This window comes from Acinetobacter sp. BIGb0196, assembly GCF_011759595.1.
Classification (GTDB): Bacteria; Pseudomonadota; Gammaproteobacteria; order Pseudomonadales; family Moraxellaceae; genus Acinetobacter; species Acinetobacter guillouiae.
Map to the genome: position 1 here is coordinate 576,714 of NZ_JAAOZA010000002.1, position 57,671 is coordinate 634,384.

Here is a 57,671-nt window from a genome sequence, read left to right on the forward strand (position 1 = left end):
TGTTAAAGCAACCCGTATTGGTGAAATTGCAAAAATCCAAGATGGCGACAGTGTGGTCTTTATGAATTTCCGTGCAGACCGTGCCCGTGAAATTACCAAAGCATTTGTAGAGCAAGACTTTGCAGGTTTTGAGCGTAAAGTAGTACCACATCTATCTAAATTTGTAATGTTAACGCGTTATCAAGCGACGATAGATGCACCAGTGGCATATATGCCAGAAGGTTTAAAAAATTCAATTGGTGAATACTTATCTTCTTTAGGCAAAACGCAGTTACGTATTGCTGAAACAGAAAAATACGCTCATGTGACTTTCTTCTTTAGTGGTGGTCGTGAAGATGAATATCCAGGTGAAAAACGGATCCTAATCCCATCACCGAAAGTGGCGACCTATGATCTACAACCAGAAATGAGCGCGCCAGAAGTCACCGACAAGCTGGTTGATGCGATTAATTCAGGCGAGTTTGACCTTTTGGTGGTGAACTATGCCAATGGCGATATGGTGGGGCATACTGGCGTGTTTGATGCAGCAGTGAAAGCAGTTGAAGCGGTTGATACAAGCCTTGGTCGTTTATATGAAGCTGTAATGGCAAAGCATGGTCACATGCTGATTACCGCTGATCATGGTAATGTCGAGCAAATGCAGGATTATGTGAGTGGTCAAGTCCATACACAGCATACCACTGAACTTGTACCTTTCATTTATGTTGGACCAAGCTCAGCGACGATTGCTGAAGGTGGAGTTTTAGCAGATGTTGCACCGACTATTTTAAGTTTAATGCATCTCCCTGTACCGACAGAAATGCAAGGCCGTAATCTAATTACATTGAAAGCATAAAATTATCTCTATTAAAAACTAGGTGCGTGAATGGCTCAAGCTTGGAAATATATTGCTGTATTAACAGGATTGTTGACCTGTGGGAGCCATTCAGTTTGGGCGGCAGAAAATGCTGCCGCACTTGATTTTGATGGTGATGTCGAAGAAAGTATTGCGGAAGTGCCCATTGAATCGATTGAGCAGTTTGTACAAATCTACGGTATCGTCAAAGATAATTATGTTCAGGAAAAACCTGATGATGTTTTGTTTTTACAGGCAATCAAAGGTCTGGTAGGTGGTTTAGATCGTTATTCACGTTATCTAAGTCCTGAAGAATATAAACAGTTGATGCAATATACGGAAAGTGACCTTGCGACTGCTGACTTTGAATTGGCTTTTGATAGTCATATTCATCAATGGAAAGTGAAGAATTTACGCGATAATTCAGACTCATTTAAACTCGGTTTAAAAAATGGCTTCACTATTTTTAAAATTGAAAATCAAGAACTTAAAAATTTAAATGCCCAACAAGTCGAAGATTTATTACATGGCTCAATTGGTTCAACTTTTCAGTTGCAACTGAATGAAAAAAGCCCAGCAATCACTGTGGTCAGAAATCGAAAATTGGAAGTGGCGGATATAGAGCCGGTTATGTTGCATAATCAGGTTTTGGTTCTTAAAGTCAAAGTCTTTCAACAAGATACGGCCAATGAAATTAAACGTTTAATTGAAGAATATAGCACTCAAAAAGTAAAAGCCGTGTTGTTCGATTTGCGTAATAACCCCGGTGGTTTACTCTCAGCGGCTGTTGAAACGGCTGATCTGTTTTTAACTCAGGGAACGATTGTTTCTACCAAAAGCCGTTCAGAAGGCAATCAACAATTCCAAGCCTTACCGGGTGATGAGTCGTCCAATACCAAATTAGGTATTTTGATTAATGGTCGTTCAGCATCTGCCGCAGAAGTTTTTACGGCTGCAATGAAAGAGCATCAACGTGCTTGGGTCATAGGTGAAAAAAGCTATGGCAAAGGCGTTGTACAGAAGTTATTTCCATTGCCAAATGGTGCTGCATTACAAATGACGGTTTCGCATTATTATACGCCTAATGGCAATATGATTGACGGACAAGGTATTCGCCCTAATTTGGAATATCCATGGGCTTTAGATCAAAAAGAAGAAACCTATTTAAATAATGTTGCTGATCAATTATTAAAACATCGAGATAGATAAAGTTGAGTGCAGAAAAGTGAATTTATAACACTGTAGCAGTTTTATGCTGCTATATCTGACATTCGGCAGTTAAATCATGTTGTGTTGGGCAAGGAGGCGTTCTACCCTCCCTCCCCAACGACAACATCCATATCGCCACGCTGTAATCCTGTAAAAAGCAAAAGCGTTTGAATTGATATTATGATGAAGAATATAGGCTACTTTTATTCATCATCATCGGTATCTAAACCAAACTTTTTCAAACGGTAGCGTAAAGAACGAAACGTCATGCCCAATTTCTTAGCAGCTAAAGTACGATTCCAATGGGTTTGATTTAACGCAGATAACAGCACCTCTTTTTCGACTTTTTCCAAATATTGCTCCAAACCTTCTTCTGGAATGTTTTGTGCTTTATTCGGCATGACGATAGGCAAGGCTTTAATTTGCATCAAATCATGCTGTTCGACTTTATTGATACCACGATGTGGAGCTGGTTGTAGCTGTTGAATATCAATATAGTCTTCATCACTCATGGTAATGGCTTTTTCAATGATATTGCGTAATTCACGAACATTGCCTGAGTAATGTTGTTGCAAAAGAAAAGCTTTGGCTTGTTCAGTGAATGACTTGGTTGAAATACGCCACTCTGTACAAATTTGCTGAAGAAAATGATTGGCTAAAATCAAAATATCACAATCACGTTCGCGCAATGGCGGGAGCACAATATCCATCACATGAATTCTAAAGAACAGATCATGACGGAATTTGCCTTGTTCAACGAATGCTTCAATATCTTGATGTGTTGCACTGATAATACGAAAATCAACTTCGATTTCGGTATCACTGCCTAGAGGACGAATTTTCTTTTCTTGTAAAGCTCGTAACAGTTTGGCTTGCATGGCCAAAGAAAGTTCTGCAATTTCATCTAAAAACAGGGTGCCACCATTGGCAGCTTGAATAAGGCCTTGTTTGTCTTGAGTTGCACCTGAAAAACAGCCTTTCTTATGCCCAAATAGCTCACTCTCCATCAACTCTTCAGAAATTGCACCACAATTAATCGCAACAAAAGGGCTATCACTGCGGTTGCTGAGTAGATGGATGAGATTGGCAACTACTTCTTTACCTGTTCCAGATTCACCCGTGATAAATACTGGTGCTTGTGAACGAGCAATTTTTTTAATCGATTCTCTTAACTTACGAATGACCTGTGAATCACCGATGAGCATTGATTCCTCAAGTGGCGCATCGCTGATCGTTTCTCTTAACTGTGGTACATGCAAAGCTTTTTGTAAAAGCTGTTGCAGATGTAATTGGTTAATCGGTTTGCTGACAAAATCAAAAGCACCTGCTTTCAGCGAGGCAATCGCAATTTCCATATTTCCATATGCAGTTAAGACTGCAATAGGCGTTTTAGGATAATGCTGTGATACATGCTTAACCAAATCTAAACCACTGCCATCAGGGAGGTTTAAATCGGTAATACAGGCATCATATTTATATTCACTAAAAAAATATTTGGCTTGTTGTAAATGGTGTGCCATATGCGTTTTGATGCCCATTCGAGAAAGGCTCATTTGCATTAACATACATAAATCTTGTTCATCATCTACAAGTAAAACCAATGGTTGTCGTGTAGTCATATCCCCAAAAACCTAATCTAATCCATGAGTGGGCATTCGATACGGAAGCACGCCCCTTGTTGTTTTTGCTCTACGTAAATTAGTTTCGCTTGATTCGCTTCGCATATCGTCTGCGATAGGTACAATCCTAAACCAGTTCCATTGATTTCGGTACTAAAAAATGGCTGAAATAATTGCGAAAGATCTTGTTTTGTGACGCCTTTCCCATAATCAATCACATCGATATATACATGTGATTCATTTTTAAACGTTTGCACTAAAATGTGTTCAGCATTTTGATCATTATGACGTAATGCATTACGGACTAAATTGATTAAAACTTGTCGCAGGTGGGAGTCATCAAAATAGATCCAAACATCAGCTTGAATTTCTAATTTGATTTTTTCCTGAGCATCCCCTAAATCATGGCGTAATAAGTCATCAACAAATTCTTGAAAATTAATTTTTGAGGTATGGATCTTTTTATTTTTTGCCATATCTAAGGTATCTTTAATAATATTATTGATACGGATGGTCTGTTTGGTAATCATTTGATTTAAAATGATTTGTTGTTCTGGATCACTGCTGATAAAGAGATCATTGGCCTGCGCAATGGCGGCAAGCGGATTGCGAATTTCATGGGCAATACTGGCCGATAATTGACCAAGTGCGGCAAGTTTGAGTTGTTGTACCTTTTGATTAATTTTTTGTGCATCTTCGAGGACTAAAAGCGTGAGTGCTTGATGCGGAACAATCAATTTTTGTACGCGAATATCGACTGTATACGAGGACTGTTGGGATTCAAATTGGAAGCGTTCGCCATCACGTAACATGGCATCTTTTAAGATTTCATATAAGTCCGGTTGAAAGCTGGATAAATGATATTGCTCATGTGCGTAAAGCGGTGAAATGCCCAAAAGTAAACAGGCAGCTGGGTTACTGACGATAATTTTGCATTTTTCATCGAGCACCAAATAACCGACTTCAATCTGTTCTAAAATATAGCGGTTAATGTTCTGTAACTTAAATAATTCAAGAGATTGATAGGTATTTAACGACTCTAAAACTTGGAAGCGATTAATTGCAATCTGTCCAATGCCATAGACCATAAAAAATAAAAAAGCCAATAAGGCACTGTTACTAATATTATTTAAATTTGAAAAATCGAAGAAGCTGCCTAAAAACTGTTGGTAAATAATTGCAATCACAGAAACCAGTGTTACGAATAGCGCTTTATTTTTACTCAGCAGAAAATTTGCGGTAAAAACAGCAATCACGAACAAAATACTGATGGCTAAATTTGGCCCATTGAGGGCAAATACCAAGGTACTTAGAAAGGGAATATCAACAATAAAAAAACCGATAAATTGCCGTCCAACCCCATGCGGGTAGAATTTGAGCAGCATCATTTGTAATGCTGCGACCAGCGTAAATGCGGTTAGAGAATAAAAATATAAGCTGGGATATTCGTAATGTACGGGTTGGTGTTCAAGGGTAATCAGAAAAATAATGACTAAGCAAAAGGCAATAACCAATCTATAGCCTGAATACAGTGTGCCTAGACGGTAAATTGTTTGATAAATAGGAACCGTTACCGTAGGCGACATAAATCGTACTCAAGATAAATTATTGTTTTAATCAATTTATGGCTTAATTAGACCATAACGTATCGCAAGGTGGGTGAGTTTTACATCACTATCAAGTCCTAATTTTTCAAAGATACGATAACGATAAGTATTGACTGTTTTTACACTGACAAAGAGTTTGTCAGAAATTTCTTGTGCACTGACACAATTTACCACCATCATGGCGACTTGCATTTCACGCTCTGACAGTGCGTCAAAAGGTGAGGTTTGTGTATCAGACAGATAAGAACTTGCAAGTTGTTCAGCAATATCGGCACTAAAATATTTACCGCCTTGCATGACTTTTTTGATTGCACGAACCATTTCAGTGATCGGTGCACCCTTGGTAATGTAACCACGAGCTCCAGCTTTCAATAACAGCGATGGATAGGGTTCTTCAGCCAAACCACTCACAGCGAGTACTTTGGTATCAGGTGCGGTTTGTAACAAACGACGGGTAGTTTCTACACCACCAATTCCAGGCATGTTGACATCCAATAAAACCACATTGGGATGTTGTTGCCTTACAATCGTAATTGCTTCTTCACCAGATTCTGCTTGTCCAATGACTTGAATATCGGTCTGATCTTCTAACATTCTGCAGATGCCGGTTCTTACTAATTCATGGTCATCTACCACTAAAACAGTAATCACTTACACCTCCTTAAATTTCTCAATATCGACATTTTTGTTACATAAAGCAAAAAAGACTTGCAAAGACATAACAAAATTGGCAATCCTATTCCTAATATCCATTCAATATTTACGCATAATACGGCGTGATTGAAATATTTGTTTTAATATAGTCACGTTTGAGTGTAAATGTAAGTCATATTTGAGGTAATTAGCAAGTTTGTGAATACCTCCTTGAGGTGAGTAAGTTATCGTGAAAAAACCAAAAAAAACGTTAATGCATGTGCTGAGTTTGTCAGTACTACTCAGTTTGAGTTCTACCGGTTTTGCTGAAATCATTATGAACTCATCGGGGGGGAGCGGACAAGCAACTGTAAATTGGTCTTCTTCAGATGCCAGCCAGTTACTCAATGGTGACTCTCTGGATGATGATGGCGAGGATATTTCTCCAAAAGGCTCAACCACCTTAACCACAACAATTCGTGCGTCAAATGCTGCACCGACAACATTGACCAATAAGTCTGTACAGATTTATGACACCAATACCTATAACAGCCAACCATCGGTAAATGCGCGCGCAGCGTTGGTGATGGACGCAAAAACAGGTGAAGTCCTGTTTAGTAAAAATACCAATATGGCATTGCCTATCGCATCAATTACCAAGTTGATGACAGCAGTGATTACCGCAGATGCCCGTTTAAATATGTCTGAAGACATTACTTTGCAACAAATCGATTTTGCGGGTGCTGGTGGTAAGAATTCAAGTTCAACTTTAAAAGTTGGCGATACCATGAATCGTGCTGAAATGTTACTTGTGGCATTGATGAAATCTGAAAATCCAGCTGCAGCGGCTTTAGCACGTACTTACCCAGGTGGTCGCCAAGCGTTTTTTGCTGCAATGAATTCAAAAGCACGTCAATTGGGCATGAACTCAACCCATTATGTTGAATCTACTGGTTTAGATCCACGTAATGTTTCTTCTGCTCGAGATTTGGGGATTTTAGTCAGTGCTGCATCGCAATATGGCTTGATCCGTCAATTCTCAACAACAGCACATTATGACTTTAATTTAGGTTATCGCGTGTTGAAATCAAATAATACCAATGCCTTAGTACGTAATGGCGGCTGGAATATTAATATTTCTAAAACGGGTTATATCAATGAAGCAGGGCGTTGCGTGGTTATGCATACCACTGTAAATAGTCGTCCAGCTGTAGTGGTGTTATTAGGTGCAAGTTCGTCTCAGGCACGTACCAATGATGCAACCAATTTATTAAACTGGGTCAGTAATTTACCGAAACGTATCTAAGCGTTACCGCCTGTATTTAAATCGCCATATGACAAAAAGCTCTTCAATATGAAGGGCTTTTTTATGCTTAAATTAAGCATAAAAAATAGATTATGAGATGTGTAAATCTGGAATACTGGTGTTTGGGTAGCACTTTTTCAAATCCTGCTGACAAAGCAATTGATATATAGTGCAAGAGTGAATCAGATCTAAATTATGACTAATATGAAGAAGAACAATGTTTAGCTTGAGCAAATAAAAAACCAGTTGCGCACAACTGGTTTTTTTAGATGTGAATGCGTTATTACATATTTGAAAGAATAGAGTCTTTCACTTGATTCATTGTTGCATCAATAGACAACATCACTGCATCTTCACATTGTTTAATTGCGGTATCAGGATCTTTTAGACCATTACCTGTCACAGTACATACAATCACAGAACCTTCAGCAATTTTACCTGCTTTGATATCACGAATTGCACCACCGATAGATGCCGCAGAAGCAGGTTCAACAAATACACCTTCATACATAGAAAGCAGACGTTGCGCTTCTAAAATTTCTGCATCAGTTAATTCATCAAACCAGCCATTTGAGTCACGAACGACCGCTTTAGCATGATTAAAGCTTTGAGGATTACCAATACGAATTGCTGTTGCAACTGTTTCTGGGTTTTCAACAGGACCACCACGTAAGAATGGCGCAGCACCAGAAGCTTGATAACCGACCATGATCGGACGACCTTCAGGGTTTGGACCAGTAAACTTATCTGTTTCAGGGTCATAAACCACTTGTTCAAATGCTTCAACAGGTTGATTCGCAACTGCTTCGGTATAACCCATCCAATGCGCAGTGATATTGCCCGCATTACCAACAGGTAAGCAGTGGTAGTCAGGCGCACGACCTAACGCTTCTACGATTTCATAAGCAATGGTCTTTTGACCTTGTAAGCGGTATGGGTTGATTGAGTTAACAATCGTTACCGGCGCTTGGTCTGCAACTTCTTTAACCAAACGCATGCCGTCATCGAAGTTCCCGCGAATTTGCATGGTGATCGCGCCGTACATCATCGCTTGTGCCATTTTACCCATGGCAATTTTGCCTTCTGGGATTAACACAAATGCTTTGATACCCGCACGAGCAGCATATGCAGCAGCAGCAGCAGAGGTATTGCCTGTAGATGCACAGATAATCGCCTTAGAGCCTTCTTCTACTGCTTTGGTCACTGCCATGGTCATACCACGGTCTTTAAACGAACCTGTCGGGTTTAAACCTTCATACTTCACATAAATTTCAACATTCTTACCAATAATACCGGGAATATTGTCTAATTTAATGAGAGGCGTATTACCTTCATTTAAAGAAATAGCACGTGTAGTTTTCGATACTGGTAAGCGGTCACGATAGCGATCAACAAGTCCTGTATAGCGATTGGCATTAGACATGATGGTGTTCCAATTGTGTGTAGAGCAAATAAGATATTCTTTTAACCTCTAAGCCTCTACTCGGAGAGGCTGCGCCATTCATTGAATGGCGCTTTGCAGGGTATTGCTGCAAATTTAGAGGAGTTTAAAACCCGATTAGTTATCGAGCAATTCTAAACGAATTCGTACGATTTCGCCATGTATAGCAGGTAAGGCTTGAATTTGTGCAATCGCTTCATTCATTTTCGATTCGACGATCGGATCAGTCAAAATCACGATAGGAATCAGATCTTTTAAGCGAGGTTGCTGCATGATGGCATCAATACTGATCCCAGTGCGACTTAAAATTGTTGTTACATCTGCAAGTACGCCAGTTTGGTCTTCAGCATTTAAACGCAAATAATAACCTGTGGTCATCTCATCACTCGACAAGATATGCAAGTCGGAAAGAGCTTCAAAGGCAAGCTGAGGAATAGTACCTGAACCATCTTCTGTGTAAATGATATCACGGACAATATCAACCACATCTGCCACAACCGCAGAAGCAGTAGGGCCTGCGCCTGCACCTGCACCATAATACAATGTAGGGCCAACTGCATTGGCTTGAACCAAAACTGCATTCTTCACGCCATTTACATTGGCAAGAAGCTCTTCTTCAGGAATCAGGGTTGGGTGTACGCGAAGTTCGATGCCTTTGCTAGAACGACGTGCAATACCCAAGTGTTTGATCTTATAGCCAAGCTCTTCAGCGTATTTCACATCTTGTGCGGTAATCTTGGTAATACCTTCGGTATAAACCTTATCGAACTGTAAAGGAATACCAAAGGCACATGACGCAAGAATAGTCAGCTTATGTGCAGCATCAATGCCTTCAACATCAAACGTTGGGTCTGCTTCGGCATAACCAAGTTCTTGCGCTTCTTTGAGTACGTCCGCAAAGGCACGACCTTTTTCACTCATTTCAGTCAGAATGAAATTGCCTGTACCATTGATGATACCGGCCAGCCATTCAATTTTATTGGCTGCTAGGCCTTCACGAATGACCTTGATAATTGGAATACCACCCGCAACCGCTGCTTCAAAGGCAACTTGTACGTGGTGATCATCAGCCGCTTTAAATAGCTCATTGCCATGTTCTGCCAGTAAGGCTTTGTTTGCCGTTACCACTTGCTTGCCATGTTTTATAGCTTCCATCATGACTTCATAAGCAGGGTGAATACCGCCCATGACTTCAACGACAACATCAACATCAGGCTGGCGGACGATATCTAGCAGATCAGCGCTCTGTTTAATGCTTGCTGGTAAATTTAGATCTGGACGTGGACGACGCGTGCCTACGTGGGTAATTTCAATTTCTCGACCGGTGCGACGTCTAATTTCAGCAGCGTTTTCTTGTAGTAGTTTAAGGGCACCACCGCCTACGGTTCCAAGACCGAGTATTGCCAGACGAACTGGTTTCACGTCACACTCCAATTATGTATATAAATTATATTAAGCTTAGATCATAGCTAAAAAATGCGCCAGACTCTAGAGCCTGACGCATCTTTATATTGAGCTATAAATAATAGTAAATTTACTGATAAAAATTATTTATTTAAACGGCTTTCAATTTCGTCAGCAGTCATATAACCGCCCAGATATTCACCCTCTGCATTGTAGATCGCAGGGGTACCATTTACACCCATTTTTAGACCTAAAGCATACAGGTCGCGAACTGGATTTTTACAGCTTGCTGGTGGAAGCGCGGTACCGGCAATGGCTTGATTAAATGCAGCACTACGGTCTGCACTACACCAGATACTTTCCATCGTCGGTATAAATTGTTCACCACGTGGCCATGCGATATAACGTATTTCAATACCTTTAGCCGTGATTTCACTGATATGTTCATGAAGTTTATGGCAATAAGGGCAACTTGCATCAGTAAATACATAGATCACATGTTTAACCTTACCTTGCGCAGGGTAAACCAAGAGGTCCTTAATATTTAAGTCAGCAAGATATTTCTTGTTTTCTGCAGCTTGTATTTTGTCACCAATGCTACTGAGTTTATCACCACCTAAACGGATCACATCGCCTTGGATCAGGAATTTACCATCAGATGTTGCATAGACTGAGCTCATGCCTTCCATACTGATCCAATAAAGATTGGGCATTTCAGTCGGTTTAGCATCTAAAATTTTGGCTTGAACGCCAGCCTTTTTGAAATTGGCTTGTAATGTTTGAATTAGACGTTGTTTTGCATCACGCTCAGTTAAATTCGATGCTTCACCTGTTGCAGGTGCTGTCGCAGTTAAAGTGTCATCTTTTTTTGAGTCTGGATTCTTTGAACAAGCACTCACTGCCATCGTGCTTGCAATAAGACAAGCCAACATCAATTTTGAACGATTCAATTGCATAAATAACTCTTTATGTTTCTTCAGCATGATTTGAGGGAATTAGCATAACAAAATTTTTAATAGTGTACTTTAAAACTTGATTAAGGGATGTAAATTGCCGATATACACGTCATGCTCAGCCATCAAGCACGTGGATGATATTTTTCATGCAGCTGTTGCATACGGATTTGTGCGACATGGGTATAAATTTGTGTGGTCGATAAATCACTATGCCCCAAAAGCATTTGCACCACCCGTAAGTCAGCACCATGATTTAAAAGATGCGTTGCAAAAGCATGGCGTAAGGTATGTGGTGATAGCTCTGCTTGAATCCCAGCTTGTAAGGCATAACGTTTGATGGCATACCAAAAGTTTTGACGACTCATGATGCCGCCATGTTGGGTTAGAAATAGATAATCGGTAGCGGATTTATACAGTTGTGGGCGAGATTCAGTTAAATATTTTTCCACCCATTCACATGCCATGCCCCCCAAAGGCACCAAACGTTCTTTATTACCTTTACCTGTGATTCTTAAATAGCCTTGTTTTAAATTGATCAAATCTAATCTTAAATTGAGAAGCTCAGAAACACGTAAACCACAAGCATAAAGCACTTCAAACATGGCGCGATCACGCAAACCTAACGCTGTTGTGACCTCTGGTGCTTGGATCAGTGCTTCAACGTCCTGCTCCGATAAATCTTTAGGCAATGCTCGTCCGAGTTTTGGGGTTTTATGGGTCGCGACAGGATTATCTAAACGAATCTTTTGTTCACGTAAAAACTTAAAAAACGAACGTAAAGCAGAAAGTGAACGGGCAATTGACCGAGGGCTTTTGCCTTGTTTAGTGAGTTGAATAAGTACATTGGAGATGTCTTCATGTGTCCAATTCGGAAGGTAAGAATTTACACATTCACTACATTGAATTAAGTCAGATAAATAGGCGTTTCTTGTATGCGGACTGACCGTTTGCGCAATTAAATAGTCACGGAATCCCTGTAAAAAGCCTAGATTTTCAGGAATGGCAACAGCAGCAGGAATACGTGGTTTCTTATTTAGCATGGTCTTCGGTGGTGTTTAAAACTTATTTGTTGATGGAATGTAGACTAAAAGAAAACATAAGTCGAATATCGTATTTGAATGAGAATTGTAATCAAACCTTACTTGGTAATTATTCTCATTTGTATGTATAATAGTCTGTCTATCGTGTAAATTTTAGGGTTAATTGCTGTGCGTTTGTCAGACTTGAAAGTAAAGCAAACTGCCATTATCGCAAAGGTCAATCGTACCTCACAAGATAATGTCAATCAGCCAGATTTAGTGGCGAGTCGTTTAGAAACTCTAGGTTTTGTGCCTGGCACACGTGTACAAGTGATCACAAAAGGTGTTTTTGGTGGTGATCCTATTCTCATTCAAATTGGTTTTACTCGATTTGCGTTGCGCAAGATCGAAGCCGAGAAAATTGAAATACATCAGGCATTAGAAGGAGCTTCCGCATGAGCGAAACTTTACGTATTGCTTTAGTGGGAAATCCTAACTGCGGTAAAACTTCACTTTTCAACCATTTAACCGGTACACGTCAAAAAGTTGCCAACTATGCTGGGGTGACTGTTGAACGTAAAGTGGGTACATTTAATTTACCTTCTGGTCGTGCGGTGCGTGTTCTTGATTTGCCTGGAACATATAGCCTCGATGCAGCCAGTCCTGATGAAGCCATTACCCGTGATGTCGTTTTAGGGAAAATTGCCGGTGAACAAGATCAACAGGCATTTTTATGTGTGGTGGATGCAACCAACTTAAAATTACATTTGGGACTTGTCCTTGAAGTCATTGAACAAGGCAAACCGATTCTGCTTGTATTAAACATGATGGATGAAGCGCGTCGTCGTGGGATGCAGATCAATACCCAAAAATTATCACAGCGTTTAGGTATTCCTGTGGTGGAAACGGTTGCTGTGCGTAATGCAGGGATTGAAAACTTGATGGGTGCTTTGGAAAATGAAAAATTCCACACACCAAGTGCAGAACTGAGCGATGTTAAGCTTTCAGGTTCCAATCATGAAAAAATTGACCAAATCTTAAAAGATGTGGTGGTTTTTTTAGATCATGAAGATAAACGTACTGATTTTCTCGATAAGATTTTTTTACACCCCGTTTTAGGACTTCTTAGCCTTGCGCTGATGATGTTTATTGTTTTCCAAGCTGTATTCGCTTGGGCAGCGCCATTTATGGATGGTATTGAAGAATTTTTTGGCTGGTTTGGTGGCTGGATTGGGCAGTTTATTACCCAGCCACTACTTCACAGCTTGGTGGTCGATGGGATTATTGCAGGTGCAGGTAGTGTAGTGGTGTTCTTGCCACAGATTCTGATTCTGTTCTTCTTTATTTTGGTTTTAGAAGAGTCAGGCTATCTACCGCGTGCGGCATTTCTACTCGATAAATTGATGTTTAAAGCAGGCTTAAGTGGTCGGGCGTTTATCCCACTGTTATCCAGTTTTGCCTGTGCTGTACCTGGGATCATGGCGACTCGAAGTATCAGTGATCCGCGAGATCGTTTGGTGACAATATTGGTTGCGCCATTGATGACATGTTCAGCGCGTTTGCCAGTTTATGCTTTACTGATTGCTGCATTTATTCCAGCGAAAATGGTTTGGGGTTTCCTTAATCTACAAGGTTTAGTGCTCTTCGGTTTATACATGGCGGGAATTGTGAGCGCGCTCATTGTTGCGACCGTGCTGAAATTTTTCCAGAAAGATAAATCACAACATGCTTTATTGATGGAATTACCAAGCTACCGTATCCCAGATATAAAAAGTGTATGGATTGGTTTGTTAGACCGTGCCAAGATCTTCTTAAAGCGTGTCGGTGGCATTATCTTCGCTTTATCGATTTTATTATGGTTCTTATGTACATTCCCTCAACCGCCAGAGGGTGCAACTTTACCCGATATTGACTACTCTTTTGCCGGGATGCTGGGGCATGTGATGCACCCAATCTTTGAACCGCTTGGATTTAATTGGCAAATCTGTATTGCTTTAATTCCAGCGATGGCAGCACGTGAAGTTGTGGTTGCAGCATTGGGTACGGTTTATGCGTTATCCGCAGCGGATGATGATGCAGTTGCTCAAGGTTTATCACATCTGATCAGTCAGGGTGATTTAAGCTGGTCAGTTGCAACAGGTTTATCGTTGTTGGTGTGGTTTATCTATGCACCGCATTGTTTAGCGACATTGGCTACGGTAAAACGTGAAACAGGTTCTTGGAAAACTGTTGCTGGTATGACAGTTTATCTATTTGGTTTGGCTTATTTAATGGCTTTCCTCACTTATCAAATTGCGTCAGGTTATTTTGGTCTATAAGCCAGAATCTTGAAGCAAAGGAGCTAGAGATGATTGAATTATTGATTATTGCGGTATTGGTGATTTGGAGTGCAATTTTTGTATTTAAGAAAGTCTTTCCAAAGTCAGCGTATTCGGTGTTTTCTAAACTGGCTCAATTTTGTCAGTCGCAAGGTTGGAATCGTTTAGCCAAATGGATTCAGCCTGCGATGGTGAGTGGATGCGGTGGCGGTTGTGGTTGCAGTAGTGCTGAAACGGACAATCCTAAAAAGGTTGAAGTCCAAGCCGTAAAATGGAAATGATAGGCCTCTAAATTCATTAGCCTAAAAAGAAAAAAGCCATTCTAGAACATAGAGTGGCTTTTTATTTGTATGTGGGAATAGTTCATAAAAGATAATTTATCTCGTTAGCAGATAGGCATATCTTGAATGATCCAATGCTGCAGAAATCAATTTAATCAGTATGAGCTTCTGTAGGTTTATACAAAGCACTAACTAGACTTTAGCTATGGGTTTCCTCCTCGCCATCATCTTCAAAAGTTCGTGCAATTTTTTCGATATTTAAGCTTTTAGCCATCGCATCAAAAATTTCCTTATAAGCACCATCTTGATGATAAAGATCATGATGTTCACCATGCTCAACGATTTGTCCTTCTTTCATCACATAGGTGTAATCGGCATCAATAATTTGCGAAAGGCTGTGCGAGATCATAATTACAGTTCGGCCTTGTTTAATCTCATCTAAACTTTGTTTGATTTGCTCTGAAGCGATGGCATCTAAACTCGCTGTGGGCTCATCTAAAAAGATAATCGGCGGGTTTTTAAGGAACATTCGAGCAAGTGCGATTCGCTGTTGTTGTCCGCCAGACAATAGCAAGGCATCTGCTTCATAGGCATGCGGTAATTTTAAAATCTGCTCATGAATCGAGGCTTTTTTTGCAGCTGCGATGACTTCTTCATTGCTTGCATGGGGCTTACCATAACGAATATTTTCTAAAATTGAGCCTTGGAAAATATGGTTTTTTTGCAATACTAAGCCAATATGTTCTCTTAAATAGTGTGTATCGAGTTGCTCTAAATCAATCCCATCGAGTTTGATACAGCCTGAATTCGGGGCATAAAATTTATCCAATAGGCTGATTAAGGTTGATTTTCCCGCACCTGATAAGCCCACTAAGGCTGTGATTTTATTGGGTTGAATAGTCATGTTAATCCGATGTAAGGCTTGATGACCATTCGGATAGATAAAATCAACATTTTCCAATTCAAATTTGCCATGAATTTGAGGTTTCATTAAACCACTGGCTTCGATTTCATGATCTGCTTCTAAGATACTAAAGAAGCTTTCTGAATAGATCATTGCCGAGTTAATTTCATCATAAATACGGTGCAAAGAGCGGATCGGTGCAGACACGTTATTGAACAACAATACATGGTACATGATCATCCCTATACTCATTTGTCCATCTAAAACAAAATAGGCAGTTAAGATAATGATCAGGACTACACCAACTTGTTCGATAAAGGTTTTTAGACCATCAAAAATATAGCTGGTTTGTCGAGTTTGCATCTGATTTTCAGTCAGTGACTTTTGTAAGTTCAGTTGCTTGGTGGATTCAACAGCCTCTTTATTAAAAGATTTAATCACTGTAATTGAGTTAATAATACTCAAAATACCTTGATTCTTCTTTTCCATGTTATCGCGCAAGGCTCGACGTTTGCCAGAAAGCTTTTGTGATTGTTTAAAGGTCAGCCAAAAGTAAATTGGTACAATGATTGTTGCGACCACACCCACCCAAAAATTGGCATAATACATTAGGGCTAAAGCGATAATTGCACTGGTAAATAACGGTAAAATATCAATAAAAAATATTTGAACCAGCCGAGTGAGCGAGCTAACTCCACGGTCGATACGGGTTTGTAATTTTCCTGCTTGGTTATTTTTCTGATCGAAAAAGGCCAATCGATAGGTAATAAATTTTTCGATAATACCTTGAGATAGGTCCTGTGAAATTAAAATTCTGAGTTTTTCACCAAATGATTTTTGCCCAAACTGAACAATTGCATTGATGACTTCTTTGGCTAATAAAACCACAGTAATGGTAATGATAATGTGCCATCCATCCGTCAGGCCTTGTCCTGCTTGGATCAGTTGGTTAATGCTGTCTACAGCATATTTAAGTGTAAGAGCATTGACCTGAGCGGTGAGTGAGCCAATCAACGTTAACACTAAGGTGACGATGACAAGCCAGCGGTAGGGGCGTACAAAGGGGCGTAATTTTTGAAATAATTGCCATAAATTCATAGGTTTTTTGCTTTTTATCAGCTTGGTTTTAGTCTAAAGCTGAATAAACGTTGCTACAAGTGATTGCTATGTTTTGAATTGTGAAAGATTTTAATAATGTCTTACACTAGTCCAAATCTTCACGATCAAAATCCTATTTAAATTCTTCAACTTGCTGAGTTAATTTGAATATTTACCCATGATATGACCTACTATTCTTCATATTAAAGTTGTTTAATTTTGATCAAAAATGACTTGTTTCATGTTAAATATTGATTCATTGTTGGATGACCCCGTAGCTCATTTTAGACAATGAATTTAGATTTATTTGAACCTGAAGCACAAGATAATTTACTGCCTTATGATGGGGTAGTAAAAGACTTTGGTTTAATTTTGGATCATGAACAAAGTCAAAAATATTTAAATTATTTTCTACAGCATTTGGCTTGGCAACATGATGAAGTTTATTTGCATGGTCAATATTATAAAACTGAGCGCAAAGTGGTGTGGTATGGCGATGATGATTACCAATATCATTATTCAGGTATGGCAAAACAAGCCCATATCTGGAATCCCGCTTTATATCGACTCAAACAGCATATCGAGCAACTCACAGGGCAAACTTATAATTCCTGTTTGGCAAATTTATATGAAAATGGCTCACAAGGCGTGGGTTGGCATAGTGATGATGAGCCATCATTGGAAGCGCCCAACCATAATGTGGTGATTGCTTCATTGAGTCTAGGTGCTACTCGAAAATTCAGTTTTAAGCACAAGTGGAAAGCTAAAAAAGTAGATTTACTTTTACACAGTGGTCAGTTGATTGTGATGCAAGGACAGACCCAACGTTATTGGAAACATACCCTCGCCAAATCTACACGAATTTTAGCGCCTCGTGTAAATTTGACCTTTCGTTACTTTTATCCAAGTGGATAAAGCTTGTCATCAAATTGTTCAAGTTTAGGAAAGTCTAATGCAGGTAAATTTTCTAAGTTATGTAAATATTGCTGATAATCAAGCAGGATTTGTTGGCGTGCTTCATTAGAAATATAAGGGACATGGTAAGCGGTAAATGGTGGCAGCACGTCAAAGCCTGCATAAGCTAAAGTTCCACGTTGAATCGGCAGTAATAAATCTTCAATTGAACCATGAATCGCATGATCACCAAACATATGTTCACGGCCACCCAAGGTAAAGCTTAACAAAGCTTTTTTCCCCACCATGCCACCGTGGTTATAAAAACGTTTACCACCATAGAAAATACCTGAAACGAATACGCGATCAATCCAGCCTTTTAAGATGGCAGGTACAGATGTCCAATACATGGGGAAACTTAAAATCACTAAATCTGCTTTTTGTACTTTTTCAATTTCAATCTGAATGTCTGCTGCAATCTGCTTATTTTTACAAGCATGGCGCTGTTCCAAAGCATAATTCATATATTCAGGATGACTCAGTTCTGAAAAATCCTCTCGTGATGCGATTGGATTAAAATTCATGGCATACAAGTCTGAAACCTCAACTTGATGTCCTAATTTTTCCAAGACCTCAACAGCATGATCTTTCATCGCAGTTGTAAATGAAAGGGGTTCGGGGTGTGCATGGACGATGAGAATATTCATAACATTCCTTAATTAAAATTATGCATCATTGTTATTGGCTGCTTTAGATTATTCCTCAATGAAAATGATTCGCCAATTACTCTAATTATTTTTTTAATGGCTTAAAAGTAAACTCAATGGATAAAAAAATTACACATAAAAAAGCCTATGTTTAAACACATAGGCTTCCTTACTCTGAGGAGGAATTGTCTTCGCAAAAACAATGTCCAAAAAATCATGGATTACTGAAGAACATAATCATATTATGAGAATATAAAACATTATCAAGAGATAAAAACATTACAAAATGTTAAATTATCAAGATGATTGCGTTTATGGGTGAAATTCAGATAATTGGTCATTGGCAGAGAGTGCTTGATAGCGTTTTTCAATCTGTGCAGCAGACTCTTGCAAGGTCTCAATCAATTTTGGGGTGTTGACGTATTCAAAACGATTTTTTGAAGCAAGTACGGTCAATGCTAAAGGCGCTTCTTTACTTGAAAACTTCACTGGGATCGATAAGCCAGAAACATTTGGATCAAGTTCGCCTTGTGAAAAATAATAACCTTGTTTTTTAATTTTTTTCATTTTATTAACAAAGGTTTCTTCATTTTCAGCAAAACCAACTTCAGTTAATTGTGTTGCAAAGCGAAGGTAATATTCATGAATTTTCTGTTTAGATAAATGCGCCATGATCACTTTAGGTGACGAGCCCATAAATACGGGGCGAGGGCAACCACGACCATAAGAAAGTAAAGTTTCATCACGATACACCTCATGATGAACATCAATACAATAGTCATCATTTAAATGTGTCAGTAAACAGCAAAGCTCTGTACGTTCTGAAATTTCTTGCATAAATGGTTTGCTGATTTGAACCAATGGATCGGTGGTTCTAGAAATATAGTCCATCACAGCAATTTTAGGACCAAGGGTGTAATCGCCTGAAGTTCCATTTAAGCGTTGCAAAATATCAGCCGAAACTAATTCTTTTAAATAACGATAGCTGGTCGGTTTAGATAAACCAAGCTCTTCACAAATCACATCGACATTAATTACTGGGCGAGACACCGAAAATAAATCCAATACGGTGAGAATTTTGCCAAAACTGGAAAGTGCCATTGATGACCTACTCAATTAGTGAGAATCAAAAAAAATAATAATGAATGTTACTTTATAACAAATTGTTCAAGAAAAAACAGTGGAATTTGCATTGTAAATGCAAATGATTCTACATTTTTAACTTTAGTAGTTATTTTGAGAAAAAGCACTACATTTGCACATCAAAGTAAATTATATTTAGTTGTATTATCAAAATGAGATATTTTTATTGATTATTTATGTTTTTTTTGAGATTATTGCTGATATGAATATCCAATGGTGAATTTATACTTTTCTAGAAGTATAAATTTTTATCATAAATTGAGTCCTTCTCTACTCAATCGTTGTATTTGAGCAAATGCCTAAATTTGTTCTTCTATTTACATCTTTTTTTAAAACCACACTGTTTATTTGACTAAGCGGTGCGGTTTTTTGGTCTATAAGAAAAGAAAATGTGATGTGTACAACAAGCCCTTATAAAAGTGGTGAATATCAGCTTCCTAGATCTTAGAGCGCTAGAGATGACAGAGAAAATCAATGAAATTGAATTTATAGTGAGTTGCTTGCATGTTACTGATCAAACCCTTATTGGCTTTTAGACCCAATAAACTCGATTGGATTTTTGCGAGCAAAACTTTCATTGCAGGAATGCTGGCACTTTATATTGCATTTGAACTCAACCTGAGCTACCCGATTTGGGCGATCGGTACAGTCTTTGTGATTGCCAATCCTTATTCGGGCATGATGGCATCAAAAAGTATCTATCGAATTTTAGGAACCTTGATCGGAGCAATTTTTGCTATTGCAGTGATGCCTCATTTGGTTAATACCCCTTGGTTATTTACCTTTGTACTGGCAACTTGGGTGGGGATCTGTCTATATCTGTCTTTAATCGACCGATCACCACGCAGTTATGTGGTGATGTTAGCGGGTTATACCGCGGTGATTATTTGTTTTAACTCAATTTATTATATCGAGACAGTTTCGATTTTCGACATGGCTGTGGGTCGATTCTTAGAAATCTCGTTGGGTGTTGTGTGTAGTGCTGTGGTCTCTGCCACTATATTTCCTATGCATATTGGGCCTGTGGTCGAACTCCGTGTCACTAAAACCATGCAAGACACCAAACAGGCTTTTGACTCAATTTTGTCTGATCCGGCACATACAGATAATTATACTCAGCTATTGACCAATATCACGCGTGATACAACAGATATTCATAGTATGGCTGTGCATTTAAGTTATGAAACTTCAAAATTTAAGGGCATGACCAAACCACTCCAAGAGTTGCTACATCAAGTGACGATGTTAGTGGCTAACTTGGTCGCAATGTCAGAACGGATCAAGCAACTGGATCAAATTGATTTAACTTATCGTCCGTATCTGCTTGAGTTTCATCAAAAGATTGATGATTTTTTAGAAGGTGAAAATGCCATTCTTGAAGATGAGCTTAAGCACTTACCTGAACATTTTGACCAAGAATTTCAAACCATCACTGAACATGCAACTGCTAAACAGCAGGTGATTTTGGGCAGTCTAAAAATGGATATTCGCCATTTTATTCAAAATGTTCGTGCAGTGAAGTTTATTTGGCAATGCATGCAGCAAGGTAATCATAGCTTACCTGAATCCATTGTACCTTTAACCACAACCTATCCCAGTTTACATCGTGATTATGGCGTTGCGGTACGTGGCGGGATATCGGCATTTTTAACCACCAACATTGCCTGTGCATTTTGGATTTTAAGTGGCTGGAAAATGGGCTTTATGGTGGCAGAAATGGCCGCAATTACAGCATGTATTTTGACCTTTTTAGATGACCCTGTACCTGCGCTAAAAATATTTATCCGCTCCAGTATTTATGCCGCTATTTTGGTTTTTATTTATGCATATGGGATTTTTCCGCATATCACCGCATTTTGGGAGTTAGCCGTTGTATTAGCCCCCTTTATTATGTTCTGTGTGATGTTGTATTTACATCCGCCTTTGCATGCACTGGGCTTACCGCTGATTATGAGTACGATTATGGGGTTAAATCTGCAAAACCGTTATTTGATGGATCAGATCACCTTTTTTGATGCTTCGATTGCAACCGTGATTGGGCCGATTATCACGGTTTGTATTATGCAAATGGTACGTTCAATGTCCCCTGAAATGACAGTAAAACGGATGTTGGCTTTACACTATAAAGCCATGCGGGAAAGTATTGCGATGTCTTATGGAACGGGCTTTAGAATTCATTTACGCAGTATGCTTGATCGTATTGGCGTGTTAAATACCAAATTGATTCAGTCAGAACAGCTCAAAATCGAAATTAACAATGCTTTGATTGAGTCGAGTGCCGCAATTGATTTAACTCGTTTGCAGGAGTTGGCCCAAAAATTGTCGCCTGAATCTACGACGACCAGTGCAATTGTTAAATTACAAGGCCTACTTAACCAGTGGTTAAGCGAAAAAGCAATAACTCAGCCTGATGATAATTTACGACAGGCATTGATTCAGCAATTTGATCAAGTCTTGCAAGATGCGCAAGCGGTAGGTGATCAAGATATCCGACAGCGTATAGAAATTTCTGTGAATAATATTCGCAATAGTATTTGTCATATTCATCTGGTTGATGCGCAACCTTCAACTGTTCTAGTGGGAGCATAAATATGGGTGAGCTCAACATTTATGGTGTTTATGTCCCAATATTTTTAATTCAAGCAATTCTGGCATTCATCATCTGGAAAGTGGTGTGTATTGGTACAGATCGCTTGGTTGAAAAAGAATGGATTGCATTGCCTGGGATTTTTAACATCTGTATCTATTTGATTTTATTGTGGTCGATTCATTGGGTATTTATTCAGGTGACGACTTAGCCGCTGCAATAGAGCTGATTTACTTTTAAGTTTAATGATTGGAAAATTGAAATGAATACGTTTGATATACGTAAGGCAATCCGGCCGATATCATTGGGTATCGTGGTGATTATTGCGATATTTTGTGCGCTGCATATCTGGAATTACTATAATGCAGAACCTTGGACACGTGATGGGCGTGTCCGTGGCGATGTTATTCAAGTGTCTTCTGATATTGCTGGCTTAGTCACAGAGGTGATGGTTCAAGATAACCAAACAGTGAAAAAAGGGCAGGTGCTTTTTAAAATTGATTTAGCACGCCAAACTTTAGACGTGGAACAAGCAAAATCAGATCTTGCAAAAGCCCAGTCAGGACTGGCTGAAGCAGAAGCGGGGCTTGCTGAGGCAAAAGCCAATATTGTCAAGTCAAAAGCCAATATCAATCTTGCAGATAAAAATGCACGTCGATATGCAGACCTGATGAATGGTGCGATCTCTAAACAAGAACAAGATCAGATGTTTGCTACACGAGATCAGTCTCATGCAGAGCATCAGCAATTGCAAGCTACGGTACAACAAGCAGAAGCCAATATCAAACAACAAAAAGCCTTGATTGAGGCAGCAACCAGTAGTGTGCATTTGGCGCAATTGAATATGCAACGTTCAGAAGTGATTGCACCTGCAGATGGAACATTATCAAATTTTGATTTGCGCGCAGGGAATTATGTCAAAGTTGGGCAAGCTGTTGCCGCTTTACTTGATCGTAAACAGCTCTATGTTGTGGGATATTTTGAAGAAACCAAACTCAATAAAATACATCTAGGTGATCCAGCAACAGTACAGCTCATGGGGGATTCTTTGAAATATAAAGGCCATGTTCAAGGGATTGCGTCTGGGATTGAAGACCGCGAACGAACAACTTCATCGGGTTTATTGGCCAATGTGAATCCAACATTCAGCTGGGTGCGCTTGGCCCAACGGGTACCTGTGAAAATTATTTTAGATGAAGTTCCCCATGATTCATTGGCCTTTGTTGCAGGGCGTACCGTGACAGTACATATTTTGGAAAAAGCAAAAAAATAACCAGTATCCATCATTAAACTTTGATCTTAAAGCCCATTGAAAAATGGGTTTTTTTTATAGATTTAAGTCTGCCATAGCGGGCATATTAATTTCTTTAACACAGCTGGCTTGACTGGTGGATAAGATAAACTTGATGGCAAGAATAACATCCTGTAAGGGAATTAACTCATGGCCACTCTGTTGTAAAACATCTTCTATAGATGTATTTAGATCAAACTCAGTGGCCAAGTAGCCTAAATTTAATATACTCACCCCAATCTGGTCTTTGCGTAAACTTTCTCGGAGCGAATGGACAATGCCTCTGAGGGCGAATTTGCTGGCTGAAAACACCACTTCTTTGCCGTTATGATTATCTAGTCCCCAGGTTGAACCAATCAAGATAATTTTTGCATTTGGAGACAGTCTAAGATTCTCAATCAAGGATTGAATTGCCAAAATACAGGACTGAATATTGGTATGAATTAAATTTGATATTTCAATGTCAGTGCATTGTTCAAAGTCATAATCTGCTTGGAAGGCTTTTGTTTCCCAGATCCCGACATTGTAAATCAGATAATCTATAGGCTGGTTTTGAATTTGATTTTTAACTAAATCCCGAGCATGTTCAGGTTTTGATAAATCAGCAGAGATCCATTTGAAATGAGGATGGTCACACTGTGGTTGAGAACGTGAAATACCAAAAACCAGATCTTGTGTTTGAGGTACTGCGTGTAAAATAGCTTGCCCCAAGCCTTTGCTTACACCATAGATGACATAGGTTTTTGACATTTTTAATGCTCAGTTTAAGGGTTAATTCCTTCTGGGTTTCGATACCAACTTTCAATAAATAAAGCAGCTGCAATACTATCCGCTGCTAATTTCTTTGCTCGCCCTTGCGCGTGATAATGATCGAGTTCATCTCGTGCTTCACGTGTGGTTAAGCGCTCATCGACCATTAGGGTTTCAATATTGGTTTGATGACGTAAACGTCGTGCAAATTTGCGTGCGCGTGTGGATAATTCTGACTCGGAATCATCCATATTTAACGGTAAGCCAACCAGAAATAAATTCGGTTGATGCTGTTTGATGATCTTAAGCAGTTCATCCCAATTGGGGATACCATCTTTCATTGGGAAAAGTGCAAGCGGTGTTGCACTTTCAATCATGGAGGAGCCTACAGCCATTCCCGTTTTTTGTGTACCAAAATCAAATGCAATAATCAGTTGTGGGGAATTAAAATCAGGCATGTCCAATCTCAGAAGATAACCAAGTACGATCAATCCCTATTTTACGATAAGCAGCATCCCAACGGTCGGTATAAGGCAAATTAAACACCAAATCCATATCCGAATCACAAATCAACCAATCGCCACGGGTAATTTCATCTTCAAGTTGATTTTTAGTCCAGCTGGCATAGCCCAATGCAATTTGATAACGACCAACACCTTCATTGTGTGCAATCGCATCTAAAATATCTTTGCTGGTGGTAATACACAGATTTTCACCCACGGCAATCGAAGAGTGCCAGGTTGGTTGTCCTGTATGAATCACAAAACCCGCTTCAGGGCGCAATGGACCACCTTGTAAGACTTCATGCGGATGCACATTATCTGCTTCAATTTCTAAGTCATTCAGAAGTTCTTTGACTTGAATACCTGAAGGTCGATTGATAATAATACCTTGCGCACCATCTTCATCATGACGGGCAAGATAGATTACCGTATTGGCAAAGAAATCATCAGCAAGATCAGGTGGTGCAATCAAGCAGCGATGAGAAAGATATTGTTTTGGCACCGATATGCAACTCCTTTTCAATCCGCTTAAATATTTTTAATTGTTTAAATAAAATCTATATCTATATAAATAGCACAATTAATATCAATAGGTTGTGAATATTTTAAAAGCCTGCAAAAACAGCCTAAGTTTTTCATCAATATGTTTAAAATATAAACAAAATGGTGTCCAAATAAAAATGTGCATCTTTATAAAAGCGAAGACAATAGGGCGAGTGAATATATGAAAGTGCTTCTATTCCAAAATAGGAATAAAAAACCAGTCGCGTGCTGACTGGTTTTTTATATGGGTATTATTTTTTATACACTAGATTGAGGTATTAAGACGGCTGAAATTTCAATTGTCTTAATTGTTTTGCATGTTGCAAGGTGGTTTCACCAATTTCAATACCACCTGTCATACGAGCCAATTCTAAAATAAGTTGCTCTTCTTCTAGTGCAACGATGGTACTACTTGCAGGATCTGTTTGCAGCTTTTTCACCAATAGGTGTTGATCGGACTGGGCCGCAACCTGAGCTTGGTGAGTAATACATAAAATTTGAACGTGTTGCCCCAAGCCTGCCAATAAACGTCCGACAATTTCAGCGGTACCACCACTGATTCCGACATCAATCTCATCAAACACTAAAACTTCTGCTTCGGTTTTTTCGGCATTCATCACTTGCATGACCAATGCAATACGTGACAGTTCACCACCAGAAGCAACACGTGCCAGCGGTTGAGGTGGAATCCCTTTATTGGCAGTAAAGAGTAATTGAATAAAGCTTAAACCTTCCGCAGAAGCCTGTTCCAATGGTTCAAATTTAAATTCAAAATGCGCTTCTGGTAGCGCCAGTTGTTTGACTTGCTCAGTCAGTTGCTTGGCTAAAGGTTCAGCGGCATTACGACGAATCTGATCTAAATGTTGTGCTTTCTCGACAAACACTTGATGAGATTGTTCAACTTGCTCAGCGAGGGTTTCAGGATCTTCAAGTTGATGTAGTTGCTCTAATTCATTTTGCCATGTTTCATATTGTTGTTTGAGTTCATCGGGTTGAATACGGTATTTACGTGCCAAGCGATGAAAGACTTCGAGTTGTGTATTTAACTCATCCATACGTTCAGGATCAAAACTTTGACGGTCTATAAACTGACGTAAATTTGCCGTTGCGTCATCAATTTCACTTTGTGCGTTGATCAATGAATTGTAAATTTCAGACAGCAGTTCACTTCGTCCAGCATGCGATTCTAAACGTCGAATAATTGAAGAAATTTCTTGAGTAATATTTTGTTCAGATTCATCAAGAACATTTAAGCTATAGCCACAGTCTTGCATGATGTGTTCATGGTGACTTAAACGATCAAATTCTTGTTCGATTTCTTTATAATCAATACGAATGACATCTTCGAGTTCTTCAAGTTGTAATTTTAAAGTGTCAATACGTTGCAGGCGATTAGCTTGTGCATCAATCGCTGCTTGGTGTGTACGAATATTTTTTTGCCAAGTGCTGTACGCATCACGCACATCTTGGGCTGGCTGATAAAAATTACTATACCGATCTAACCAATGCTTCGGGTAGGGCGGTTCAAGCAGTTGTTGTTGGCTATGTTGGCTGTATAGTTGCACCAAAAGGCGGCCAAGTTCTTTTAATTCAGCGAGGCTGCTGGGACGACCATTGATCCATGCTTTGCTGCGTCCTGTTGCAAAGATCACCCGTCTTAAATGAATTTCACCAGATTCATCATCTAATTCATGAGTGTTGAGCCAATTGGCTTCCGGGCTCTGTGCTTGATAGCTAAAAACGGCGGTAATATCTGCTTTTTCAGCGCCATAACGCACATAATTGGTATCGGTACGCTCTCCTAAACAGGCTGACAACGCATCTAATAATAATGATTTACCCGCACCTGTTTCACCTGTAAGCACGTTGAACCCTTGTTCGATATCAATAGCAAGGTTATCGGCTAAAGCAAAATTGATCAGATTTAAGTGTGTCAGCATAAACGCATCCAAGCTGCGAACGGTGAAGTTCTAAGATAGTGAAGTTTTGTTGTGGTCACAAGTCAGAACGTATTCTAATACGAAGTAATTTTAAGCATTCTAAATAATTTTAATGTGAAAATGTAATTTCCTTTGCTTAAGTTGCCAGTAAAAACATCAAAATAGATAAATCTTATTGAATTAAATAAAAAATGAAGCAGGTATCTAGATTTTTTATGACTGATTTTATGCAATAGACATTTGAATCTATTGATCTGCATCTTTTATCGGCCAATATTGAAACAAGACATTTCTTCAGTCTAAGTAGGGAATGATTTGATCGTGCATTGGGTGGGCATGCTTGGTGACAAGTATTGTGGTTTTGGGTCTTTATTGTTAGAGAAGCTTAAGCTTTGATCTAAGCGAACTGATAAAACAGACTAAAAATAGAAATAGCTTAAGCTTAAAAACATAGATTGATTAGTTTGCGGAGCAACATTAAACTACATCGAACATAATTTTTATAAATGCGCATTATCTGGAGAATACGCATGTCAGCTCAGTATGATCATGTATCAGTAGTTAAAAAATCTAATGTATATTTTGGCGGTTTATGTATTAGCCACACTGTGCAGTTTGAAGACGGAACCAAAAAGACTTTAGGGGTCATTCTTCCAACAGAAGAAGCTTTAACATTTGAAACACATGTGCCTGAACGCATGGAAATTATTTCTGGTGAATGTCGCGTTAAAATCGCAGACAGTGAAGAAAGTGAGTTGTTCCGCGCAGGTCAGTCATTCTATGTGCCTGGTAATAGTCGTTTTAAAATTGAAACGGATGATGTTTTAGACTACGTTTGCCATTTAGAAGGCTAATGAAAAAAGCTTTGCTTAAAGCATATCTATCCTATCGTTTTTAAATTAGGCAAAGAATTTTTAAGCGAAATCGGTTAAACTAAAGCATCAAATAGAATCCTGTAAAGTTGGCTTTGCAGGATTTTTCATTTCTATCATCATGTTGTTAATGAGGTTGTTCATGGCGAAGTCCGAATATTATTATGGCGTTCATTCAGTGGAGTCATTATTGGAGTTAGAACCTGAACGTGTTTTAACCTTATTTACCTTAAAAGGTCGTGATGATCAGCGTTTACAGCGCATTCTCCAGCTTGCAGAGCCTTTTGGAATCAGTGTCCAAAAAGCAAGTCGTGACAGCTTGGAAAAGTTGGCAGGTCAACCTTTTCACCAAGGCGTGGTCGCAGCTGTTCGCCCACATCCTGTATTAAATGAAAAAGATTTAGATCAGCTTCTAGAGTCAAGCCAGCAACCTTTATTGTTGGCTTTAGACCATATCACTGATCCGCATAATCTGGGCGCATGTATCCGTACAGCGGCAGCTATGGGTGTAGAGGCGGTGATTGTTCCGCGAGACCGTGCAGCAACACTAACCCCGACTGCCCGTAAAGTTGCAGCAGGCGGTGCTGAAAAGGTGAAGTTTATTCAAGTCACCAATTTGGCGCGTACGCTTGGACAAATCAAAGAAAATTATAATGTTCGTGTGGTCGGCACTATGCTTGATGAAAAGGCGTTGCCTATTCAGAAGTTTGATTTTACAGGAACACCGGTATGTGTGGTGATGGGTGCGGAGGATACTGGATTGCGTCCAATCACCCAATCACAATGCGATCAAACCGTATTTATCCCAATGGCTGGAAACTTACAAAGTTTAAATGTGAGTGTGGCGACAGGTATGGCGTTATATGAAGCATGCCGTCAACGTCAACAAAGTGAATGATTTAATTTAAGTTATATCGGTAAGATTAGAGAAGCAACATGATGACCTCCCGTACCCAAGGCTACATGTATGTCGCCATTACAATGTGTATTTGGGGAGGTTTTACGATTACCTCAAGACTGAATGCAATTTGGCATATCAGTCCATGGGATATCACCGCATTACGCTTTTCTTTGGCATTTTGTATTCTGATGCCGATTTTAATCTATAAAAAAGACACGGCTTTTCTATTTAACAAACAACCCTTTATTTTGGCGATGATTGGCGGTGTTGCCTATTGTTTGACATCATATACTGCATTTCACTTTGTCCCTGCGGCACATGCTGCCATTTTTTTAAATGGTTGTATTCCATTGTGTACAGCTTTAGCTGGTCTCTTACTTTATCGCCAACCATTTGATAAACATATATGGATCAGTTTAATCATCATGCTCTCTGCGATTTCAGTGATGAGTTTTTTGATGTATAGCGAAACAGGCGTTGCTTTTGGCATTGGTGATTTACTCTTTGTTATCAGTGCAATTTGGTGGGGGACTTTTACTGTATTACTGCGTCAATGGCAACTATCCGCATGGCACGCCATGGCAGGTGTTGCGATTTGGTCGGCGATCGTTTATGTCCCAATTTATTTGTTGTTTTTACCTAAACACTTAGATCAAGTGTCCACACCACATTTGGTCATGCAAACGCTTTTTCACGGTATTTTTGTGGTGATCATTGCGACTTTGGCTTATGTCGAAGCAATTAAACGATTAGGTGCTTTTAAAACAGGCAGTATCGTCACACTTGCGCCCTTTATTGCCGCAATTATCGCCGTACCCTTGTTAAATGAACCGATAAGCCTTGCAATGATGTGCGGTTTGATTGGTATGGGCATTGGTGCTTTACAGCCTTGGCGTTGGTTTACACATAAAGACAGTTTGCAAAAGCAGTTGGACGAGAAGAAATAGATCAAACAGGTTAAATGGATACAAAACTGATTGATAGAAACCTATTTTAATGTGATGAGGCACACAATTTACTGCTGTGCCTGTTTTAGATACTGTTGATGTAAAGACTCTAATTTTGCATATAGATGATCAATATGCCCATCATTGAGCACAATATCATCTGCTAATTTTTGCTTTTTGTTACGTGGCATTTGGGCTGCAATAATTTTTTGAATTTGTTCGATGGATTGGCCATCTCGTTGTGAAGCACGTAAGATTTGCATGTCTTCACTGGCATCAATCAATAGCGTGCGCTGGGTGAGTTCATGTTGGTTGGTTTCAAACAGTAGCGGTGAAACCAAAATCACATAAGGACTGGTTGCTGCTTGTAATTGTTGAATAATCTCAGCGCGAATTGCAGGATGGGTAATTGATTCAAGTTGTTGTCGTGCCTGTGGGTCTTTAAAAATATGTTCTCTCAATGCACGACGATCAAGCTCCCCAGTGTTTAATAATACCCAATCCCCAAAAACCGCTTTAATTTGTTGAAGTGCTGGTTGTCCTTTTTCAACAATTTCTCTTGCAACAATATCTGCATCAACAACTGTAATCCCTTGGGTTTCAAACCACTGACTTGCTGCGGATTTACCGCTACCAATTCCACCTGTTAAACCCAAGATAAACGTCATTGCGTATTCCTAATACTGTGTTGAAATTATTGACCCAAATATACTTTCATAATTTGCTCACCCCATAAAAATGCAATCCATCCTGCAATTGCAATATAAGGACCAAAGGCAAAAGGGACATTTTCTTTACGAATCTTAAGTAAAATAATACCAATGATCGCACCCACTACAGAAGACAGTAGGATAATTAACGGTAACATCAATGGCCCCATCCAAGCACCAAGTGCAGCAAGCAGCTTAAAGTCACCATAGCCCATGCCTTCTTTGCCTGTCACTATTTTAAATAGATAGTAGACAATCCAAAGACACAGGAAGCCAATAATATAACCCCAAATTGCAGCACTTGCTGTTGTATAAAGATGATAGGAGTTAATGCCTAAACCTATTGCAGCCAAGGTTAAGGTAAAACGGTCTGGCAGTAACTGAGTGTCAAAATCAATAAAAGTAAGCGTGATCAGCACCCATGTCAGTAATACACCAAATACCATTTGTAATGTAGGGCCATAAACAGCAACAACTATTAATGAACACACCGCAGTTAAAAGCTCAACCAATGGATAACGAATACTAATCGGGTTTTGACACGAAGCGCATTTACCTCTTAAAGCCAACCAACTGATAATGGGGATATTTTGATACCAACGAATTGGAATTTTGCATTTGGGACAGGTAGAGGCTGGTTGACTGAGACTGAGCTTTTCTTCATCAATCACAATCTGTTGTGAGCCTGCCAGTAGTTGGCATTCTGCATGCCATTCCTGTCGCCATTCTTTTTCCATCATCTTGGGGGTGCGATAAATCACCACGTTTAAAAAGCTACCAACACATAGCCCTAAAACACCAACAGTCAGATAGAGTGCGATTGGTGATTGAATCAGAAAATTTAAAAAATCATGGAGCATATTCATCATTATCCGCCAACCACAGAACCCATTTGGAAAATAGGCAGATACATCGCAATCACTAGACCACCCACAAGTATACCTAATACAGCCATAATTAATGGTTCCATCATTGAGGTTAAGCCATCTACAGCATTGTCGACTTCATTTTCAAAATGCGTTGCAACTTTATCTAACATCGCATCCAATGCACCAGATTCCTCTCCAATCGCCACCATTTGAATGGCCATAGAAGGAAATTTATTGGTGACACGCATAGCAAAATTAAGTTGTTGTCCAGTGGCAACATCTTCTCGGATTTTCATTACAGCTTGTTCATAAACCACATTATTGGTCGCACCTGCTGTTGACTCTAAAGCTTCAATTAAAGGGACCCCTGCGGCAAAAGTTGTGGCAAGTGTACGGCTATACCGTGCAATGATGGCTTTATAGACCAGATCGCCAAAAATAGGCAGCCTAAGTGCGGTGCGATCTAAAAAATTTTGGAATTTTTTACTGCGCTTTTTTGCTTCTAAAAAAACAGTAATTACAACACCAATAAATAAGATTAGAATAAACCAATATTTTTGCATCCAATTGGACATATTCACGACCAGCTGAGTAAAGGCGGGTAAGTCTGCACCAAAGGAACTAAATAAATCCTGAAATACAGGCACTACTTTCACCATTAAAATAATGGTAACAATAATAGCAACCACAACCACTGAAATTGGATATTTCATGGCTTTTTTAATTTTTTGCTTGAGTAATTCACTTTTTTCTTTATAGATTGCCACACGGTCAAGCATGGTTTCTAAGGCACCAGATTGTTCGCCAGATTCGACCAAGGAGCAAAACAAGTTGTCAAAATAACGTGGATATTTTCTTAATGCCCCAGCAAAGGTATTTCCCCCTTCGACCTCGCCTTTAATCCCCAGTACAATTTCGCGCATAGAGGGATTTTCTAAGCCTTCTGCAACGATTTCAAAGCTTTGTACCAATGGCACACCCGCTTTCATCATTGTGGCGAGTTGACGTGTGAAAATGGTGATATCTAAAGTGGAAATGCCTTTTTTCATTAAACCTTCAAAAATATTTTTCTTTTTTTCTCGAATGGTTTTAATGGTGATGCCTTGTTTTCGTAAGGTAACTTTGGCAAGCGCCATATTGCGAGCAGGTAGTTCGCCTTTGATTTTGATCCCTTTACGATCAACCCCGTCATAAGCAAATGTAGGCATCATTTGAGCTTTTTTAGCTGCCATCATAATTTCCTTGAATATTGATTATATTTATTCGCTGGTCACACGGTTAATTTCTTGTAGAGAAGTTAAGCCATTGATGACCTTAATTAAACCTGAACGTCTTAGATTATCAAACCCCAATTTTTCAGACGCCGCTGCAATTTGAAGTGCATTGCCATCTTCCATGATAATTTTTGAAATTTCAGGTGTTACTTTCATCACTTCATAGATCCCGACTCGACCTTTATAGCCTTCACGGCATTCACTACAGCCCACAGGTTGAAAAATTTGTAAATCGGGGTTGCTTAAATCTTGTTCAGTAAAGCCCATTTCTAACAGACTCTGTCTAGGGATTTCAACAGGTGCTTTACAATGATTACATAAACGTCTTGCCAATCGTTGTGCAATCACAAGATTGACTGAGGTGGCAATGTTAAATGAAGGCACACCCATATTACGTAAACGGGTTAATGTTTCAGGTGCGCTGTTGGTATGTAGGGTAGACATCACCATATGACCCGTTTGAGCAGCTTTAATTGCAATTTCAGCCGTTTCAAGGTCTCGAATCTCACCGACCATGATAATGTCAGGATCTTGACGCAGGAATGATTTCAGTGCGACTGAAAAGCTAAGGCCTGCTTTAAGATTAACATTGACTTGATTAATCCCTTCCAAGTTAATTTCAACTGGATCTTCAGCGGTGGAGATATTTGAACTTTCTGTATTGAGGATATTTAAGCCCGTATAGAGAGAAACGGTTTTACCTGAACCTGTGGGTCCTGTAATCAGTAACATGCCTTGAGGTTTTTCTAAGGCTTCCATAAATAGTGCTTTTTGCTTTTCTTCATAACCCAATGCATCAATACCCAACATGGCACTGGAAGGATCAAGAATACGCAGTACCAATTTTTCGCCAAATAATGTCGGTAATGAGTTCACACGAAAATCAATGGCTTTGGTTTTTGAGAGTTTTAACTTAATACGACCATCTTGTGGAACACGCTTTTCAGAAATATCCATTCTAGACATCACTTTTAAGCGGGATGCCAAACGACTTGCCAATTGTAAGGGGGGATTGGTAATGGTTCTTAGTACCCCATCTACACGATAACGCACACGATAACTTTTTTCATAAGGTTCAAAGTGTAAATCTGATGCACCCATACGAATTGCATCAACCAAGAGTTTATTAATATATTTAACAATAGGTGCTTCTTCTTCAGATGCTTCGTCGTCATCTTCTGATGGAGGGTTGTCATCAGTGGCAATGATATCAACATCAAAATCTTCATCACCAAAATTAAAGCTTTCCTCTACAGTAAAGTGCTTTTCTAAATATTTTTCTAATTTATGATGTTCAACAATGATCGGTTCAATATTCAAACCGCAGTTAAAACGAATGGCATCCAGCGCTTCTATATTGGTCGGATCACTGGTGGCGACATATAAAATATTGCCGCGTTGCACCAATGGAATCACTTTATGTTTGCTAACTAAATTTGGATCAATAAGCTCCTTGGGCAGCATTTCAGGATTAAAGCTGTCCAAATCAAAAATGGGCTCTCCAAATTCTTGGGAGATCATTTCAGCAATGATCAGTGGCGTTATATTTAGCTTTTCACTGAGATAAGCAACAATACTCACTTTATTTTTTTGAGCGTTACTGAGCGCATCTTTCATTTGCTGGGCAGATAAAAAACCTTCGTCGACTAAGCGACGGATATACCCCGAAAACTTAGGTGAACCATTTTGCATAGACATCCCCAAAACACATTAAATTTCATTTTATAATTGGAATACGAAAATTATACGATGATCCTTAGAAATATCTAGAATTAAACGTATTTTTTATAGAAACATATTTGAAAATAACTTGAGCCAATCAGGCTTTTTGGCATTATCTTTGAAATGATTTATGTTTCTTGCGTTGTTATTAAAACATGACTTTAAATGAGATGACTGAATTGATAAAGAAAAAATACTTTAAAAATATAAATTCCGTGTAGAATGTGCACATTTTCGATAAAAGGTTAGATGTATGTCGGGTTCGACTATTACTCCTTGGGTTGTCGGCAATTGGAAAATGAACCCAATGCAAGCGAATTCGCAACAGCTCATTCAAGATTTAAATCAGTATTTACAACAATCACCGATTACAGAACAACAATGTCATATTGGTGTTGCGCCTATTTCTATTGCATTACTGTCTGTGCAAAAATTACTTAAAGATGCACATTCTCCAGTCAAAGTTGTCGCACAAGATCTTTCTCAAATGGCAGGCACAGGCGCTTATACCGGCGAAGTGAGTGCTGAACTACTCAAAGACAGCCAGATTGATTATGTGTTGATTGGGCACTCAGAACGTCGAGAAATTTTTGGCGATGATGTTGCAAAAATTAAAGCGAAATTATCAAATGCTTTAAATGCTGGGCTTCAAGTGATTTATTGTGTAGGTGAAAGCTTAGAACAACGTGAAGCAGGGCAGGCAGAGCAGGTGGTCTTACAACAAATTTGCGATCTCGCAGCGGTTGTAAAAGCAGAGCAATGGCACAATATTGTGATTGCCTATGAACCGATTTGGGCGATAGGAACAGGCAAGACAGCTTCTCCACAAGATGCTCAGGCAATGCATGCAAAAATTCGCGAAGGTTTAACTCAAATTACGGCCCAAGCTCAACATACAGCGATTTTGTATGGCGGTAGTGTCAAACCTGAAAATGCAGTAGAGTTAGCTGCTTGTCCAGATATCAACGGTGCGCTGGTTGGTGGTGCATCACTTAATGCTGAGTCATTTTATAAAATTGCTCAAGCATTTGCTAAAACAGAAGAATAGGAGTTCAGCATGCATACATTTGTGCTGGTTGTACATATCATCTTGGCCGTTTTGATGATCGGGCTTATCCTCGTTCAACATGGTAAGGGTGCAGATGCAGGTGCATCATTTGGTGGCGGTGGTGCTGCAACAGTATTTGGTGCTTCAGGTTCTGCAAGTTTTTTAACTCGTTTAACTGCGATTCTCACGGCTTTGTTTTTTATCACCAGTTTAAGTTTGGCGGTGTTTGCTAAAAAACAAACTTCGGATGCGTATGGTTTAAAATCTGTACAGACCAGCTCTCAAACGGCACCAGCTGCACCAGCCAATACGAGTGAAACTTCACCAACTGCACCAAAAACTGGCGAATAATGCCATTTAGTTCTTTCTTTTTCTGAATGATGCGACTAGAATGCGTCACAGCTGCGGTGGTGGTGGAATTGGTAGACACGCTACCTTGAGGTGGTAGTGCTTTCGGGCGTGGGGGTTCAAGTCCCCCCTTCCGCACCAACAATGAACCAGATTGTTGGTGTTAGCAGCTGAAAAAACATTGATGCGGGATGGAGCAGTCTGGTAGCTCGTCGGGCTCATAACCCGAAGGTCGTTGGTTCAAATCCAGCTCCCGCTACCAATTTAATTAAGATGCAACTTAATTAAAGATCATCTAAGTTGAAAAATTTAGCTGATGTGTGAATTTGCAGTGTTGTTGCGGGATGGAGCAGTCTGGTAGCTCGTCGGGCTCATAACCCGAAGGTCGTTGGTTCAAATCCAGCTCCCGCTACCATTTTGATTAAGGTGCAACTTAATCAAGCAAGAAATACAATGTATCGGTTAATGATAGATTGAAAAAAATAAATTTCTTGTGTATAATTTTGCAACGCTGATGCGGGATGGAGCAGTCTGGTAGCTCGTCGGGCTCATAACCCGAAGGTCGTTGGTTCAAATCCAGCTCCCGCTACCAAGTTTCTAAAAGGGCTCACAGATAGGTGGGTCTTTTTTGCATAGTGAACTTCGGTTTACTGTGCGATAATAGGGGCGATTACGCCCTTTTTTATTGGCTATCGTGTAGTGTGGACATCAATTGGTCAAAAAGACATGCTTCACTATAGTAAGTTTGAATTAGTCCGATGAGCGATTGAATCGCACAAATATGACGAGAGTAAATGAAGCTATCAAATAAAACTCAAGCACTTCAAGACCTAATCACTCCTGCAGTGCAAGCTTGTGATGTAGAACTTTGGGGAATCGAATTTATTCCTCAAGGTAAGCGTTCTTTATTGCGTATTTATATCGACAAAGACGTTGTGGAAAATGCTGAACCAACAATTAATGAAGATGGTGAAGCAGAATTGGGTCGTGGTATTGGCGTACAAGATTGTGTACGTGTGACTCAGCAAGTCGGTGCAATATTAGATGTACATGATCCAATTTCAGGTGAATATGCTTTAGAAGTATCATCTCCAGGTTGGGATCGACCATTCTTCCAGTTGGCACAGTTAGAAAAATACATCGGACAACAAGTTGCATTGCGTTTGATTGCTGCAGTTGAAAATCGCCGTAAATTCCAAGCAAAATTAATTGCTGTAGATTTAGAAAATGAATTCATTCAAGTCGAAGTTGAAAACCAGCAAGTACTTGAGATCGATAGCAACAATATAGACAAAGCGAATTTGATCTTTCAGGATTAATCCAGAAATAGAAATCTGAATAAATAGGTGACTTATGGCTCGTGAAATTCTCACCGTCGTTGAAACGGTTAGTAATGAGAAAGGTGTAAGTCGTGAAGCAATTTTTGAAGCGCTTGAACAGGCTTTAGTTGCAGCGACGAAAAAGAAATTCTACGAAGGAACGAATTCGGAAGAAGCTCAGTTACGCGTAGAAATTGACCGTAAAACAGGTGATTACAGCACTTTCCGTCAATGGGAAGTTGTTGCTGATGAAGATCATGAAATGCCAGCATGTCAAGATGCGATTTCTGATGTTGATCCTGCTCAATGGTCAATTGGTGATATCCGTGAGTTAGAAGTACCATCAATTGATTTTGGTCGTATTGCTGCGCAGATTGCCAAACAAGTCATTGTGCAAAAAATTCGCGAAGCTGAACGTGCTTTAGTGGCGGATGCTTATGAAGCTAAAGTTGGTGAGTTGATCTATGGTGAAGTGAAAAAACAAACCAAAGATGGCTTCATCATTGACTTGGGTGATAATGCAGAAGCGTATTTAGCGCGTGAAGAAATGATTCCTAAAGAAATTCTTCGCCCTAAACAGCGTATGAATGCAATTCTTTATAATGTGAACCGTGAAGGTCGTGGTGCGCAACTCTTGTTGTCACGTGCTAAACCTGAAATGCTGATTGCATTAATGAAAAAAGAAATTCCTGAAATTTCTGAAGAAATCATTGAAATTAAAGCAGCAGCGCGTCAACCGGGTGTACGTGCAAAAATTGCAGTTAAAACCAACGATCATCGTATTGACCCAGTCGGTGCATGTATTGGTATGCGTGGTACACGTATCCAAGCGGTACAGTCTGAGTTAAATGGTGAACGTATCGATGTTGTGGTGTGGTCTGATGATCCTGCTCAATATATCGCTAGTGCTTTAGAGCCTGCGGATGTATCTGGGATTGTGATTGATGAAGATGCGCGTACAGCAGACATTATTTTTGCAACCAGTGATCAACTTGCGCGAGCAATTGGTTCACAAGGTCAAAACGTCCGTTTAGCATCAGAGCTTACGGGCTATAAATTAGATATGATGCTTGAAGATGAGTACCGTGCTCGTCAACAAAATGAAGCTCAACAGTATTTAGACATGTTTGTAACACGTCTTGATATTGAAGAAGATCTTGCAATGGCTTTAGTAGAAATGGGCTTTACCTCACTTGAGGAAATCGCTTATGTACCTGCGGAAACTTTCGATGAAATCGAATTAGATGCAGATACAGTTGAATTGCTACAAAGTCGTGCAAAAGAAGCAGCTTTAGCTGATGCGTTAAAGCAACAAGAAGATATTCAGGACCCAAGTCCAGAACTTGTTGCGATGGAAGGAATGACTTCTGAAATTGCGCATGCTTTAGCAGCACGTGGTGTGGTAACAATCGATGACTTAGCTGACCAAGCAACGGATGATATCTCTGATATCGACGGTTTAGGCGCTGAGAAAGCAGGTCAATTGATTATGAAAGCACGTGAATCATGGTTTAACTAGGAGGTAATACATGACGGATAAGTCAATTCAAGAGTTAGCGGTCAGCGTAGGACTTCCTGTTGCAAAGCTCCTTGATCAGGTGCGTGAAGCTGGATTGCCACAAAAACAGGCTGAAGATAAAATTTCTACTGAACAGCAAGATGTTCTCGTGAACCATTTGAAAAAAGCGCATGGTCAAGATACGGGACAAGCAGGACAAATCACGTTGAAACGTAAAACGACAAGTACAGCTAAAGTTGCGAGTACTTCAGGTAAAGCGAAGACAATTAACGTAGAAGTTCGTAAGAAACATACGTTTACTAAGCCAGACCCTGAACAAATCAAAGCGGAAGCTTTGGCGAAAGCTCAAGCAAATGCTCAAGTGACGTCAACTCAAAAAGTACAGCAAAATACTGTAGTGAGTGGAGTTGAAAAAACTGAAAGTTCAGCGAAAGCGAATTTAGAAAAAATGCGTGCTGCTGCAAAACAGCAAACTGCTGCAAAAGAAACACCAAAAGCAGCTGTTGTTGTAAAACGTAAATCGACCAATAAGCCGATTACCAAAGCAACCGTAAAAACCATTGAAACCCCTGAGCAGAAGCGTGCCCGTGAAGCTCAAGCAGCACAACTGAAAGCGACTGAAGAAGCAGCTCGTCGTAAGTCAGCAGAAGAAGCTCAACAACGTACCCTTGAGCAAATGCGTCAAATGGCGTCTAAGTATTCTTCTGATGAAACAACGACAACGATTCGTGTCGTTGATGATTCACCGTTGGCTGCTGGTTTGGTTGGTCAAGCATATGAAGATTCATTTGCAAAAGAAGACCGTGAAATCAAACGTGGTACCAATACTGCAAATACACGTTCTCCTAAAAAAGGTGGTCGTCGTGGTCAGGAAGAGCAATCTTTCAGCCATAACCCGCATAAACGTGGTTTAAAAACCAGCCAAGCCAATAAACATGGTTTTGAAAAACCAGTTAAAAAGCAAGTTTATGACGTTGAAATTGGTGAAACCATTGTTGTTGCAGATCTTGCAGCAAAAATGGCAGTTAAAGTTCGTGAAGTGATTAAATCACTCATGAAAATGGGTGAGCTTGTTACTCAGAACCAAGCCATTGAGCAAGAAATTGCAGCATTGATTGTTGAAGAAATGGGTCACAACCCAGTACGTGTATCTGATACACAAGCTGAAGATAACCTACTTGAAGCAGCTGAAGAAGCGCGTGGTGCACAAACAACACGTGCGCCAGTTGTGACGATCATGGGTCACGTTGACCATGGTAAGACATCGTTACTTGATCGTATTCGTCGTGCTAAAGTTGCGCAAGGCGAAGCGGGCGGGATTACACAGCATATTGGTGCTTATCACGTTAAAACGGATAAAGGAATTATTACTTTCCTTGATACGCCTGGACATGCTGCATTTACTGCAATGCGTTCACGTGGTGCTAAAGCGACTGATATCGTGGTACTTGTTGTTGCAGCGGATGATGGTGTAATGCCACAAACTGCGGAAGCAATTGACCATGCGCGTGCTGCGGGTACTCCAATTATTGTTGCAATCAATAAAATGGATAAAGAATCAGCTGATCCAGATCGCGTATTGAATGAATTGACAACCAAAGAAATCGTGCCTGAACAATGGGGTGGTGATGTACCGGTTGCAATGGTTTCAGCGCATTCTGGTCAAGGTATCGACGAACTTCTAGATTTGATTTCAATTCAAGCTGAAATGTTAGAATTGAAAGCATCTGAAGAAGGTGCTGCTCAAGGTGTTGTTATTGAAGCACGTGTAGACAATAGCCGTGGTGCGGTAACGTCTATTCTGGTTCAAAACGGTACACTGAAAGTAGGTGACTTGGTTCTTGCTGGTGCATCTTACGGTCGTGTTCGTGCGATGACCGATGAGAATGGTCAACGTATTCAATCTGCTGGTCCTTCAATTCCAGTTGAAATTTTAGGTCTTCCAGAAGCGCCAATGGCGGGTGATGAAGTTCTTGTTGTTAATGACGAGAAAAAAGCACGTGAAGTTGCCGATGCGCGTATGGATCGTGAGCGTCAAAAACGTCTTGAACGTCAAAGTGCAATGCGTCTTGAGAACATTATGGCATCAATGGGCAAAAAAGATGTGCCAATTGTAAATGTTGTTCTTAAAACTGATGTACGTGGTACCTTGGAAGCGTTACATGTTGCACTTGCTGATCTTGCAACTGACGAAGTTAAAGTACGTGTCATTGGTTCAGGCGTGGGTGCAATCACTGAGTCAGATGTGACGCTTGCTGAATCTTCAGAAGCGGTACTTCTTGGCTTTAACGTGCGTGCAGACAATACCGCGCGTCAAAAAGCAGATGCAGATGGTATCGACATTCGTTACTACTCAATCATCTATCAACTTATTGATGATGTGAAAGCAGCAATGAGCGGAAAACTTGCACCTGAACACCGTGAAACAATTCTGGGTGTTGCAGAAGTTCGTGAAGTATTCCATTCAAGTAAGTTTGGTGCTGCTGCGGGTTGTATGGTACTCGAAGGTGTATTACATCGTAATAAACCAATCCGTGTACTACGTGATGATGTTGTGGTATTCCAAGGCGAGCTTGAATCTCTTCGTCGCTATAAAGAAGTGGTTGAAGAAGTTCGTGCCGGTATGGAATGTGGTCTTGCAGTGAAAGGTTATAAAGACATCAAAGCACTTGATAAAATCGAAGTGTATGATGTTCAGTTGATTAAACGGAGTCTTTAATGGCGGGTAGTCAACGTCTTAAGCGTATGGCAGATACAGTGCAACGTGAGTTGTCAGAACTGATTCGCCAAGAGCTGAAAGATCCACGCTTAGGTGGTCTGGTGACCATCTCTGCAGTGAAAGTCAGTCCAGATCTAGGTTATGCGGAAGTTTACGTTACCGTGATGGGGCGTGAACTTGGCGATGAGCAAAGTGAAGCGGCGAATAAAGAAACGTTAGATGTTTTAAATAAAGCATCTGGTTTTTTACGCCACGAATTAGGTCGTCGTATTAAAACTCGTGTAACTCCGCGTTTGCGCTTTCATTATGATAAAACCAATGCCTATGGTAACTATATGTTTGGTTTAATCGCAGAAGCAGTGAAAGATTTACCTGAGCAAAAAGACGAAGAATAAAAGTAATTGAAATAAGAAGCCACCTTAGGGTGGCTTTTTTATGCATTTAAAAATATGCTTAAATCCTTAGTTAAAATTTTTAAATAATCAAAATGAGAATAACAAGATGAAGCTAAAACTTTATATCCCTGTGATTGGGCTGTCCGTGATCTCTGTTACAGCCCATGCCTGTATCAATACTTATGCTTTTGAGTTGGGTTATGGCGGATTAGATCAAAAAACTGCTCAAAAGCAACTGGCGCAAGGTCATTTACCTAAAACCAGATCTGTTGAGGATTTAAATGATTATGGTGTTTTGCTGATTTATGCACATCAATACGATCAAGCGATTCAAATATTTAAACAAATTGAAAAATCCCATCCAAATCTAGCTAAAACCGCTGCGAACTTAGGGACAGCATATGAACTGGCTGGGCAGTCTGAAAAAGCAAAATATTGGATTGAACAGGGTATGCAACGTGATCCAAATCTTCATCAGGGCAGTGAATGGATTCATGTTAAAATTTTAGATGCGAAAATCCAACAACAAAAAGATTCTACATGGATTCAACATCACGATGTTTTAGGGTTGGATTTTGGTCAAGCAGCCGAACCAAAGGCAAAGGTTAAAACTGTACAATTTCAAAAACAACATTATGATTTAAATAGAATCTTATTTGATAGCCAAATTCAAATGGATCAACGGTTAAGGTTTGTAGATCGTGATCCAATCAATGCGCAAATTATATTTAATATGGCCAATATTGAAATGCTGAATTATAACTTGGCGGATAAAACAGTAGATTTGCTTTATCGGCGCGCTCAAGATATCGGCTATCTCAACCCGAAATTAATTGAGACACGTTTAGATTATTTTCAACATTCTAAATGGTTTCGCTTTAAGGCATTTTTTGTCAATATCTATCAAACATTCAAAAATTTAATTGTATGATCATTGGCTAGGTAGCAGAAATTAAACAAAACTTTGCCTTAAACTGTATAGAATGCAGAGATATCAACAAATACAAATAAATATCTCTGAGGAATTGGCAATGAATTCAATGAAAAAAGGTTTAGTTGCACTTACATTGGCAAGTACTTTGGCTTTTTCAGGTTGTGGCTATAACACTTTGCAAGCCAAAGATGAGTCAGTAAATGCGGCATGGTCAGAAGTTGAAAACCAATATCAACGTCGAGCAGATTTAGTGCCTAACCTGGTCAATGTCGTCAAAGGTTATGCAACGCATGAAGAAAAAGTTTTAACTGAAGTGACTGAGGCGCGTGCCAATGTTGCAGGTTTAAAAGTAGATAAAGAAGTATTGAATGATCCTGAACTGTTTAAAAAATACCAAGAAGCACAATCACAAATGACGGGTGCGTTATCGCGACTTTTAGCGGTGACAGAAAATTATCCAGATTTAAAAGCCAATGAACAATTCCGTGATTTACAGGTTCAATTAGAAGGTACGGAAAACCGTATCAGTACTGCGCGTACACGTTATGTAGAATCTGTCCAAGATTACAATACTTATGTACGTCAATTCCCTCAAGCAATGACCGCTAAAGTGATTGGTATGAAAGCTAAGCCAAACTTTAGTGCAGAAGCGGGTGCATCTAAAGCGCCAACAGTTAATTTTAATTAATGATGTGATTTCATTTCACTGTCTTTAAAGCATGCTGAAAAGATAGGCTAAGAATATTCATTATTAAATAAAAGGTGACCTATGATTGAATGGCGAGAAAAATCAGTAATGAAAAACATGAGTACAATATTATTTGTATTTCTAGGACTGATGCTTTCTGTTCAATCAAGTGTCTGGGCTGAAACTGCGACAGCCACAGATGAGCAAGAGGCACAAGATGCGATTGTTTTGGGCAAAGTGGCACCCAATGCCAATTTACCCAATGTGATTGGTTCAAAACCACCAGATACTCAAAATCAAGTAAATCAAACGTCAACTACACAACAAGCCCCTCAAAGTCCCGTACAAAACGTACCCCCAGTCGCCAATGATATGGCAGAGGGCGAAACTACTCGAAATATTCCCACACTGAATCAGCCTGTCGTTGATCAAGCTAAGGTTTTATCTGCAGCTGAAAAGCAAAATTTAGAACAACAAATTCGTGATATATATCGCCAAGGCAAAGCGCAAATCGGCATTATTATTGTCCCAACTACGGGGCAAGAAGGTATTTTTGATTTTGCAATGCGGGTTGCTGAGCAATGGAAGTTAGGTTCAGCAAAACAAGACAATGGTTTATTGATTGCAGTCGCAGTCAATGATCAAAAAATTCATATTGCAACAGGTTATGGTTTAGAAGGTGTACTTCCTGACATTATGGTCAGTCGAATTATACGCAATCAAATCACCCCTGATTTTAAACAGGGGCAATATGCTCAGGGTTTACAGGCGAGTGTCAATGAGATTGAGCGTATCTTAAATCTTGATCCTGAAATTGCCAAACAAGCCGCAGACGAGTTAAAACAACGTCAAACCCAAGCACTGCAAGAACAAGAAGCCAAGGATCGAACTTTGACCACTGCTATGGTGATTTTGGTGATTGGTATCTTTGCATCCTTTATTGTGGGTAATCGTTTAAGTGCAGCAGTTGCGGGTGTGACAGCGACCGCTGCAGGGCTTATTTATGGTTCAGGGATTGTGATGAGTCTGGTTTTGGGTTTTGGCATATTCTTCTTGTTGATTACATCACTGGCACAACTGATTTTCCAAATGTTTCTATCAGGCGGTGGGCGTGGTGGAAGTGGTGGAGGGGGCGGTTTCGGCGGTGGTGGGGGTTATAGTGGCGGCGGTGGCGGTTTTGGCGGTGGAGGAGCATCAGGCTCATGGTAACAAAAACAGATACAACAGCAATTGTGACTGAACCGAAGTTACAGGAACACGTACAACCCAGCTTAAAACGTTGGTTAAAACACGTTTTATATATGCCTGCATCGAAACGTTATTTTTCAAAGCAAGATCAACAAGTCATTGCACAAACTGTGACGCAAGCCGAAGAAGGTCATGTCGGTGAAATACAAGTGGTGATTGAGGGACATATTCCAAGTCATCAGGCATATCATCAAAATACACGTCTCAGAGCGCAGCAATTGTTTGCTGAATTGGGTGTTTGGGATACCGAATATAATAGCGGTGTTCTACTTTATTTGAATTTGTGTGAAAAGGCAGTAGAGATTGTTGTGGATCGTGGTATCCATAAAGCGACTACACCACAAACTTGGCAACAGATTTGTGATGAAATGATTATCACGTTACAAAATAAACATTACCGTTTGGCGGTCGAAAGTGGTGTAAATGAAATAGGCAAAGTATTGAATTTGTTTTACAAACAACAAAAACCTGATAATATGAATGAATTGGCAAATCAGCCGATTATTCTGAATTAATGTCAAAGAAAAATGAAATGTTTTTAAACAAGAGTGACAGGAAATGTCACTTTTTTACGTTTAATTACTTAAAAAAATCAGATGTTAAAAAAAACTTGTAAACTGTTACATACTCTCTAAAATCGAAGTGTGTAAGTTGGTTGTTGATTTTTTCCACAAAAACAGCCAGATAAATTGCTCGAAAAAAGGCTAATAAATTTTTAAAAACATTGGAGAAATGTTATGAATGCTCAAAAAGGTTTTACCTTAATTGAATTAATGATCGTTGTTGCAATTATCGGTATTCTTGCTGCGATTGCGATCCCTGCGTATCAAAACTATACGAAACGTGCTGTAGATAGCCAATGTTTAGCTTCTACTCAAAATTATACAAGTAAATGGAATTTATTTCAGTCTGACTCAGCACTTGATAGTACTGCTGATCGTACATCAGAACCAGATGTCGCTGACTTCACTACAAAAAATTGTACAATTGCAAAACCAGAGGCGGGAGCTGAAAAAATTGTAGGAACTATTGTGAATGGTAATAGTAAGTCTGCTACTTGTACGATCGCAAGTGGAAAATGTATTTTAGATCCTAAAGAATAATAATTTTCTTTATAAAAAACCAGCCATTTGGCTGGTTTTTTTAGGCATATTAATTTTGAAGGTAGATATATGATAAAGACAATAAATGGTTTTACCCTGATTGAGGTCATGATTGTTGTTGCTATTATTGGTATTCTTACTGCAATAGCTTTTCCTAATTATATTCAATACCTTAAAAGATCCGAAATTAATGCCTGTTTAGCTGAAGCAAATGCTTATACAAATATGGTGTATTTGATTTTAAATAGCCCCGAAAAAGAGCAAGCTATTCCTGTTGCTGTTAATTCTGCATGTGTGGAAATAACAAATGCATCCTCATGGAATGAATCGACAACAAACTTGGTGATTGAAGCAAAAAGTAAAAATTCATCTACAGTCGATATCCGTTGTGATTTAAGTAAAGGCGCAAACTGTACAATCATTCCTTAAACAAAAAGAGCTAGAAACGCTATAATAACACCAGTTTTTCTGTTTACTTTTCATATGAAAGCCATTCCTTATATCCTTTCAGCCTTGTTGCTTTTGCTTGCTTGGCTTTTGCCGATTCATAAAATGCCATGGACGACTTTTGGTAGTGAAGCACTTACTTTTCTATCTGCTTTGGTGCTACTCAGTGCTTTTCTAAATAAAGATTTAAAAATTCCAAAACCGCAACTGCTTATATTGCCTGTATTGGCAATCCCATTGATACAATGGAGCTTTGGCGAGATTTTGTATTTAAGTAATGCATTGCTTTGTACTGCCTATATTACGATGTTTTGGTTGATGCTGGTTGTTGGTTATAACTTGGCCGTAGGTGAAAAGGGGCAAAGAGAACAAGTCTTTAAAGTATTTAGCCTTGTGGTTTTTACAGGTGCGATGCTTTCAAGCTTTATTGCAATGACCCAGTGGTTAGGCGTAAACGAATATTTTAGACCATTGGTGAATCTGCTAAATGGTAATCGTCCCTATGCAAACTTTGCCCAGCCGAATAATCTGGCGACGTTTATGTGTATGGGGGTATTTGCATGTTTATATTTTTATGAAAAGAAAATACTACCAAATTACATACTTGGGCCATCAACTATTATTTTTCTATTGACCATTGCATTGACCCAATCTCGTACTGCTTGGGTGGTATGTTTGTTCACATTGATTTATTTAACAATCAAGCAATTTGGTCAAACTAAACGCTTTGGGTTTGTAAAATTACTCGCATGGTCTGGTGTGTTTATTGCGTTGATTACATGCTTGCCGATGCTGAATCAGTGGATTGTCTCTGTATCAACCCAAGACGTAGCACAAGCAAATTCAGTGGTCGAGAGAGCAACATCAGGTTATCTCCGTTTAGATATGTGGAATCAAGCCCTAGTCGCGATTTCAGAAAAGCCGTGGGTGGGTTATGGCTGGAACCAAACGGGGATGGCACAAATCGCCGCTTTTGATTTATACCCATCACATGAATGGTATAAAACTGCACATAACGTGATTTTGGATTTACTGATTTGGAATGGTATCCCGATTGGTGGATTGATTATTGTTTATATGGCATGTTGGTTGTATTGGTTAAATAAAGGCGTCAAAGATGCAGTTTCAATTGCAGCGGGATTGATGGTCTGTGCCATTTTGATTCATGCTCTATTGGAATACCCAATTCACTATGCATATTTCTTACTTCCTTTAGGTTTTTTATTGGGAATCGTCCAAGCACAGTATCCTCGCTTGCCTACAGTGGACTTAAAGTCTTCGGTTACAGTAAGTATTATTGTGATTGGTTTGGTCTTGGTAGGAGTGGTTTATCGAGACTATATTTTATACCGCCAACAAAGTGTATTGGTAAATAAGAAAACACCATTAAGTGCATCACAGCAAGCAGTGATGAATCAAGATATTTTGTTGCTGACGCAATTTAAAGAACGTGTATGGTGGATTGGCTTTAATCCATATAGCAAAATGTCGGATCAGCAGTTGCAATATATGGGACGTATGGTGGCTAACTTAGCTTCTGCATATGATATTCAAAAATATGCACAGGTTTTGGCTTTTAATGGTAAAAAAGTTGAAGCTGAACATCAGTTATGGATTCTGAATACACTGCATGGGCAAGAGAAATCATATCAGGAGCTATTACCTGTTTCTGTTGTAGGGAAATAAAATTCTTTTTTACTTTTTGCATTGTTGAATCATAGATGGTTATTCTATCGTGGGGCGACATGGATGTCGCCGTTGGGCGGGGGTATATGAGCAAAAACAAAGCACTGCTTTGTTTGCAGCGCAAGAACCCTGTTAAACGAAAGATTTTTGTTACTTTTGATCTTTCAAAAGTAAGGCATCGCCTACGCAAAGCTATTTAAACTTTGAATGTAAGGTATGGCAGTGAAAGCTTTAAATGTTCAACCATACTTAATGACCAATACAAGTGATTTGATTCAGGTCATTGATCCAAAATAAAGCTTATATTTTGGTGTATGCGCTTTTTGATAAGTTGACTATCGTGTTTTGTATTTGAAATAAAAAATCCCCCAATCAATTGGGGGATTTTTTTAATGATATTTAAAAATTATAGTTGGCTTTGAATATAATTTTCGATACCGACACTTTCACTTAGATCCAGTTGGGTGGTTGTCCAATCCCAAAACTCTTCTTCTTTCTCAAGAATTTCTTGAACAAGATCACGAGTCACATAATCTAAGTTGCTTTCAGCGAGTGCAACTGCTGTTTTTAATGCATCAATGTTTTCTTTTACTTTACGTACATCACAGTTTAAAACTTCAACTGTATGTTGGCCAATGTATAGCTTGCCTAAATGTTGAAGGTTCGGTAAACCTTCCAAGAAAAGAATACGTTCAATGATTTTATCCGCATGCTTCATTTGGCGAATAGATTCTTTGTATTCAGCCGAACCAAGTTTCTCGATTCCCCAATCATTAAACATACGCGAGTGTAAAAAGTATTGGTTAATCGCAGTCAAATGATGATAAAGCACTTGATTGAGCTGATTAATTACGTCTCGATTGCCTTGCATATGGTTAAAACTCCATTCTAATTTTTTACCTTAACGTGAATTTAAACTGAGTCATTGAAATTTAATGATTAAGGTAATTTGATATGGCTCTATATTAATCAACTTTCTGCAGGGTTACGAGTAGTTTATGGAACGGCAAATGAAAATCGCAATCAAAAACAATAGGGATGTCGTTTTGGCTAAAAGAGATTGATTGAAAAAACGAACCCGCTTTGAGTCGAAGCGGGGGAGGAGAATGATCTGGGGATCATTAAAAAACTTATTTATTGTCGTTATAAATCTGAACTTATTTTTATGTTTGAATTTTTAAATTAAAAGCTACGCGGCAACAGAAATACGTGCTGCAATCAGCGATAGCTCTTCATTGATAATGCTTTTTGCTTCAGGAGCACAGCGACCACAGCACGTGCCTAAGTCTAATAATTCACGTACTTCACGGTAGCTCTCTGCACCATTTGCCATTGCATCTTTGATATCTTGATCTGTAATACCACGACATAAACAAACGTACATGAAACTCAACCCTAAGGTTAAATGCGATATCTAATATTATTGATAATTGTTATCATTTGTCAATGAAATTCATTTGAAATCTCATTAATCTTTATTGGCTTTTTGAATAAAAAAATACCACCTGATCGGTAGTATTTAATTTTATTTTTTTAAATTATTTAAAATCAAACAATTAGTTTTAGCTGCTATTATTGAGGAATAATCACAATACCATCCATTTCAACCAATGCATTTTTAGGTAAAGAGGCAACACCTAATGCTGCACGTGCAGGATAAGGTTGAGCAAAGTATTCGCCCATGATCTGGTTGACCAATTGAAAATTGGATAAATCGGTAAGAAAAATATTGAGCTTTGCAATATCTGCTAAAGAACCGCCTGCAGCTTCACAGACTGCTTTTAAATTATCAAAAACACGTCGAATTTGTGCTTCAATGCCTTCAACCAATTCCATGCTATATGGATCTAAGCCAATTTGCCCTGAAAGATATAATGTGTTGTCTACTAAAATGGCTTGTGAATAAGTACCAATTGCAGCAGGGGCATTTTCAGTATGGATCACTTGGCGGGACATTGATTTCTCCTTGATTTCAAATCATTTCATCATAAAGCATGAATGGCATGCAAAGTGCATCGAAGATTATCGATAAACATTACAGGTCTTAATTTAGCACGCTTTTGCTTTTAGCGTCTCATTAATTGAAACTGGCATAGACATTCGACTAATACGAGGAAAACCAAATTGCATACGGAGTTCACGAATGATTTGCGCAATTTGTTTACGATTATTCACCACGATATTCACATAGGTTTTATCTTCATGAGAGCGTACTGATTCAACCCCAGTTTTTGCTTTACGACATAAGTAAATCAATTCTGAAATTTGTTCATCGGTTAAAATAAGATCAATACTCAAATAAGCATTAAAGTTCACATCTTCATCTTCTTCCGATGTCCACTGTAAAGACATGATATTTTCAGGATGTAAATGTTGTTCATGCAATAAGTTATGACAGCGTGCACGATGCACAATTAAGCCACGACGGGATAAATGTCCTTGAATCGGATCTCCCAAGACTGGGTTACAACAGTGTGCATATTTTACATCGACACCATCTGTACCTTGGATGAGGCGATTTGAAGCATGTTCTTCAGTGGCTTTAGATTGGGCAAATAAATGGTTAGCGACCAGTTGTGGTAGTAGGTCTCCCACTGCAATTTGTTCAAATAAAGTGTCTTTATCGGGCACATGACGCCACTCTAATAGATCTTTCCAATCCGCTTCGGATAAGTCTTTGGTCGAGCGATTAAACAGTTTTAAAGCACGATTGAGCGCTTGTTGCCCCACTAGGCGTTGTTCATCTGGATCTTGATCTCGCAAGATATTTTGAATCGCACGGCGCGCTTTTTGGGTATTAATAAAGCTTAACCAGTCTGGGTTTGGCGTTGCCAATACATCGGTAATGACTTCAACCACCTGACCACTGACCAAAGGGGTTGAAAGCGGTTTAATTTCACCATTGATTTTAGCACCTACCGCATGGTTGCCTAAAAATAAACTCGCTGAATAAGCAAAATCAACGGCTGTAGCGCCTTGCGGTAATTCATGTAGCTGTCCATGTGGGGTGTAGACCCAGATCTTTTCTTGATGTAAATAATCAAGTAGATCGCTAAATGTGGTTTTTGCACATTCACCACCGACAAGAAGATCTAAATTCTTCATCGATGCTTGGATCGCAGAACGACAAGCTTGTGGCGCATTTTCACCGAGAACCACACCAAAGCGTGCAGCTTTACGCATCAGCTCGGTTTGAATGGTTAAGGACAACGTGGTACGTTCACCTTTGAGTTTGATCATTAAAGACTGATTTCCGCCTGGTAATGGGCGACGGATATGGTCTTCATAGTCGATGACTTGAAAATTTTCACGTAAGGCATCCACCAAGCGATCACAATCCGCAATGCTTTGTAAAACAATTTCAAAAGCATGGCTATGGGTGAGCTCTTGTAAGTCGATTTCATTTTTTACAAAGTGGCGTAACAGTTCGATATTATTGTTTTTCTTTTTGATGCGCCCTTGAATATTATAGTTATTGAGCAACTCAGCTAAATTTTGTTCCCAAACCGATTGATATTTACAGCGCTCTGGTTTGGTTTTGAGTAAATTTTCTTGTACATCATTGTACATATCGAGATCTAGGTTTTGATAGCACAGATGTTCTAAGTTATCTGCCATCTCATTCATTCCTACAAGTCGTGCCATAGGAACAAAGATATCAAAAGTTTCTTGTGCAATGCGTGCGCGTTTATCTGGCCGTAAAGCGCCTAGAGTCGTCATATTATGATAACGATCGGCGAGTTTGATAATAATGACACGCGGGTCTTGTAAGGTGGCTTGAAGAATTTTACGGAAAGACGCAGCTTTATTATATTCTTTATCGCTGGAATGACTGAGTTTAGTGACCCCATCGACCAATTCAGCCACGGTTTTACCAAATTTTTCAGTGATATCTTCTTTGGTGAAATCTGTATCTTCAATCACATCGTGCAATAAGGCTGCCATGAGCGTTTCGGCATCCATACGCATATGTGCCAAGATACAACTCACCGCAATCGGGTGTAAAATATAGGGTTCACCACTTTTACGTGTAATACCATCATGCGCAATATCAGCATAATCACAAGCCACAAGTACTCGCTCGACATCACTTGGTTTTAAGTACGCGTCGATAATTACATTCAACTGTTGCTTGGATTGGCTGACCTGTTGGCCTGGCATAGAACACCTATCTTAAATTACAAATTTGAAATATTTTTCCTAATGCTTTAATGAAAAGCATATTGAGCCGCTTGTCAATTTCTAGACATCAAATATATCTATTTTTTTTAACAAATATTTTGAATTTTGTCGATTGATTGGCAAAACTTTTTGCAAAATAATTGAAATAAAAAAGCCTAGTTGAAAAACTAGGCTTTTTTCAAAGGCTTAGCTTACTGGAAAGAAAAACCTTCAAGATTAAGATTGTTTGCTGATAAAGCAAGGTCAAGACTAGACGTTTGGTAATCTTGATCACGTTGCTTCAAGATATCTTTAGTCACATGACCAATCGCAATTTCACGTAATGCAACAACAGTCGGCTTGTCATTGTCCCACTCAACAGTTGGTTCAATGCCTTGACGTGCCAATTGACGCGCGCGTTTGCTTGCCACTAGTACAAGCTCAAAGCGGTTGTCTACATGGTCTAAACAATCTTCAACGGTTACGCGTGCCATAAGAATTCTCGTTTGAATACAAATTTTTTAAATAGACTGTGCAGTATAAAATGCTTTCATCATAGACTCAAGTTTTAATCGAAGCTTATTTAGAAAGCATTTAGATCATAAGTATTTAGATCTAAGTTTGTGGTGTAATCAGTTTGGTAATTAAAGCCTGATGACGATTTGCCTGTTGATCTATTTTTAAACGATTGGCATTAATAACAGATTCCAAGTCATGTAATGCTTTATTGAAATCATCATTGATGATGATGTATTCAAAGTTGACATATTGTTGCATGTCTTCTACAGCACAACTTAAACGATGTTCAATGACTTCAACAGAGTCAGTGCCACGATTTGAGAGACGTTGACGTAAATCAAATTGCGTTGGAGGAAGAATGAAAATTTGTTTAGATTCAGGAAAAAGTTTACGAACTTGCTCAGCACCTTGCCAATCGATCTCAAGTAGCACATCATGGCCTTTCGCCAATTGGTCTTTTACAGTTGCTTGCGCAGTACCATAATAATTACCAAAAACTTCTGCATACTCAATAAAACCACCTTGATTGACTTGATCGAGAAAGTTTTCTTTAGAGGTAAAATGATAATGAACACCGTCGAGTTCGCCAGGTCGCTGACCACGAGTCGTATGTGAAACAGAAACGTGTAAATTGCTCACACGCTCAAGTAGCGCTTTAACGAGAGATGTTTTGCCTGTTCCTGATGCCGCAGAAACGACAAACAATAGACCCGACATGATATTTTTCCTGATATGATAAAATATCTTCTCTATTTTAGAGTAGAGCGAAGACAAACAAAACTGTTTTTACACATTGTTTGTGTTTAATCGATAAAATATATCCAACCATTGAAGTGAGCATTGAGGGTTTTATGGAAATTGTATTGGCTAATCCGCGTGGATTTTGTGCAGGTGTAGATCGTGCAATTGCCATCGTCAATCGTGCGCTTGAATGTTTTAATCCACCTATTTATGTCCGTCATGAAGTGGTTCATAACAAATTTGTGGTTGACGATTTACGTCAGCGTGGTGCGATTTTTGTGGATGAATTGGATGAAGTGCCTGACGATAATATTGTTATTTTTAGTGCACATGGTGTATCAAAGGCTGTTCAACAAGAAGCAGAACGTCGTGGTTTAAAAGTATTTGATGCAACCTGCCCATTGGTCACCAAAGTACATATTGAGGTCACGAAATATGCACGTGAAGGAACCGAAGCAATTTTGATTGGTCATGAGGGTCACCCTGAGGTTGAAGGGACTATGGGGCAGTATGACAAAAAGAATGGCGGTGAAATTTATCTGGTTGAAGATGAAGAAGATGTCGCTTCATTAACAGTACATCATCCTGAAAAAATAGCATTTGTGACCCAAACAACCTTATCTATAGATGATACGGCCAAAGTAATTGATGCTTTGCGAAATAAATTCCCTCAGATTCAAGGACCTCGTAAAGATGATATTTGCTATGCCACGCAAAACCGCCAAGATGCTGTACGTGATTTAGCAACACAGTGTGATGTGGTGTTGGTGGTTGGCTCTCCAAACTCATCGAATTCAAATCGTTTACGTGAGCTGGCTGAACGGATGGGGAAACATGCCTATCTGATCGATAACGCAGATGAATTAAAGCAGGAGTGGTTTAACGCCAATCATAAGATCGGCGTTACAGCAGGGGCATCTGCACCTGAGATTTTAATTAAACAAGTAATTCAACGTTTACAAGACTGGGGTGCGACAGCACCACAAGAGCTAAATGGTCGTGAGGAAAACATCACATTTAGTTTACCAAAAGAGCTACGGATTCATGTAACGCAAGCTTAAATTTAAACTTTATTTTTTAAGCAGATAGCTGAGATTTCAGTTATCTGCTTTTTTATGCCTTTTATCCAACTTGTATTGGTTTTGTAAGTATTTAAGTTATGATTTTTAATAGGGTAGCGTTTTGTTGCAATGGGGGGAGCAATGCAAAAAAATCGAGGATTCACCTTAATTGAGTTGATGGTGACGATTGCTGTTTTAGCGATTATTGCGTCGATTGCAGCGCCTTCATTTTCAGAGAATATTACCAGACAAAATTTAGATAATAGTGCTAGAGAAATACTCTTTGCTCTAAATGAGGGGAGAAGTAGGGCTATTGCGTTGCGTTCAACTGTTGTTGTCTGCCCAAATAAAGACAATGCGGGTACGCAAATTACGGCAAAACAATGTGTAACAAAAACTATTGCTAATGCGGATAGTGATAAATTTATTGCTCAAAATAGAGTAATTCTTGCAAATATAGCAGACAGTACAAATGTAACATCAACAGTATCAGGAGTAGTTTTTTTACCCATGGGTAATGTTGAAAGTGTAAAAACATTTACTTTGTGTGCAAAAAGTAAGTCTAAAAGTATTACTGTCGCTTCTACTGGTGCATCTGATATTTCATTAGGAACTTGTTCATGAAAATTATAAATAAGCAAGCAGGTGTTGGAATGGTTGAGGTATTGGTGGCTTTAGTGTTACTTGCTATAGGTGTTTTGGGTTTTGCTGCTTTACAACTCAAAGCGGTAGAGGCGGGTGAAGAAGCGCTGCTTAGATCTCAAGCGACATTATTATTGAGAGGTTTAACTGAAAGCATTCGCGCTAATCCAAATGGTCAATCTTTTTACCCTGCAAAAGTACAAAGTTATGCAGGGATTACGAGTAGTCCAAGTGAGCCCAAATCATGTATTGATACAACATGCACTGCTGAACAAATGGCTACTTATGATGCATTTTTAGTTGCAAGATCTGCTTCTAATGTTGGAATAAATATAACGATGGCGACTTGCCCTGGTATTCAATCTACAAACCGGCAGTGTCTATTCGCGGGTTGGAATGGAACAAAATTCTCTGCCGGGAATTATACAGCCTGTATGGATTCTTCTGGAATATATGTAAATAATGCCAAATGCCTCATGATGGAGGCTTATTAGTATGAAAAATCAATTACAAAAAGGTTTTACTTTAGTTGAACTTATCGTTGCCCTAGCTTTAGGATTAATCATTAGTGCTGCTGCTCTACAACTATTTACAGGTGGCCTGATCACGACTCGCTTACAACAAGCAGGTGCTGAGTTGCAAGATAGTGGTGTTTTTGGGTTGGAATATATGGCGCATGATATAAGACTTGCGAATTATGGGAACATAAATAATCCAGAGTTAAATGATAAAACTAATCAAGGTGGTGTTGTTTTAACCAGTGGAGCAACTGGAAACGTTAATTTACCTATTGCTTTGGATACAAAGTTTTTAACGACTGCAGGTGGGGTATCAAATGTAAATGCGGCAAGTGATCAATTAACAATTTTATTCATAGCGCCAAATAAAATGTTTAATTGTGAAGGGGCTGAAGTTGCAGCAGGGGAATATATTCTTCAACGTTATTTTTTACGTAAGGATGATAATGGTCAGAATGATACAGACTATGCACTGGCTTGTGATGCAAATACACCACCAGCGACATCTATTGCTCAAATTAAGGGGATGGGTGAACGTAGTCAAATCATCATGCCCCGTGTAGATCATTTAAGATTTTATTTAGGTACACAAAATAATAATAAAACAAATCTAAGCTATTACTCGATTGATAAATATATGAGTGATGCCAAAACTGCAACAGCTGCAAATAAAAAACCACCAAGAGTTGTCTCAATTAAAGTTGGAGTACTAGTCCGTTCAAAAGATGATACGAAAAGTACGTTAATTGATCCTACAGCAAGTATAAATTTTTTAAATGAAGCGGTTAAGTTAAAAAATACAAGCAGCAAGTATTTAAGACGTGAATACACAACAACAATAGCATTAAGAAATGCGATGGGAGAGCCACTATGAGTAAAATGTTGTTGGCTTCGTCCCAAAGAGGGGCAACCTTGATTGTTGTTTTATTCATGCTGATACTTATTACTTTGATTGGTGTTTTTGCTATTCGTACTGCAATGACATCATTGAACATTGCAACAAATACACAGGTGGGGCAGTTCTTAAGTCAAACTGCAGATACTCCTTTAAATCAATTTTATACATCAGATTTATCCAAAATGGTGGACTTAAGCGGGGTCGTGGGCTTTGCCTTGCAAGATAGTAAATTAGAGCCAGGCAATGAGTATATTTTTTGTTATAGACCTACCTCAAAAGTAAAGTTTGGTGCATCACAAAGTGTCGCAACACTTCGCCCACCAGCAAATAAAACTGCAAAACCAACAGTTGCCTCAGGTGGTTCAGCTGCATTTTGTGATTTAACAAAAGATTTTGGGAGTAATAGGGAGGCTGTGGTCACTCAAGTTGCAATAAAAATTCCAAATGACGCAGTCACCGATTTACCACCAGGTGCTTTATTGGGTGAAGGAACAAACGTAAGTGCGGGAACGATTCTACCCAAAAATGTAGTCGAGCAACAAAGAGTAAGAGTAACGACAACTTCTATTTTTCCAGCATTCGCTAAAGACATTAAAGCTGCCCAAGCTTGTGTAGGCATTGATAGCGCTAATCCTGGTTATATTAGTGATAATACTGATGTGGAAACGAAAGATTTTAAAACTATTGCAAATTGTTTAGTTGATTTAGGTGTTCCTGTAAATAGCCAAACGCAAGAATTCAATTTGCAAACTTTATTTACACAAACGGAAAAACCATAATTCTTGGGGGAATTAACATGAGAAACTCAATTAAAAGTACCTCATTGATAAGAAAAGTGTGGTATTTAAAAAAACAAAACTTTACAGCTTTTAGTTTGGCTTTCAGTTGTACCTTCCTGTTTTCATCTAGTGTTGTTCAAGCGACTGACTTGCAGATTTATGCTGCACCTTCAGCTGGGCAAAAAACAATTATCATGATGCTAGATACATCTGGAAGTATGGGGTATGGGGATGGATATGCTTCAAGTCAAATCAAAGATATGAGTTTGGCTCAGGATTATGGTGTTTGTAGTAATACAAATACCATGAATAGCGGTAGTAATTACACCAATGGTAAAATTTATTCAGTATTATCAAATACAACGCCTCAATATGCTCGTAATTTTTGTTATATAACTAAAAACAGTGCCGCAACGAATCCAAAAGTCACAAATACAGTAACTGGGTGTGAATTACAATCCAATGGTGCATACCGTTGTTATGATCGAATAACTCGATTAAAAGATGGAATGTTTCAGTTCTTAGATAGTACTGATTCAGCTGCACAAAGTTTGTTAAAGGGCAGTAGTGCAAAAATTTCAACAGCTTATGTTGGTGTTGGCAACTTTTCAGCTG

55 protein-coding genes, 4 tRNA genes and 1 pseudogene (2 of these 60 cut by a window edge) are annotated in these 57,671 nt (G+C 39.1%); 36 read left to right on the forward strand and 24 right to left on the reverse strand.

The features are described 5' to 3' along the window. A protein-coding gene (gene gpmI, locus FHR28_RS15450) for a 2,3-bisphosphoglycerate-independent phosphoglycerate mutase (protein WP_034613550.1) crosses the window boundary here: on the forward strand, window positions 1-835 show its 3' portion. The gene continues 713 nt to the left of window position 1, outside the view; the window shows 835 of its 1,548 coding nt (coding positions 714-1,548); its start codon lies beyond the left edge, outside the window; its stop codon occupies window positions 833-835. Between the two features lie 30 nt (window positions 836-865). Further along, the gene (locus FHR28_RS15455) at window positions 866-2,044 is read left to right on the forward strand and encodes a S41 family peptidase (protein WP_056516572.1); all 1,179 of its coding nucleotides are present in this window, start codon (window positions 866-868) and stop codon (window positions 2,042-2,044) included. Between the two features lie 203 nt (window positions 2,045-2,247). Here the strand turns inward: FHR28_RS15455 and FHR28_RS15460 are convergent, their stop codons facing one another. The 3 genes from FHR28_RS15460 to FHR28_RS15470 are packed head-to-tail and all read right to left on the reverse strand — an operon-like array spanning window position 2,248 to window position 5,921. Next, on the reverse strand, window positions 2,248-3,663 hold the full coding sequence (locus tag FHR28_RS15460) for a sigma-54-dependent transcriptional regulator (protein ID WP_056516575.1): 1,416 nt from the start codon (window positions 3,661-3,663) through the stop codon (window positions 2,248-2,250). Window positions 3,664-3,680: 17 nt separating this feature from the next. Next, window positions 3,681-5,249, reverse strand: a complete 1,569-nt coding sequence (locus tag FHR28_RS15465; protein ID WP_166783021.1) for a sensor histidine kinase — start codon at window positions 5,247-5,249, stop codon at window positions 3,681-3,683. A gap of 36 nt (window positions 5,250-5,285) precedes the next feature. Continuing rightward, a complete protein-coding gene (locus FHR28_RS15470; RefSeq protein ID WP_004718392.1) occupies window positions 5,286-5,921 on the reverse strand; it encodes a response regulator in 636 nt (211 codons plus the stop codon). Window positions 5,922-6,153: 232 nt separating this feature from the next. Here FHR28_RS15470 and pbpG point away from each other — a divergent pair, with 232 nt between their 5' ends. After that, window positions 6,154-7,209 (forward strand): D-alanyl-D-alanine endopeptidase PBP7/8, encoded by a 1,056-nt coding sequence (gene pbpG, locus FHR28_RS15475; protein ID WP_004718389.1) that lies wholly within the window; start codon window positions 6,154-6,156, stop codon window positions 7,207-7,209. A gap of 283 nt (window positions 7,210-7,492) precedes the next feature. Here pbpG and thrC read toward each other — a convergent pair whose 3' ends face one another. The 4 genes from thrC to xerD all read right to left on the reverse strand — a co-directional run bounded on the left by thrC (window position 7,493) and on the right by xerD (window position 12,050). Further along, window positions 7,493-8,632 carry a threonine synthase gene (thrC, locus tag FHR28_RS15480; protein ID WP_166783022.1) on the reverse strand — a complete coding sequence of 380 codons (1,140 nt, stop codon included), beginning with the start codon at window positions 8,630-8,632 and terminating at the stop codon, window positions 7,493-7,495. A gap of 135 nt (window positions 8,633-8,767) precedes the next feature. Beyond that, complete coding sequence (locus FHR28_RS15485; protein ID WP_004718385.1) at window positions 8,768-10,072, reverse strand: homoserine dehydrogenase; 1,305 nt, start codon at window positions 10,070-10,072, stop codon at window positions 8,768-8,770. 125 nt (window positions 10,073-10,197) lie between these two features. Continuing rightward, window positions 10,198-11,010 (reverse strand): thioredoxin fold domain-containing protein, encoded by an 813-nt coding sequence (locus FHR28_RS15490; RefSeq protein ID WP_004718384.1) that lies wholly within the window; start codon window positions 11,008-11,010, stop codon window positions 10,198-10,200. Window positions 11,011-11,132: 122 nt separating this feature from the next. Continuing rightward, window positions 11,133-12,050: a site-specific tyrosine recombinase XerD gene (gene xerD, locus FHR28_RS15495; RefSeq protein WP_166783023.1), complete on the reverse strand. Its 918-nt coding sequence runs from the start codon at window positions 12,048-12,050 to the stop codon at window positions 11,133-11,135. Window positions 12,051-12,218: 168 nt separating this feature from the next. Between xerD and FHR28_RS15500 the strand changes: the two genes are divergently transcribed. The 3 genes from FHR28_RS15500 to FHR28_RS15510 are packed head-to-tail and all read left to right on the forward strand — an operon-like array spanning window position 12,219 to window position 14,628. Then, complete coding sequence (locus FHR28_RS15500) at window positions 12,219-12,488, forward strand: FeoA family protein (RefSeq protein WP_004718380.1); 270 nt, start codon at window positions 12,219-12,221, stop codon at window positions 12,486-12,488. Further along, window positions 12,485-14,347 carry a ferrous iron transport protein B gene (feoB, locus tag FHR28_RS15505; protein ID WP_004718379.1) on the forward strand — a complete coding sequence of 621 codons (1,863 nt, stop codon included), beginning with the start codon at window positions 12,485-12,487 and terminating at the stop codon, window positions 14,345-14,347. The genes FHR28_RS15500 and feoB overlap by 4 nt, the downstream gene beginning before the upstream one ends. A 29-nt stretch (window positions 14,348-14,376) precedes the next feature. Further along, window positions 14,377-14,628 (forward strand): DUF6587 family protein, encoded by a 252-nt coding sequence (locus FHR28_RS15510; protein WP_004718378.1) that lies wholly within the window; start codon window positions 14,377-14,379, stop codon window positions 14,626-14,628. 199 nt (window positions 14,629-14,827) lie between these two features. On the opposite strand, the gene FHR28_RS15515 is transcribed toward FHR28_RS15510, so the two are convergent. After that, the gene (locus tag FHR28_RS15515; protein WP_166783024.1) at window positions 14,828-16,630 is read right to left on the reverse strand and encodes an ABC transporter ATP-binding protein; all 1,803 of its coding nucleotides are present in this window, start codon (window positions 16,628-16,630) and stop codon (window positions 14,828-14,830) included. A gap of 291 nt (window positions 16,631-16,921) precedes the next feature. Here FHR28_RS15515 and FHR28_RS15520 point away from each other — a divergent pair, with 291 nt between their 5' ends. Beyond that, the gene (locus FHR28_RS15520) at window positions 16,922-17,545 is read left to right on the forward strand and encodes an alpha-ketoglutarate-dependent dioxygenase AlkB family protein (protein WP_004718376.1); all 624 of its coding nucleotides are present in this window, start codon (window positions 16,922-16,924) and stop codon (window positions 17,543-17,545) included. On the opposite strand, the gene FHR28_RS15525 is transcribed toward FHR28_RS15520, so the two are convergent. Both FHR28_RS15525 and FHR28_RS15530 read right to left on the reverse strand, forming a co-directional pair. After that, window positions 17,530-18,231: an NAD(P)H-dependent oxidoreductase gene (locus FHR28_RS15525; protein ID WP_034613588.1), complete on the reverse strand. Its 702-nt coding sequence runs from the start codon at window positions 18,229-18,231 to the stop codon at window positions 17,530-17,532. The genes FHR28_RS15520 and FHR28_RS15525 overlap by 16 nt on opposite strands. A 312-nt stretch (window positions 18,232-18,543) precedes the next feature. Continuing rightward, window positions 18,544-19,332 carry an IclR family transcriptional regulator gene (locus FHR28_RS15530; protein WP_004818582.1) on the reverse strand — a complete coding sequence of 263 codons (789 nt, stop codon included), beginning with the start codon at window positions 19,330-19,332 and terminating at the stop codon, window positions 18,544-18,546. Window positions 19,333-19,878: 546 nt separating this feature from the next. Between FHR28_RS15530 and FHR28_RS15535 the strand changes: the two genes are divergently transcribed. The 3 genes from FHR28_RS15535 to FHR28_RS15545 are packed head-to-tail and all read left to right on the forward strand — an operon-like array spanning window position 19,879 to window position 23,234. Further along, window positions 19,879-21,963, forward strand: a complete 2,085-nt coding sequence (locus FHR28_RS15535; RefSeq protein ID WP_166783025.1) for an FUSC family protein — start codon at window positions 19,879-19,881, stop codon at window positions 21,961-21,963. Between the two features lie 2 nt (window positions 21,964-21,965). Then, window positions 21,966-22,172 (forward strand): DUF1656 domain-containing protein, encoded by a 207-nt coding sequence (locus tag FHR28_RS15540; protein WP_004718368.1) that lies wholly within the window; start codon window positions 21,966-21,968, stop codon window positions 22,170-22,172. A 51-nt stretch (window positions 22,173-22,223) separates the two neighbouring features. Beyond that, on the forward strand, window positions 22,224-23,234 hold the full coding sequence (locus FHR28_RS15545; RefSeq protein WP_166783026.1) for an HlyD family secretion protein: 1,011 nt from the start codon (window positions 22,224-22,226) through the stop codon (window positions 23,232-23,234). Between the two features lie 54 nt (window positions 23,235-23,288). Here the strand turns inward: FHR28_RS15545 and FHR28_RS15550 are convergent, their stop codons facing one another. The 4 genes from FHR28_RS15550 to recN all read right to left on the reverse strand — a co-directional run bounded on the left by FHR28_RS15550 (window position 23,289) and on the right by recN (window position 26,988). Continuing rightward, window positions 23,289-24,002: an SDR family NAD(P)-dependent oxidoreductase gene (locus FHR28_RS15550; RefSeq protein ID WP_105714631.1), complete on the reverse strand. Its 714-nt coding sequence runs from the start codon at window positions 24,000-24,002 to the stop codon at window positions 23,289-23,291. 14 nt (window positions 24,003-24,016) lie between these two features. Next, window positions 24,017-24,460 (reverse strand): Holliday junction resolvase RuvX, encoded by a 444-nt coding sequence (gene ruvX / locus FHR28_RS15555; RefSeq protein ID WP_166783027.1) that lies wholly within the window; start codon window positions 24,458-24,460, stop codon window positions 24,017-24,019. Continuing rightward, window positions 24,453-25,007, reverse strand: coding sequence for a YqgE/AlgH family protein (locus tag FHR28_RS15560; RefSeq protein WP_004718361.1), 555 nt, complete (start codon window positions 25,005-25,007; stop codon window positions 24,453-24,455). The genes ruvX and FHR28_RS15560 overlap by 8 nt, the downstream gene beginning before the upstream one ends. A 319-nt stretch (window positions 25,008-25,326) precedes the next feature. Beyond that, entirely contained in the window at window positions 25,327-26,988 is a 1,662-nt protein-coding gene (gene recN, locus FHR28_RS15565; RefSeq protein ID WP_034613600.1) for a DNA repair protein RecN, read from the reverse strand. A 530-nt stretch (window positions 26,989-27,518) separates the two neighbouring features. Here recN and FHR28_RS15570 point away from each other — a divergent pair. The 3 genes from FHR28_RS15570 to FHR28_RS15580 all read left to right on the forward strand — a co-directional run bounded on the left by FHR28_RS15570 (window position 27,519) and on the right by FHR28_RS15580 (window position 29,708). Next, on the forward strand, window positions 27,519-27,842 hold the full coding sequence (locus FHR28_RS15570; RefSeq protein WP_004718357.1) for a pyrimidine/purine nucleoside phosphorylase: 324 nt from the start codon (window positions 27,519-27,521) through the stop codon (window positions 27,840-27,842). 160 nt (window positions 27,843-28,002) lie between these two features. After that, window positions 28,003-28,758 (forward strand): 23S rRNA (guanosine(2251)-2'-O)-methyltransferase RlmB, encoded by a 756-nt coding sequence (gene rlmB / locus FHR28_RS15575; protein ID WP_004718355.1) that lies wholly within the window; start codon window positions 28,003-28,005, stop codon window positions 28,756-28,758. 38 nt (window positions 28,759-28,796) lie between these two features. Then, window positions 28,797-29,708: a DMT family transporter gene (locus tag FHR28_RS15580; protein WP_166783028.1), complete on the forward strand. Its 912-nt coding sequence runs from the start codon at window positions 28,797-28,799 to the stop codon at window positions 29,706-29,708. Between the two features lie 68 nt (window positions 29,709-29,776). On the opposite strand, the gene coaE is transcribed toward FHR28_RS15580, so the two are convergent. Genes coaE through pilB form a run of 4 tightly spaced genes read right to left on the reverse strand, consistent with a single transcriptional unit; the run spans window position 29,777 to window position 34,259 of the window. Continuing rightward, complete coding sequence (coaE, locus tag FHR28_RS15585; RefSeq protein WP_004818602.1) at window positions 29,777-30,376, reverse strand: dephospho-CoA kinase; 600 nt, start codon at window positions 30,374-30,376, stop codon at window positions 29,777-29,779. 26 nt (window positions 30,377-30,402) lie between these two features. Next, on the reverse strand, window positions 30,403-31,284 hold the full coding sequence (locus FHR28_RS15590; protein ID WP_171527395.1) for a prepilin peptidase: 882 nt from the start codon (window positions 31,282-31,284) through the stop codon (window positions 30,403-30,405). A gap of 2 nt (window positions 31,285-31,286) precedes the next feature. Next, on the reverse strand, window positions 31,287-32,519 hold the full coding sequence (locus FHR28_RS15595; protein WP_004818607.1) for a type II secretion system F family protein: 1,233 nt from the start codon (window positions 32,517-32,519) through the stop codon (window positions 31,287-31,289). Between the two features lie 27 nt (window positions 32,520-32,546). Beyond that, complete coding sequence (pilB, locus tag FHR28_RS15600) at window positions 32,547-34,259, reverse strand: type IV-A pilus assembly ATPase PilB (RefSeq protein WP_035370827.1); 1,713 nt, start codon at window positions 34,257-34,259, stop codon at window positions 32,547-32,549. Between the two features lie 277 nt (window positions 34,260-34,536). On the opposite strand from pilB, the gene tpiA reads away from it, so the two are divergent. From tpiA to FHR28_RS15685, 17 genes and pseudogenes are all read left to right on the forward strand, one after another. Further along, window positions 34,537-35,331: a triose-phosphate isomerase gene (tpiA, locus tag FHR28_RS15605; RefSeq protein ID WP_004818611.1), complete on the forward strand. Its 795-nt coding sequence runs from the start codon at window positions 34,537-34,539 to the stop codon at window positions 35,329-35,331. Window positions 35,332-35,340: 9 nt separating this feature from the next. Then, entirely contained in the window at window positions 35,341-35,682 is a 342-nt protein-coding gene (gene secG / locus FHR28_RS15610) for a preprotein translocase subunit SecG (protein WP_004818613.1), read from the forward strand. 53 nt (window positions 35,683-35,735) lie between these two features. Beyond that, a tRNA-Leu gene (locus FHR28_RS15615) sits at window positions 35,736-35,820 on the forward strand. Between the two features lie 44 nt (window positions 35,821-35,864). Then, window positions 35,865-35,941, forward strand: a tRNA-Met gene (locus FHR28_RS15620). A gap of 76 nt (window positions 35,942-36,017) precedes the next feature. Next, window positions 36,018-36,094, forward strand: a tRNA-Met gene (locus FHR28_RS15625). Between the two features lie 100 nt (window positions 36,095-36,194). Further along, window positions 36,195-36,271 (forward strand) — tRNA-Met (locus FHR28_RS15630). Between the two features lie 202 nt (window positions 36,272-36,473). Continuing rightward, on the forward strand, window positions 36,474-36,998 hold the full coding sequence (gene rimP, locus FHR28_RS15635) for a ribosome maturation factor RimP (RefSeq protein WP_004818614.1): 525 nt from the start codon (window positions 36,474-36,476) through the stop codon (window positions 36,996-36,998). A 34-nt stretch (window positions 36,999-37,032) separates the two neighbouring features. Next, window positions 37,033-38,517 (forward strand): transcription termination factor NusA, encoded by a 1,485-nt coding sequence (gene nusA / locus FHR28_RS15640; RefSeq protein WP_004718337.1) that lies wholly within the window; start codon window positions 37,033-37,035, stop codon window positions 38,515-38,517. Between the two features lie 10 nt (window positions 38,518-38,527). Beyond that, complete coding sequence (gene infB, locus FHR28_RS15645; protein ID WP_004718332.1) at window positions 38,528-41,236, forward strand: translation initiation factor IF-2; 2,709 nt, start codon at window positions 38,528-38,530, stop codon at window positions 41,234-41,236. Then, window positions 41,236-41,631 carry a ribosome-binding factor A gene (locus tag FHR28_RS15650; protein ID WP_004718330.1) on the forward strand — a complete coding sequence of 132 codons (396 nt, stop codon included), beginning with the start codon at window positions 41,236-41,238 and terminating at the stop codon, window positions 41,629-41,631. Before infB ends, FHR28_RS15650 begins: the two co-directional genes overlap by 1 nt. Before the next feature lie 106 nt (window positions 41,632-41,737). Then, a complete protein-coding gene (locus FHR28_RS15655) occupies window positions 41,738-42,562 on the forward strand; it encodes a tetratricopeptide repeat protein (RefSeq protein ID WP_004818617.1) in 825 nt (274 codons plus the stop codon). Between the two features lie 100 nt (window positions 42,563-42,662). Continuing rightward, window positions 42,663-43,253 carry a LemA family protein gene (locus FHR28_RS15660; RefSeq protein ID WP_004718326.1) on the forward strand — a complete coding sequence of 197 codons (591 nt, stop codon included), beginning with the start codon at window positions 42,663-42,665 and terminating at the stop codon, window positions 43,251-43,253. Between the two features lie 81 nt (window positions 43,254-43,334). Further along, on the forward strand, window positions 43,335-44,462 hold the full coding sequence (locus FHR28_RS15665; RefSeq protein ID WP_004818619.1) for a TPM domain-containing protein: 1,128 nt from the start codon (window positions 43,335-43,337) through the stop codon (window positions 44,460-44,462). After that, window positions 44,456-45,016: a TPM domain-containing protein gene (locus tag FHR28_RS15670; RefSeq protein WP_004818621.1), complete on the forward strand. Its 561-nt coding sequence runs from the start codon at window positions 44,456-44,458 to the stop codon at window positions 45,014-45,016. The genes FHR28_RS15665 and FHR28_RS15670 overlap by 7 nt, the downstream gene beginning before the upstream one ends. A 222-nt stretch (window positions 45,017-45,238) precedes the next feature. Then, a pseudogene (locus tag FHR28_RS22160) lies at window positions 45,239-45,347 on the forward strand (prepilin-type N-terminal cleavage/methylation domain-containing protein); the annotation flags it as partial. Between the two features lie 326 nt (window positions 45,348-45,673). Beyond that, on the forward strand, window positions 45,674-46,033 hold the full coding sequence (locus FHR28_RS15680; RefSeq protein WP_004818625.1) for a type IV pilin protein: 360 nt from the start codon (window positions 45,674-45,676) through the stop codon (window positions 46,031-46,033). Window positions 46,034-46,087: 54 nt separating this feature from the next. Next, the gene (locus FHR28_RS15685) at window positions 46,088-47,737 is read left to right on the forward strand and encodes an O-antigen ligase family protein (protein ID WP_004818628.1); all 1,650 of its coding nucleotides are present in this window, start codon (window positions 46,088-46,090) and stop codon (window positions 47,735-47,737) included. 406 nt (window positions 47,738-48,143) lie between these two features. Here the strand turns inward: FHR28_RS15685 and bfr are convergent, their stop codons facing one another. From bfr to gmk, 6 genes are all read right to left on the reverse strand, one after another. Further along, a complete protein-coding gene (gene bfr, locus FHR28_RS15690) occupies window positions 48,144-48,608 on the reverse strand; it encodes a heteropolymeric bacterioferritin subunit Bfr (protein WP_004818630.1) in 465 nt (154 codons plus the stop codon). Window positions 48,609-48,926: 318 nt separating this feature from the next. Next, a complete protein-coding gene (locus FHR28_RS15695; protein WP_004718308.1) occupies window positions 48,927-49,121 on the reverse strand; it encodes a bacterioferritin-associated ferredoxin in 195 nt (64 codons plus the stop codon). A gap of 188 nt (window positions 49,122-49,309) precedes the next feature. Then, a complete protein-coding gene (locus tag FHR28_RS15700; protein ID WP_004718306.1) occupies window positions 49,310-49,693 on the reverse strand; it encodes a RidA family protein in 384 nt (127 codons plus the stop codon). Window positions 49,694-49,786: 93 nt separating this feature from the next. Continuing rightward, window positions 49,787-51,898, reverse strand: a complete 2,112-nt coding sequence (locus tag FHR28_RS15705; protein ID WP_004818632.1) for a RelA/SpoT family protein — start codon at window positions 51,896-51,898, stop codon at window positions 49,787-49,789. Between the two features lie 212 nt (window positions 51,899-52,110). After that, complete coding sequence (gene rpoZ / locus FHR28_RS15710; RefSeq protein ID WP_004718302.1) at window positions 52,111-52,392, reverse strand: DNA-directed RNA polymerase subunit omega; 282 nt, start codon at window positions 52,390-52,392, stop codon at window positions 52,111-52,113. Between the two features lie 121 nt (window positions 52,393-52,513). Then, window positions 52,514-53,134, reverse strand: a complete 621-nt coding sequence (gene gmk, locus FHR28_RS15715; RefSeq protein WP_004718300.1) for a guanylate kinase — start codon at window positions 53,132-53,134, stop codon at window positions 52,514-52,516. Window positions 53,135-53,268: 134 nt separating this feature from the next. Here gmk and ispH point away from each other — a divergent pair, with 134 nt between their 5' ends. The 6 genes from ispH to FHR28_RS15745 all read left to right on the forward strand — a co-directional run. Further along, on the forward strand, window positions 53,269-54,219 hold the full coding sequence (gene ispH / locus FHR28_RS15720) for a 4-hydroxy-3-methylbut-2-enyl diphosphate reductase (protein WP_004818634.1): 951 nt from the start codon (window positions 53,269-53,271) through the stop codon (window positions 54,217-54,219). 141 nt (window positions 54,220-54,360) lie between these two features. Further along, window positions 54,361-54,843 (forward strand): GspH/FimT family pseudopilin, encoded by a 483-nt coding sequence (locus FHR28_RS15725; protein ID WP_166783029.1) that lies wholly within the window; start codon window positions 54,361-54,363, stop codon window positions 54,841-54,843. Beyond that, entirely contained in the window at window positions 54,840-55,355 is a 516-nt protein-coding gene (gene pilV, locus FHR28_RS15730; protein WP_166783030.1) for a type IV pilus modification protein PilV, read from the forward strand. Before FHR28_RS15725 ends, pilV begins: the two co-directional genes overlap by 4 nt. Before the next feature lies 1 nt (window position 55,356). Continuing rightward, window positions 55,357-56,253 (forward strand): PilW family protein, encoded by an 897-nt coding sequence (locus FHR28_RS15735; RefSeq protein WP_166783031.1) that lies wholly within the window; start codon window positions 55,357-55,359, stop codon window positions 56,251-56,253. Beyond that, window positions 56,250-57,056, forward strand: a complete 807-nt coding sequence (locus tag FHR28_RS15740) for a pilus assembly PilX family protein (RefSeq protein ID WP_166783032.1) — start codon at window positions 56,250-56,252, stop codon at window positions 57,054-57,056. Before FHR28_RS15735 ends, FHR28_RS15740 begins: the two co-directional genes overlap by 4 nt. Window positions 57,057-57,073: 17 nt before the next feature. Then, window positions 57,074-57,671, forward strand: the start of a protein-coding gene (locus FHR28_RS15745; protein WP_166783033.1) for a PilC/PilY family type IV pilus protein. 3,506 nt of this gene lie beyond the right edge of the window; 598 of the gene's 4,104 nt are visible here — the first part of the coding sequence; its start codon is at window positions 57,074-57,076; its stop codon lies off the right edge, out of view.

Coding starts and splice junctions, on each gene's coding strand:
- FHR28_RS15550 (WP_105714631.1), bottom strand. CDS start 24,002: ATGTCAAAAACCTATGTCATCTATGGTGTAAGCAAAGGCTTGGGGCAA.
- FHR28_RS15670 (WP_004818621.1), top strand. CDS start 44,456: ATGGTAACAAAAACAGATACAACAGCAATTGTGACTGAACCGAAGTTA.
- FHR28_RS15590 (WP_171527395.1), bottom strand. CDS start 31,284: ATGAATATGCTCCATGATTTTTTAAATTTTCTGATTCAATCACCAATC.
- xerD (WP_166783023.1), bottom strand. CDS start 12,050: ATGCTAAATAAGAAACCACGTATTCCTGCTGCTGTTGCCATTCCTGAA.
- secG (WP_004818613.1), top strand. CDS start 35,341: ATGCATACATTTGTGCTGGTTGTACATATCATCTTGGCCGTTTTGATG.
- ruvX (WP_166783027.1), bottom strand. CDS start 24,460: ATGCCTGATTTTAATTCCCCACAACTGATTATTGCATTTGATTTTGGT.
- FHR28_RS15700 (WP_004718306.1), bottom strand. CDS start 49,693: ATGTCCCGCCAAGTGATCCATACTGAAAATGCCCCTGCTGCAATTGGT.
- recN (WP_034613600.1), bottom strand. CDS start 26,988: ATGCTGACACACTTAAATCTGATCAATTTTGCTTTAGCCGATAACCTT.
- rpoZ (WP_004718302.1), bottom strand. CDS start 52,392: ATGGCACGCGTAACCGTTGAAGATTGTTTAGACCATGTAGACAACCGC.
- FHR28_RS15545 (WP_166783026.1), top strand. CDS start 22,224: ATGAATACGTTTGATATACGTAAGGCAATCCGGCCGATATCATTGGGT.
- FHR28_RS15465 (WP_166783021.1), bottom strand. CDS start 5,249: ATGTCGCCTACGGTAACGGTTCCTATTTATCAAACAATTTACCGTCTA.
- FHR28_RS15535 (WP_166783025.1), top strand. CDS start 19,879: ATGTTACTGATCAAACCCTTATTGGCTTTTAGACCCAATAAACTCGAT.
- thrC (WP_166783022.1), bottom strand. CDS start 8,632: ATGTCTAATGCCAATCGCTATACAGGACTTGTTGATCGCTATCGTGAC.
- nusA (WP_004718337.1), top strand. CDS start 37,033: ATGGCTCGTGAAATTCTCACCGTCGTTGAAACGGTTAGTAATGAGAAA.
- FHR28_RS15460 (WP_056516575.1), bottom strand. CDS start 3,663: ATGACTACACGACAACCATTGGTTTTACTTGTAGATGATGAACAAGAT.
- FHR28_RS15490 (WP_004718384.1), bottom strand. CDS start 11,010: ATGCAATTGAATCGTTCAAAATTGATGTTGGCTTGTCTTATTGCAAGC.
- FHR28_RS15520 (WP_004718376.1), top strand. CDS start 16,922: ATGAATTTAGATTTATTTGAACCTGAAGCACAAGATAATTTACTGCCT.
- FHR28_RS15650 (WP_004718330.1), top strand. CDS start 41,236: ATGGCGGGTAGTCAACGTCTTAAGCGTATGGCAGATACAGTGCAACGT.
- gmk (WP_004718300.1), bottom strand. CDS start 53,134: ATGTCGGGTCTATTGTTTGTCGTTTCTGCGGCATCAGGAACAGGCAAA.
- ispH (WP_004818634.1), top strand. CDS start 53,269: ATGGAAATTGTATTGGCTAATCCGCGTGGATTTTGTGCAGGTGTAGAT.
- FHR28_RS15595 (WP_004818607.1), bottom strand. CDS start 32,519: ATGGCAGCTAAAAAAGCTCAAATGATGCCTACATTTGCTTATGACGGG.
- FHR28_RS15455 (WP_056516572.1), top strand. CDS start 866: ATGGCTCAAGCTTGGAAATATATTGCTGTATTAACAGGATTGTTGACC.
- FHR28_RS15740 (WP_166783032.1), top strand. CDS start 56,250: ATGAGTAAAATGTTGTTGGCTTCGTCCCAAAGAGGGGCAACCTTGATT.
- pilV (WP_166783030.1), top strand. CDS start 54,840: ATGAAAATTATAAATAAGCAAGCAGGTGTTGGAATGGTTGAGGTATTG.
- FHR28_RS15655 (WP_004818617.1), top strand. CDS start 41,738: ATGAAGCTAAAACTTTATATCCCTGTGATTGGGCTGTCCGTGATCTCT.
- FHR28_RS15705 (WP_004818632.1), bottom strand. CDS start 51,898: ATGCCAGGCCAACAGGTCAGCCAATCCAAGCAACAGTTGAATGTAATT.
- FHR28_RS15540 (WP_004718368.1), top strand. CDS start 21,966: ATGGGTGAGCTCAACATTTATGGTGTTTATGTCCCAATATTTTTAATT.
- FHR28_RS15570 (WP_004718357.1), top strand. CDS start 27,519: ATGTCAGCTCAGTATGATCATGTATCAGTAGTTAAAAAATCTAATGTA.
- FHR28_RS15515 (WP_166783024.1), bottom strand. CDS start 16,630: ATGAATTTATGGCAATTATTTCAAAAATTACGCCCCTTTGTACGCCCC.
- FHR28_RS15510 (WP_004718378.1), top strand. CDS start 14,377: ATGATTGAATTATTGATTATTGCGGTATTGGTGATTTGGAGTGCAATT.
- tpiA (WP_004818611.1), top strand. CDS start 34,537: ATGTCGGGTTCGACTATTACTCCTTGGGTTGTCGGCAATTGGAAAATG.
- FHR28_RS15685 (WP_004818628.1), top strand. CDS start 46,088: ATGAAAGCCATTCCTTATATCCTTTCAGCCTTGTTGCTTTTGCTTGCT.
- FHR28_RS15525 (WP_034613588.1), bottom strand. CDS start 18,231: ATGAATATTCTCATCGTCCATGCACACCCCGAACCCCTTTCATTTACA.
- bfr (WP_004818630.1), bottom strand. CDS start 48,608: ATGCAAGGCAATCGAGACGTAATTAATCAGCTCAATCAAGTGCTTTAT.
- rlmB (WP_004718355.1), top strand. CDS start 28,003: ATGGCGAAGTCCGAATATTATTATGGCGTTCATTCAGTGGAGTCATTA.
- FHR28_RS15580 (WP_166783028.1), top strand. CDS start 28,797: ATGATGACCTCCCGTACCCAAGGCTACATGTATGTCGCCATTACAATG.
- infB (WP_004718332.1), top strand. CDS start 38,528: ATGACGGATAAGTCAATTCAAGAGTTAGCGGTCAGCGTAGGACTTCCT.
- FHR28_RS15530 (WP_004818582.1), bottom strand. CDS start 19,332: ATGGCACTTTCCAGTTTTGGCAAAATTCTCACCGTATTGGATTTATTT.
- FHR28_RS15665 (WP_004818619.1), top strand. CDS start 43,335: ATGATTGAATGGCGAGAAAAATCAGTAATGAAAAACATGAGTACAATA.
- FHR28_RS15680 (WP_004818625.1), top strand. CDS start 45,674: ATGATAAAGACAATAAATGGTTTTACCCTGATTGAGGTCATGATTGTT.
- feoB (WP_004718379.1), top strand. CDS start 12,485: ATGAGCGAAACTTTACGTATTGCTTTAGTGGGAAATCCTAACTGCGGT.
- FHR28_RS15660 (WP_004718326.1), top strand. CDS start 42,663: ATGAATTCAATGAAAAAAGGTTTAGTTGCACTTACATTGGCAAGTACT.
- FHR28_RS15725 (WP_166783029.1), top strand. CDS start 54,361: ATGCAAAAAAATCGAGGATTCACCTTAATTGAGTTGATGGTGACGATT.
- FHR28_RS15695 (WP_004718308.1), bottom strand. CDS start 49,121: ATGTACGTTTGTTTATGTCGTGGTATTACAGATCAAGATATCAAAGAT.
- rimP (WP_004818614.1), top strand. CDS start 36,474: ATGAAGCTATCAAATAAAACTCAAGCACTTCAAGACCTAATCACTCCT.
- coaE (WP_004818602.1), bottom strand. CDS start 30,376: ATGACGTTTATCTTGGGTTTAACAGGTGGAATTGGTAGCGGTAAATCC.
- FHR28_RS15735 (WP_166783031.1), top strand. CDS start 55,357: ATGAAAAATCAATTACAAAAAGGTTTTACTTTAGTTGAACTTATCGTT.
- pilB (WP_035370827.1), bottom strand. CDS start 34,259: ATGTCTATGCAAAATGGTTCACCTAAGTTTTCGGGGTATATCCGTCGC.